Origin of the sequence: Pseudoalteromonas sp. NZS71 (assembly GCF_015864715.1) — a bacterium.
GTDB classification, from domain to species: Bacteria; Pseudomonadota; Gammaproteobacteria; order Enterobacterales; family Alteromonadaceae; genus Pseudoalteromonas; species Pseudoalteromonas arctica.
Genome location: NZ_JADYWS010000007.1, coordinates 1 through 57,671, shown reverse-complemented (window position 1 = coordinate 57,671; position 57,671 = coordinate 1). Strand labels below are relative to the sequence as shown.

Genomic DNA, 57,671 nt, shown 5'->3' with positions numbered 1-57,671 from the left:
CTGACGGTCCAGTATCAGATGATAAAGAACGCAACATGCAAATCGCTAAGCGTATCGGTTACCCGGTAATCATCAAAGCTGCTGGTGGCGGTGGTGGTCGTGGTATGCGTGTTGTTCGCAGCGAATCTGAACTTATTGATTCAATTGCATTAACACAGCAAGAAGCTAAGCAATTCTTTGGTAATAGCATGGTTTACATGGAAAAATTCCTTGAAAACCCACGCCACATCGAAGTTCAAGTATTAGCAGACGGCCAAGGTAATGCAGTACATTTAGGTGAACGTGATTGTTCTATGCAACGTCGTCACCAAAAAGTAGTTGAAGAAGCTCCAGCACCAGGAATTACTGCTGAAACGCGTAAATTCATTGGCGAGCGCTGTACACGTGCATGTATCGAAATTGGATACCGCGGTGCAGGTACGTTTGAGTTTTTATACGAAAACGGCGAGTTTTACTTCATCGAAATGAATACACGTATTCAGGTTGAACACCCTGTAACTGAAATGGTTACTGGTATCGATTTAGTGAAAGAGCAGTTAAAAATTGCAGCGGGTCAACCGTTATCATTCACTCAAGACGACGTTGTTATTCGTGGTCATGCTATTGAGTGTCGTATTAATGCTGAAGATCCTGAAACGTTTATCCCGTCACCGGGTAAAATTACACGTTTCCATCCAGCAGGTGGTTTAGGTATTCGTTGGGACAGCCATATTTACGCTGACTACACGGTTCCACCACATTACGATTCAATGATTGGTAAGTTAATTACTTACGGTGAAAACCGTGATGTAGCTATTGCTCGCGCACGCAATGCACTTAACGAGCTAGTAATTGACGGAATTAAAACTAATACTCCTTTGCATAAGAGAATTCTTGCAGATGAAAACTTCCAAAATGGTGGTACTAACATCCACTACCTTGAGAAGAAATTAGGATTGTAATTCTAGCCTGTAAAAGGCGTTTTATCTCAGTTAATAACCAGAGTTATTAATCTGATTTAAATAATTAAAAATCCGATATCAGGAGACTGATATCGGATTTTTTAATGTCTGTAATTTATACCAATTCGTTTAATTAAATGATCAAGTATTATTGCGGATTGGTATAAAGCCTTATAGGCAATAAAAAAGTCCATAAAATATACTGCAAAGAGTAAATTCGATGGACTCAATATTTATACAATATGTTGAACTAACATTAAACTAATTTAGATTCAATTAACTGTAGTGCTTCTTCTAAAATTGTTTCTACTGCTTTTTTAGCGCGTTCAGGATCGCGTGACTTTATGGTTTCTAAAATATCAGCGTGCTTAGCAACGTCTGCGCCCGGTACACCTTTAATGTGGTTTGTATAACGAATACTTACTCTAAGGGCAGTACTAATAAACTCAGTTAACTGCACAAAAAAGCGATTGTTACTGGCAACTAATATGCTGGTATGAAAAGCAATATCAGCTTCGAGTGGGTCGTCCAAGCCTTCGTCTGCTTCAGCCATACGGGCTAAGGCGTTATCAATTTCAGCGAGTTGTTCAGCAGTTGCATTTAGTGCAGCAAGAGCGGCTGCTTGTGGTTCAAGGGCAACGCGTACTTGAGTAAATTCTTTTAATAATGAAAGTGATGGCTTGCTGCTTAAAATCCAACGTAGTACGTCTGTGTCAAACATGTTCCAGCTGCTTTCAGGTAATACACGAATACCTTGCTTAGGACGAGAAGAAATTAATCCTTTAGCAGAGAGCATTTTTACCGCTTCGCGGGTAGCGCTGCGACTTACATCATACTTTATACATAAATCGGCTTCAGAAGGGAGGCCTTCGCTTACAGGGTAAACACCACGCACAATAGCAAAACCCAAATCGTGGGTTAATTGTTGTGTTAAATTTTGACGGGGTTGGCTTTTCATTGCGCAGGATTCCGAGTTGATATATTGCTTTATTATATATCATATATCATATTAATGTACTTAAGGATATGATATAAACTTTTAATTAGTTAAATATTTTAGCACAGCAATAACAACTTAGTTTGGCTCTTTATACTGTAAATGTAAGTTTATAAAGAGTTTAAATAAAATTGAAAATGCGCTGTATGGAGAGTTGAATTTGAACACCCTAGCTCAATATCATAGTCTTTCTGGTAAAGTTATTTTTATTACTGGTGGTGCATCAGGCATTGGCAGAGCAATGGTTAAGTCCTTTGTAAACCAAAATGCAAAAGTAGCATTTATAGATATTGATGATAAGGCAGCGCAATCGCTTATTCGTGATTTACCCAATGCAAAACTATGGTATAGGCAAGTTGATGTAACTGACTCTCATGCACTTCAGCAATCACTTGTGGATGCATGCGCCGCTTTTGGTGCCATTAATGTACTAGTCAATAATGTAGCGAACGACCGCCGCCAAGCGAGCGAAGACGTTACAGTGCAAGACTGGGATCAGTGCTTACAAATAAACTTAAACCCTGCATTTTTTGCCTCTCAAGTTGCTATGTCTTTTATGAAAGGCGATGGAGCCGGCAGTATCATTAATTTTAGCTCTATTAACGCGATTATGGGCCAGCCACAAATGGCAGGCTATGTAACCGCAAAAGCAGGGCTAATTGGTATGACTAAGGCATTGGCTCGCGATTACGGCGAGTTTGGTATTCGCGTTAACGCTATTTTGCCAGGGTGGGTGGCTACCGACCGTCAACTAGCAAGCTGGTTTACCGAAGAAGAGCAAGTTAAGTGGATGGAAGCCATGGCACTTAAAAAATTAGTAACTCCTGAAGATGTTGCTAATTTGGCACTCTTTTTAGCCGCCGATGAAAGCAGTATGATCACCGGGCAAAGTATTAAAATTGACGGTGGGAGGCTTTAAAGCTTGGCTAATTCATCTCTTTTTATTGCTGTTGACTGGGGCACGAGCCATTTACGTGCTTATTTGTGCGAAGTACAAGCGCAATCAACACTTAAATTATTAGCACAACGTGATGGCCCTGGCGTTGTTAAGGCGAATCAAAATTTTGAGCAAACCCTAATCGACACGATTTCGGTGTGGAAGCAAGAATATGGCAGTTTACCTATATATATTGCAGGGCAAATTACCTCAAGCATCGGCTGGCACGAAACGCCATATTTAGAATGCCCAATTAATCCCGAAGGGCTACTTAATGCTGCGGTTAGCTTTGATTGCGATGGACATATTATTAAAGCGTTACCTGGCACAAAGTGTACGCTGCAAAACGGCTTGTTTGATGTAATGCGCGGCGAAGAGCTGCAAATTTTAGGGTTTTTAAAGCAAAATCCAGAATATCAACAAGGTAAAATATTATTATGTTTGCCTGGCACACATACCAAATGGGTGCTTATAAATAACGGCGAAATCATTTGCTTTAAAACAGCCATGACCGGCGAGTTATACGATTTGTTATGTCATCAAAGTGTTTTAATTCCTAATGACTGCGCAGAAGGTGAGTTTGATTTTAAAGCATTTGAGCAAGGCTGTGAGCTAACTTTAGGTAGTGATAGCGGTAACTTGGCTCATGGTATTTTTAGTGTGCGTACACGCCAGCTTTCAAAAGAGTTAACGCCAGTACAAGCCAAAGCTTATTTGTCGGGTGTATTAATTGGCAGCGATGTACGAGCAGCTCGCCATGCAAGCGAGTGGCAATTATTGAGTGATACACAAGTAGTGGTGATTGGCACAAAGCAGCTTAATAAGTGTTTTACCACAGCGCTTAAACAAATTGGTGTTAAGTGTGTTGAGTTTGATATTAAAACAGCCACGCTAAGCGGCTTTAATTACTTATTTAATTTAGAGTCAAAAAATAAACCCCTCTATAATAATTAAATTATAAAGGGGTTGCACGGGAATTTTTTAGGACTATAACAGCCAATTACTTTAGCGGTTATTAAGCAATTTTAGCCGCTTTGCTTTGCTCAATATAATCATTAAGCGCAGCAACTTGTGCCTCATTAAAACGTAGTCCTAATTTGCTGCGGCGCCATAAAATATTGTATGCGTTTTCTGCCCACTCTTCATTTAGCAAGTAATCTACTTCTGCTGCAAATAAACCATGGCCAAAATCTTGGCCTAAATCACTCAACCCAGTTGCACTGCCTAATATATTTTTAGCACGAGTACCATAAGTGCGTACAAAGCGTTTAAGTGTTATTTCAGGTAACCATTCATATTTTGCTTTTAGCTCTGATTTAAGTGCTTCTACAGAGCTAAAATCGCCACCAGGGAGCGAACTATGCTTGGTCCATGCTTTGCTCATTTGTGGGTAAAAGTCTTCAAGCTTATTAACCGCAGCTTCGGCAAGTTTGCGATAAGTTGTAATTTTTCCACCAAACACACTCAGTAGAGGTGTTTGTTTAGCATCACTCGAAAGCTCTAATTTATAATCGCGTGTAACGGCTTGCGCATTAACTGATTCGTCATCAAGTAATGGGCGTACACCTGAAAAGGTATGTACTATGTCTTCGCGTTTAATCGGTTGTTTAAAGTAGGTATTAGTAATATCAATTAAGTAATCAATTTCTTCATCACTAATTTTAACGTCTTGTGCTTCACCTTTGTGTTCTACATCGGTTGTGCCAATAAGTGAGAAGTCATCTTCAAACGGAATAACAAACACAATACGCTGATCTTTATTTTGTAAAATATAAGCTTGTTTCTCATCGTGAATGCGAGGCACTACAATGTGGCTACCTTTTACAAGGCGAATATTTTGTGGCGATTTTTCTGTTAGGGCTTCATCAAATAACTTAGCAACCCACGGGCCTGCAGCATTAACGATACCTTTGGCTGAAATGCTGTATTTAGCTTTACTCTTTTGTTGTTCAAGCGTTACCTGCCATTTACCGTGCTCACGTTTAGCATTTACACACTTAGTTTGTGTGGTAATAACGGCGCCTTTTTCCTGCGCCGCAAGGGCGTTTAAAACGACTAAGCGAGAATCGTCAACCCAGCCATCAGAGTATTCAAACCCTTTGGTAATAGAGGGTTCTAAAACGCTATTTTCGCCAAATTTAATGCTTCGAGAACCCGCTAGTGTTTCGCGTTTCGCTAGGTTGTCATACATAAACAAACCAATGCGAATCATCCATGCAGGGCGTAAATGCTTTTGATGCGGCAATCTAAAAGTAAGTGGCCACATAATATGGGGTGCGTTCTTAAGTAGCACTTCTCGCTCTGCTAGGGCTTCTTTTACTAATCTAAATTCGTAATGCTCAAGGTAGCGTAGACCACCGTGGATCAGCTTAGAACTATTTGAAGATGTTGCACAGGCAAGGTCTGATTGTTCGCACAAGAGTACTTTTAATCCTCTGCCTGCTGCATCAGCTGCTATTCCAGTGCCGTTTACACCGCCACCGATGACTAGTAAGTCATATTCGTTATCTGCTAATTCCACCGAGCTAACCTTTTTATTTGTAATATAAATAAGACATAAGCATCATAAAGCTGCTGTTTTCATTTGACAATAGAAAACCCAGTTTTTTATTCGTTAATTTTGACGCCAATCCATTTTCAATTTGGAGCAGTAAAGCATGCCTTTTAAATCTAGCATTTAGCTAAGTTAAAAAAGCAAAGTGGTTAAAGTATTGACCTTAACCATTTAGTATTTACTGCGGGCAATTTTTATTCGTTAAGCATACTTGAGCTACGCAGTGCTGCCATTTTGCGTATAGATCGTTACGCTCGTCGGCACTCATGGTTGGCTCAAAACGACGGTCGCATGTCCACATTTTAGATAACTGCTCAGTTGACTCGTACACACCTGTTTGTAAGCCAGCTAAATATGCTACGCCTAAAGAGGTCGTTTCGGTCACAGTTGGGCGCTCTACTGTTGCACCTAAAATGTTTGATAAGAAGGTCATAACCCAATTATTTTTTACCATACCGCCATCTACACGAAGCACACTTGGGCGAAGACCATCACGCTCCATCGCTTTTTGTAAATCTTTGGTCTGGTAACCAACTGATTGCAGCGCTGCAGCAACTATGGTGCTAATACCCGAATCGCGTGTTAGCCCTAAAATAGCGCCACGTGCATTAGGGTCCCAATAAGGAGCGCCTAACCCCGTAAACGAAGGCACTAAAAATACACCATGATCGAGCGGTACATCTTTAACCATCGACTCACTTTCGCCAGCATGGCTAAGTAGCTTTAAGCCTTCAACAATCCACTGCATAGTTGCGCCAGCCATAAATATACTGCCTTCAATGGCGTAAGTTGGCTTGCCGTTTAATCTATAAGCAACAGTGGTCAATAAGCGGTTTTCTGAGGTCAGTGCTTTTTCGCCAGTGTTAAGCATTAAAAAACAGCCAGTACCATATGTACTTTTAGCCATGCCTTGTTCAAAACATGCGTGGCCAACAAGCGCGGCCTGCTGATCGCCTGCAATACCACAAACACGAATTGGCGCGCCAAAAATGTCAGCACTGGTTGAGCCAAACTCGTCAGCTGAATCCATTACTTCTGGCAGCATAGATTCTGGAATATCGAATAACTCTAGGAGCTCTTGATCCCACTGCTGGGTGTGAATATTAAATAACATGGTGCGTGATGCATTGGTTGCATCGGTGCGGTGCTCTTTGCCGCCTGTTAGCTGCCAAAGTAGGTAAGTGTCAACTGTACCGAAGGCGAGCTCACCTGCAAGGGCTTGTTCGCGTGCGCCTTCAACGTTATCTAAAATCCAACGAATTTTAGTGGCCGAAAAATAAGGGTCGAGCAATAAGCCTGTTTTTTCGCTTATAGTTTGGCAAAGCTCATCAGTTGTTAGGCTTTCGCAATAGTCACTAGTGCGACGGTCTTGCCAAACAATTGCGTTATAAATAGTTTTGCCTGTTTTTTTGTTCCATACTAAAGTGGTTTCGCGCTGGTTGGTGATACCAATGGCAATAATTTCTTCAGGCTTTACATCGTTTTTAGTTAACACTTCGCGACTAGTGCTAAGCACTGTTTGCCAAATATCGTTAGGGTCGTGTTCTACCCAACCATTTTGTGGAAAATGCTGCGAAAATTCTTGTTGTGCTGTACCAAAAACGTCTGCATCTTTTGTAAACAAGATGGCCCGAGAGCTTGTGGTTCCTTGATCAATTGAGAGTATGTATTTGGACATAATTATTAATATTATTTATCTTATATATAGCTAGATTGCCTTTAACTGAGGCTAATGGCAATGATTTTTCTTAAAATTCCTGATTAAAAAGTAAGCGTGTTTTTTTAACAGGTAACTCTTTAATAAAACACGTTTTACTTTGAGGTGATTTTAAGTGCGAACACGGCTATAAAAAAAGATAGCCGTGTTGAGTAAGTTACTTAGCGTGTGGTTTAGCTTGCTGCCAATCCATACCGGTAGAAAAGCGATTATCAAACCCGCGCCACTGTGGTAGTGGTTTACCGTCAACAACAGCTTGGTCGCCGTTTTGTGGTAAATCTAAGTATTCACATTGAGTGGTTATGCCTTTTACATGACAGTCCATCATCGCAAGTACAAAATGCTTGTTGGTTTCGTTAATTGTGCGCATAGACCACGAAGGCTCGTAGTAATGGCCTATATCTAGCTCACTGCTGCTTTGTGCAATAGCAGGGGCTGGGTGTGGTGCAATATTATGGCGTGCATTTTTGTAAGTAAGCATGTACTTATCTTTGCTGCCTGTTTGGTTATAAAGGTTTTTAATACCTTCATAGCCAGAAATGTCATCTAAGTTACCGGCGACATAAAGCGAAGGTACTTTAATATTTCCCATCGCTTTGGCATCAAATATAGCGTGCTGTCCGCCCCATGGTGCAAAGGCCACCATCGCTTTTATACGCGGGTCTACTTTTGGGTTTTGGTATTGCCCACCAGCGCAGCTGTTTAGTAATTGCTGTACTTGTTTAATTTGAGCTGGGTCTTTCATACCTGTAAACATAGCCGTAGTTTGCTCATTAAAAGCGTAACAACCACCTATCGTATTTACAGCGCCATAGCCACCCATTGAGTAACCAATTACGCCTGCGCTTTTGTTATCTACCTGCTTGCTTGCAAAGTTGTTTTGCTCATTAAAGTAATTAATAACAAACTGCTGATCGCGTGAGCGATTTATAAGCGTGCTAAAAAAGCCAGAGAACGGCGCGTTTTTAAAATCAACATCAGCATTGGTTGAGTCAGTATGATCAATCGCTACCACAATGTAACCGTGCGACGCTAAGTGCTCGCCAAGGTAGTACATAATTGTACGGTAACCGGTATAACCGTGCGAAAGCACTATCACAGGGTAGTGCTCTTTATTATTAATGGCGACATCACGCATTGCATCGGCTTGCAGAGTAAACTCTTTACCTGAGCGAGTTTCATCTGTGTAGCTGGTAAGTGGCGCTTTTGCTGTATTTACAGCCGGATACCACACTTCTACTTTTAAAGGACGATCTTTTTGGCCTTGTGTAGCAGGGTCAAATTGCGCAGGGTTAACTAAATCAAATGTTTGCACACCTACTTTGTAGCTACCTTTAGCTGCAAGCTCTGGGAGTACTTCGCTAGTGATTGGCGGATATAGCTGTTCTGGTTTATTAGATTCAGCAACAGCTACACTGGCAGATAAACTGCACGTAGCAAGTAATATGGCTTTTGAAAGCGCCTTGAGTGTGTGTGTCATTGTGTGTCCTTGTTGTGTATTTTTATTTTTTAATTTGTCAGTTCAGCCGACTCGACGGCATTGCTATATTGCAGCTGCCATTGTGCTCGTAAGGTATCCATTATGTTCATAACCCGTAAGCTAGTACCCAGTGGTAATACACAGCTTTGGGTTTGTTTTTGTAATATACACTGCGTGACATGTGCAATTTCAAACTTAAAGTTTTCATCGTCGCTAAAGTCGTATTCAAAGTACTGAGGGTCTTGGTCGTTTATGTGTAGCTCTAGCGTTTTTGCACCTACAAACTGAGGTATTCGGATATAGCCAAGCTCACCATTAATACATGCTTCTGTTGGGCCATTTTGCTGCAGTGCGCTGGCAAGAGATGCAAATTGCCCGTTACCGTAATCAACTATAGCAGTGCTTCGCTCATCAACGCCGGTTGTGCTTTTATATACAAAGGATTTGATGTGTTCAGGGGCTTTATTAAATACCACATCAGCAATCGAAATAGGGTAAATACCTAAATCGAGCAGGGCGCCACCCGCTGTTACAGGGTTCATTAATCGGTGAGTGTCGGCAAAGCTGCCAGGTAAACTAAAGTTGGCATTAACACTGTGCACATTACCAATAACACCTTCACTTAGGAGTTGTTGTAATTTTACTATGGCTGGTAAAAACCGCATCCAAACGCCTTCCATTAAAAAGCAGTTTTGTTGCTTGGCAAGCTCAGTGAGGTTTTGCAATTGCTTAGCATTAACGGTAATCGGTTTTTCGCTTAGCACGTGCTTATTGTGTGTTAAGCATTGGGCGATAGTTTTAAAGTGTTGATCGTGCGTATTGGCAATATAAATAGCGTCTATATTTGGGCACTGCATAAGAGCTTGATAGCTCTCGTAGCCTTGAATATTGTACGGTGTGGCAAATTCTTTAGCGCGCTGCATACTCGTTGAAGCCGCGCCAATAAGCTGTGCATCACTACAATGCGCAATGCTTTTAGCAAAGGTGTGAGCTATATTGCCACACCCAATAATTCCCCAATTAACCTTTGCCATGCTTATTCCTTAAGTTTATTTAAAAAGACGTAATTTGTAATCCTGAGCCCGCTGAACATACGTAAATATCAGCATTTAGGCTAAAACGCTCAAAGTAATGCTTTTCTACCGCAGCTTTAATTAGTGGTACTTCCGCATCGCGACACAAACATACAATAGCACCACCAAAGCCGCCACCCGTCATACGTACTGCGCCGCGATCGCCCATCGCTTCTTTACAAATTTCTACTAGGCCATCGGTTGCTGGTACGGTTACTTCAAAGTCGTGTTTGAGAGATTGATGCGATGCAGCCATTAATTCGCGAAGTGCATCCATATCGTTATTCTGTAGTGCAGTTGTTGCTGCAATTACACGGTCGTTTTCGCTAATTACGTGGTGTGCACGTTTATATTCGTTTTCGCTTAATGTCGCTTTTACTGCTTGCAGGGCAGTCATGGTTGCTTGGCGAAGTGTTTCTACACCCATTTTTACAGCTGCTTGTTCGCAGTCAATACGGCGCTGGTTGTATTCGCTATCAACCAACTTACGCGGGTAGTTAGAGTTAACAATAACAATATTTAAATCATCAGGAACTTTAACTGATTTAGTTGCTAGGTTTTCACAGTCGATTAATAGTGCATGCCCATTTTCGCCTTTAGCTGAAATAAGCTGATCCATAATGCCGCATTGGCAATGCATAAAGTCATTTTCGGCTTCTTGGCCAAATAGCGCAATTTGCTCTGGCGGTAAACCAAGCTGTGCAATATGGTTAAACATACCGCCAACTGCAACTTCTAGTGCGGCCGATGACGACAAGCCACTACCTTGCGGTAAGTTACTGTCAATTAGTAGGTCGGCGCCACGTAGTTTGTAGCCCGCTCTTTTAAGAACATAAGTAACAGCACGAATGTAGTTACCCCATTGCGATTGGCCTTCAGTAATTTCTTCATCAACGCTAAAGCTGTCTTGCTCGCCTGGATAATTTAAAGAATGCACAGTGATAATATTGTCGTCGCGCTCTTTAAACATTACTTGGGTACGAAACTCTAACGAACACGGTAAAACAAAACCGTCGTTGTAGTCGGTAAATTCGCCAATAAGGTTTACACGGCCCGGTGCTGCAGCAATACCTTGAGCAGGCGCGCCATACAGTGACAAAAATTGTTGTTGGAATTCGTTAAGCTTCATCTGTGTGTCCTGCTGTATCTTTATAGTGTGTGGTACTGGCTGCTTTTAAAATAGAAGCAGCGGTTTCTGCGCTTAAGTCGCGTTGGCTTTCGCCTAGCATTTCGTAGCCTACCATGTGTTTTTTAACAGTAGCAGAGCGAAGTAGCGGCGGATAAAAATGAGCATGTAAGCGCCAATGTTGCTCATCAGAGCCTCTGTTAGCCGGTGCATTGTGCCACCCCATTGAGTATGGGAAGCTGCAATTAAATACGTTGTCGTACTTAGTGGTTAATACTTTAAGTGCCTGAGCCAAAGAGTCGGTTTGCACATCGTTTAGCTGGCTAAAGTTTTGAATATTATCTTTAGTTACTAGCATTGTTTCAAACGGCCATGCTGCCCAAAATGGCACCACAACAAGCCAATGTTCGTTTTCAAATACAACACGTGTTTGATCTGCTTGCTCTTTTTGCGCGTAATCGGCAAGCATAGCTGTACCATGCTTTTTATAATAGGCAAGCTGCTGGGTATCTTCGGCTTCTATTTCGGTTGATAAATGCGAGTGAGCCCATACTTGGCCGTGAGGATGAGGTTGCGAGCAACCCATGATCTCGCCTTTATTTTCAAAAACTTGTACACATTCGTACTGCTGTGCAAGCTCTGTGTAATTTTGTTTCCAGGTTTTTACTACTTCGTGCAATGCGTTTTGGCTAAGCTCTGGTAGTGTTTTATTGTGCTCTGGAGAAAAACAAATTACGCGGCATTCGCCACTGGCTTCGTCGGCAATAAATAAATCGCTGTCTGACTCTAAGGCTTGTAATTGCTCGCTGGCATTAGGTGTTAATGCGCCAAAGTCATTTCTAAATACGTGTGTGTATTTGTAATCTGGATTGCTGTCGCCATTTGCACGGGTATTACTTGGGCAAAGTGGGCAGCTGTCATCGTGTTTTGGTAGTACGTTTTCGTTAACGGCTTCTGTTGCGCCTAACCATGGGCGGTTATTACGATGTGGTGACACTAATACCCAACGACCCGTTAGCGGATTTTTACGTCTGTGAGTACTTTCTAATAAAGCCATGTTAACTCTCCAACCCACTTGGGTAATTAGTTTGCCAGCGCCATGTGTCGTTTGTCATGTCGCTAAGTGTTAGTTCTGCGTGCCAGTTAAGTGTGTTTTGCGCTTTTGTGGCATCGGCGTAGTTACAGGCAATATCACCTGCTCGGCGCGGCGCAATCTTATACGGAATATCTTTATTGGCTGATGCGCTAAATGCGTTGATCATATCAAGCACAGAATAACCTTGCCCTGTGCCTAAGTTGTAAGCATGAAAGGCGGTATCTGTTTTATGCTGCATAAATGCCGCAACATGACCTTTAGCTAAATCTAAAACATGAATATAGTCGCGCACGCCTGTGCCATCTTCGGTGTCGTAGTCGTCACCAAAAATATTGACCACGTCACGTTTACCTACTGCAGTTTGAGCAATAAAAGGCATTAAGTTATTAGGAATACCATTAGGGCTTTCACCTAATAAACCACTTGGGTGTGCACCTACTGGGTTAAAGTAACGAAGCGCAATACCCATAAATTGACTGTTGGCATTACATACGTCTTGCATGGCTTGTTCAACCATGACTTTAGTCCAACCATAAGGATTAGTTGCGCGTATAGGATGCTTTTCGTCAATAGGGAGGTAGTCTGGCTCACCGTATACTGTAGCCGATGAGCTAAATATAATATGGTTAACGCCTGCCTCTTGCATGTTTTGTAGCATGCTTAATGTGCCCGACACATTATTTTGATAATAACGCAGTGGTTGCTCAGTTGATTCGCCAACGGCTTTTAAAGCCGCAAAGTGAAAAACAGCTTCGGCTTTAGTATGTTTTAGGGCGAGTTTAAATTGTTGCTCGTCTTGAATGTCACCCAATATAAACTCAAACCGAGTGCCAGTAATCTTTTCGAGTTGGTCAAGTACCCGCGAACTAGCATTAGACAAGTTATCATAAATAACAGGTGTAATACCTGCTTCATGCAATGCAATACATGTGTGGCTACCTATGTAACCCATGCCGCCAGTGACTAAAACTTTCATGTTTATTCTCGAAAAGTGTATTTATATGATAAATACTACTATTAAGGTGGTTTAAAAACAATAGTTATGATTGTTGGATAATTCAAATAAAAGCATAAAAAACATTCAGATTAAACACTCGCCTGCCTCTAAATAGCATGCTTTTATTTTAACTAACAAAGGCTTAGCTTTATCAATTGATTAGATAAACTGTTTCGATTATTGACCTAATTTCAGCGGTAGGGGGGCTGCTAATATAGCGAGAACAAAGTTAGGAGAGAGCAACATAAATAAAACAGTTTTACTTACCGGTGCTACCGATAGCACTTGCTAGAAACGCAAAGATGTTATTAACCCAAGTACTGTATTTATGAAATCTGTGGGTGGCTTTGTAAAGTTTTAGAAAAAATCCTTATGGTTGATCTAAAGAGCTCACTTGTCAGTGAGCTCTTTTTTTAGCTGGATTACTGCTCTTGCTGCAAGCGCTCGTATAGCCAATCTTTTAATTCTGTACGTTCATGTTTTAGCTGATGCATTTGCTCATCGCTTATGGGCGCATCTTTGAGCTCTAACACTCTAATTTCTTTATCTAGCTTGTCGTACTTATCTGCTTTTTTTGCAAATTCAGTATCGCTTTCATTTAACTCGGCAATTGTCCTTAAGTACTCTGGAAAGTCATTAGTTAATGAGTGGTCTTCGCCTAACATATTCGCTCCTTAATAGGATATAAATGAGCTCACAAGTAAGTGAGTTGTATAAGTGAATTACTGCCTTTCATATAATACACTGGGGCTTACATAGATATAATTCAACCATTGAGCCGCTAATTTGATGTAGAGCAAACAATCTGTTTATTTTGCTCAGTAAGGCATTTCACCAAAGTATTTAACAGAGCGATCAATAAACGCACGTACTTTAGGGGTCAATAATTTATTGTTGGGGTATACAGCCTAAATAGGAGTGTTAACTACTCGCGAAAAGCTTATAGCTCGATATTATTGCTCAAGCTGCAAGGTATCTCTGGCTAGAGAAAATAAATTTAAATATCATCATGATTTAATACGTTAATAAATCTCTTAAGCAGAGTTCGGGTTAAGTAAACCAGTACCCACTAGAGACTTTAAAGAGCTTTTAGCAAAAAGAGTTAATTTTTAACGCTTTTTGCTAATTTATGTTGACTAATTAATAGTGGTAGAATGCAGCGCTTAGTACCACTTGTGTGAAGTAAGTGGTCAATAATTTATAAGGTTTGTTGTGTAATGCTGTTAATGATCGATAACTACGATTCGTTTACTTACAACTTAGTGCAATATTTTCAGCGTTTAGATCAAGACGTTTTAGTGAAACGTAATGACGAGCTAAGCATTGCACAAATAAAGCAGTTGAACCCGAAACACATCGTGTTATCGCCGGGGCCATGCACGCCTAACGAAGCGGGTATTTCGTTAAATGTTGTTGAGCAACTAAAAGGGCAATATCCTATTTTAGGGATTTGCTTGGGGCATCAAACTATCGCGCAAGCTTTAGGGGGAAATGTAATACGTGCTAAAAAAGTAATGCACGGTAAAACATCACCCATAGTTCACACTAATAAAGGGGTGTTTAAAGGCTTAGCTAACCCGTTAACAGTATGTCGTTATCATTCTTTAGTGGTTAAAGAGCAAACTCTACCTAAAGAACTTGAAGTAACCGCATGGAGTCAGACTGAGCAAGGCGAGTTTGACGAAATTATGGGGTTACTTCATAAAGAACTAGCAATCGAAGGTGTGCAGTTTCACCCCGAAGCTATTCTAACTGATCAAGGCTTAGAACTGCTTGATAACTTTTTAACTCGCTTCTAATGTTATAATACACAGAGCATTTAATACTTTATTAATGGATGTCATGACTGAACTTGTAGCCCAGCAGCGTACTGCCAAAATACTAAGCCAACGGGCTCATGACTTATTGCTTGGGCACAGCTTTGCGCATCAGCAAATTGGTTTCATCCATACATTAGATATAGATTACGGCGAACCCATGAAGCAACGCACTTTGCTTCAGGTTGAAGTGGCCGCACAGAATAAACGCCAGCAAAGCAGTACTGCACATCATAAGTACCGCGCTCAAGCGAGTGAGCAACTACACAAAACAATTGAAACAGCTATATATAAGCAGCTCGAAGATATAGATGGTGTAATTCACAGTACTATAGGCATTGAAGATGGCATTGCCAATATACTCGATATATTAGCTGTAAAGTCGGCATCAGTAGGGCGCTTAGAACCATTGGTAAATGATATAGGCTGGTTGGGTAGAGAATTAGTAACGCTTGTTAATTTACCTTACTATCGTAATCAGCGTAGTAAAAACACGTCTGTGAAAGTAGATAAACCATCGCTTGCCCTTCGTTATATTGGCCTTGATAACTTACAGCTAGTGATTCCTACATTTGCTGCCCGTCATTGGATGCCACATAGCACCGAACCATTTTCATTATTAAAACGCCGGCTACGCGACAGCGCGATGGCAAACGCGATTGCAGCGCAAAAAATTGCACAAATTAATAATGTGAATGACGTACATGCATTTACCCTTGGAATGCTTTTAGATGTAGGACGAATTGCATTAGTGCGCTTGTACTTAAAAACGTTTGAGAAAGTATGGCAACGCAAAGTGCAGTTAGCCCGAAATGAAAACCAAAAAGATTTACACACCGCATTATTAGAGCTACAGCCCGACCCGCTATTTTTAACCACTCTACTTAGCAATAAGTCGATAGAAGTAAGCGCCAAAGTAATAGACAAAATGGCTTTTAAATATTTACCGTTTAAAGGTGTAATGCAGCAGCTAGTAAATGGGGTAGATAAAGGCGATACATTACTGCCATTAACAGAAGTAATGCTAAAGGCACGGTGCTACTCTCAATATCTTAATTTAAAAGAGCATCAACTTATTGAGCCTGATGAAACTCTAAGCTGGTTTTCGTACTTTAAGTTCACTAAAACGGAACTAAAAACCCTCCAATCGAGTAATTTTACCAATTTAGCTATTCAAATTGACTAAAAATCTGAATTTTTTGTTAATTTTTTTGCGACTAACCATTCATTCTCACTCTATTGTTATATTGCATATTTGCCGATTAAAGCGTGCTTGCCTCTGCGCTCATGCGGTTAGTTGTCTAAAACCAAGTATGAATGGCTATGCAAATAGTTATTCACTATCTATGAAATAATATCTTTAGCCCTTTATTTTCAAGGGATACATGAAAGTTTTTAACGAGACAGATATAAGTAATTCTGAAATAATGTGCGTCTGAAAATTGAACCACAAAGCAATTTTGCGCAATTATCAGGTTACTGATCTTGCCTATAAAGTTGGTTACAAATATTAACCAAACACCTATTTTGATGTTTTGTGTTGCTCACAATTAAGAGGAAATAAAATGACAGTCAATCGCGAATTATTTGATCACGTAATGGTTCCTAACTACGCACCTTCAAGCGTAATTCCTGTTCGAGGCGAAGGTTCTCGCGTATGGGATCAAGAAGGTCGAGAGTTTATCGACTTTGCTGGTGGTATTGCAGTTAACTGTCTTGGCCATTGCCACCCTGCATTAGTAGGCGCATTAAAAGAGCAAGGCGAAAAAATCTGGCATCTATCAAATGTAATGACCAATGAGCCGGCACTTCGCCTAGCTAAAAAAATGGTTGATGCTACATTTGCTGAAAAAGTTTATTTTGCCAACTCAGGCGCAGAAGCAAACGAAGCAGCGCTTAAGTTAGCGCGTCGTTTTGCACTTGATAAGTTTGGCGCAGAAAAATCACAAATCATCGCGTTCAACAAAGGTTTCCACGGTCGTACATTCTTTACCGTAACTGTTGGTGGCCAAGCTGCATATTCAGATGGTTTTGGTCCTAAGCCTGGCGACATTGTACATTGTGATTACAACGACCTAGCTGCTTTTGAAGCGCTTATCAGCGATAAAACATGTGCCGTAATGATGGAACCTCTACAAGGTGAAGGCGGTATTGTTTCACCAACTGACGAGTTTGCTCAAGGCGTTCGCGATTTATGTACTAAACATAGCGCACTGCTTATTTTTGATGAAGTTCAAACAGGTGTTGGCCGTACTGGCGATTTATACGCATACCAAGGCTTAAACATAGTACCTGATATTTTAACTTCAGCTAAAGCACTTGGCGGCGGTTTCCCTATTGGCGCTATGATCACAACAACTGAAATTGCACAGCATCTTAAAGTAGGTACTCATGGTTCTACTTATGGCGGCAACCCGCTTGCGTGTGCTGTTGCAGAAGCTGCATTTGATACAGTAAATACCCCAGAAGTACTTGCTGGCGTAAAAGCTAAAGCAGCATTATTTAATGAACTACTTACTGCGGTTAACGACAAATACAACGTATTTAGCGAAATCCGTGGCCAAGGTTTATTAATTGGTGCAGTAGTGAACGAGCAATATAAAGGTCGTGCAAAAGAGTTTTTAGTGGCAGGGACTGAGCAAGGCCTTATGTCATTAGTTGCTGGTGCAGATGTAATACGTTTCACTCCATCTTTAGTAATTCCTGAAGCGGACATTCGCGAAGGTATGGCACGCTTTGAAAAAGCAGTAGCAAGCGTAGTAAACGCATAAGCGACTTAAGCCAACCAATTAAGGGCAAGCACTGCTTGCCCTGCAATTCCTATTTACCGTTATTTATAAGGGAGCAAGCGGACTCATGATGATCCTTCGCCCAATCCAGCAAAATGATTATTCAGCATTACTGAAAATTGCCCACGAATCAGGGCATGGTTTTACGTCTTTGCCATTAAACGAAGAACTATTGCAAAAAAAGATCGACCATTCAGTAAGCTCTTTTGCTAAACAAACGTCACAACCTGGTGACGAAGGCTACCTGTTTGTTCTTGAAGATAGCGAAACCGGTGACGTTGTAGGAACATCTGCAATTGAAGCTGCGGTAGGGCTTGATGATGCATTTTATCATTATCACTTAAGTAAAGTGATTCACTCTTCGCGCACATTAGACGTATACAAAGCGGTTGATATTCTAACGCTATGTAACGACTACACAGGTGCTACAGAGCTTTGCACATTGTTTTTAAAAGATGGCTATCGTAAAAATTGTAACGGTAAGCTACTTTCAAAAGCGCGCTTTATGTTTATAAAACAGCATCAAGAGCGTTTTGCGCAAACAGTGATTGCAGAAATGCGCGGTGTGTCTGACGAAAACGGCAGTAGCCCTTTTTGGCAGTGGCTTGAAGAGCACTTTTTCTCAATGGATTTTCCAACAGCCGATTACCTAACAGGTATTGGCCAAAAGGTTTTCATTGCTGAACTAATGCCTAAATACCCAATTTACGTAAACTTGCTAAGTAAAGATGCGCAAGCCGTAATAGGTAAAGTACACGACAACACTCGCCCAGCAATCGAGTTATTAAAAAGCGAAGGCTTTACGTTTAATGGCTACGTAGACATTTTTGACGGCGGCCCAACGGTTGAAGCAAAAGTAGATAACATTGCGACTATTCGTAATGCACGTAACTTTAACGTTGAAATTGGCGAAATGACTGGCGACACCATAGTGTTACTAGCTAACGAAAAGCTTAATGACTTTAGAGCAACCGTTGCACCAATGACATTTGACGAGCGCGCAAAAAGCCTTATTTTATCGCAAGAAATAGCAGATGCACTGCATTTGCAAACTGGCGATATTGTTAGTGCAACCACGATTTAATTTAGGAGAAAGTATATGACTCATCCTGCACAATTTATAAATGGTCAATGGTCACAAGGCCAAGGCACAGAATTTAATTCAGTAAACCCTGCAAATAACGACGTTATTTGGCAGGCTTCATCGGCAACTGCGGCGCAAGTAGACACCGCAGTAAATGCAGCGCGCGAAGCGTTTTATGCATGGGCTGATAAAAGCTTTACTGAGCGTTTAGAAATAATTAAAGCATTTGCAGCGCAATTAAAAGAAAACAGCGAAGAGCTCGCTATTACTATTGCACAAGAAACAGGTAAGCCACTGTGGGAAACTCGCACAGAAGCGGGTGCTATGGTTGGTAAAATTGCCATTTCTGAAAAAGCATTTTTAGAGCGCACTGGCGACGTAGAAAACGCAATGCCACTTGGCCGTGCGATGATTCGTCATAAGCCACATGGTGTTGTAGCCGTATTTGGTCCGTATAACTTTCCGGGTCACTTACCTAATGGCCACATTGTGCCAGCGCTTTTAGCAGGTAACACGGTTGTGTTTAAACCGTCTGAACTTACTCCTAAAGTAGCTGAGCTTACGCTTAAACTGTGGGAAAAAGCAGGTTTACCAGCAGGTGTCATTAACCTTGTACAAGGTGAAGTAGAAACGGGTAAAGCCCTTGCTGCTCACAAAGGTATTGATGGCTTGTTCTTTACGGGTTCTTCGCGTACTGGTCATATTTTACATGAACAGTTTGCGGGTCAACCTGGCAAAATTTTAGCGCTAGAAATGGGTGGTAATAACCCACTTATTATTACTGACGTTGAAGACACTAAAGCGGTTGTTCACGATATTATTCAATCAGCGTTTATCTCAAGTGGCCAGCGTTGTACGTGTGCACGTAAACTATTTTTACCAACAGGTAGCAAAGGCGATGTGATACTTGAGCGTTTAATCACAGCAACTAAAGCGATTAAAGTAGGTAATTATGACGATGCAGACCAGCCATTTATGGGCTCTATGATCTCATCAGCTGCAGCTGCGGGTATGGTTAAAGCGCAAAACGAGCTTGTTGAGCTTGGTGGTGAAGTATTAGTAGAACTTGAGCACACAGCTAATACCGGCTTTGTAACACCAGGTATTATTGAGTGTACAAATATTAGTGACTTCCCAGATGAAGAGCATTTTGGACCACTTTTAAAAGTATTCCGCTTTGACGACTTTGACCAAGCCATTGATAAAGCAAACGATACAACCTTTGGTTTATCGGCTGGTTTATTAAGTGACAGTGCAGCAGATTACGACCATTTCTTACGTCGTATTCGTGCAGGTATTGTTAACTGGAACCGCCCAATTACTGGCGCATCAAGCGCAGCACCGTTTGGTGGTATTGGCGCATCGGGCAATCACAGAGCAAGCGCGTATTACGCAGCTGACTACTGTGCATACCCTGTAGCTTCAGTTGAGCTTGAAAAAGTAGCTATGCCAGCAACACTAAGCCCAGGCTTAAAAATAGATTAAGTAGTAATACTACTTAATTATTATAAAAGCAGCTTCGGCTGCTTTTTTTGTATTGCTAACGCGCAAAGCTAGCAATCAACAGCGCTTTCTGCTTAAATCAAAAATAATTAATTATACAAAGGTGGTACAAAAATGGTTTTAGATAGGCAAGGGTACGATGATTTGATCATGTATCTAACTCAAAATTTAGCATTGTTTGAGAAGCCAGGCGAAATAAAACCAGGTGCCCCAACAGTAATGGAATTAATCGAAGACGTTATTGCACAAAATGTGATGCTTATTTGCGAGCAGCACACAAACCTCAACACAGAGCAGCGTAGTCAAATTGTACGTGAAGTTGATGGCATAGTTTACGATTTAGAAGAAGTCCTCAGCAGCATCACCTCACAGCCTGTCACGGTTGAACAGCATGCCTTTATAGATGAATTTGCAGGTTTAGTAAAAAACCTCTTTGATAGCGCTTTAACACAACAATCTTAGCCATTTTATAGCCCTGCGTTGCATTTTCATTTGCAACTACGGCTAACTTGCTTACAATCAAGAAAATATTTTTTTGAGATATAACAATGCAAGCAAATGTAAAATGGGTTGAAGGCGATACGTTTATTGGTCGTTCTAATTCTAACCACAATGTTGTGTTTGATGGCGGCAGCGATAGTGCAGCACCAAGCCCAATGGAAATGGTTTTAATGTCAGTTGGCTGTTGTTCATCAGTTGATGTGGTTAGTATTTTAAAAAAAGCCAAACAAGATTTTTCAGATGTACAAGTACAACTAAGTGCAGAGCGCGCCGAAACAGCCCCACGTGTGTTTACCAAAATCAATTTACACTTTGTTGTTAAAGGCAATAATGTGTCTGAAAAGCACCTTGCACGCGCCGTTTCACTCTCTGCTGAAAAGTATTGCTCAGTTGCATTAATGCTTGATAAAACAGTAGAAATTACGCATAGCCACGAAGTTGTGCAAGATCAAGCAAAATAACGCTTTTTCCACGAGGGAAATTCGTATAAAATCCGCGAACTTTTCATTCTGCAGGTGCAGAACCCACTAATTTATAGGTTGGTTTATTATGAACAAACCCTTCGATAAACTTAAACTTCATGGCTTTAACAATTTAACCAAAAGTTTAAGCTTTAGTATTTATGATATTTGTTACGCAAAGACCGAGCAACAACGTAAAGAATATATTGAATATATCGATGAGCAGTACAGTGCAGATAGACTAACCGACATTTTAGGTGAAGTTGTTGATATTATTGGTGCTAACATTTTAAATGTAGCGCGCCAAGATTATGAACCGCAAGGCGCAAGTGTAACTATTTTGGTTTCAGAAGAACCAGTAGAAGAGCAGCAAAATTATGATGCTGACGAAGCACCAGGCCCATTACCTGATTCAGTTGTTGCGCACCTAGATAAAAGCCACATTTGTGTACACACATACCCAGAAGCTCACCCTGATGATGGTATTTGTACATTCCGTGCTGATATTGAAGTGTCTACTTGTGGCATTATTTCGCCACTTAAAGCGTTAAACTTCTTAATTCATAGCCTTGAATCAGACGTAGTAACAATTGACTACCGCGTTCGTGGTTTTACCCGCGACATAAACGGTGTTAAGCACTACATTGATCATGCTATTAGCTCGATTCAAAACTTCATGACAGAAGATACAAAAGAAGCGTACCAAATGATGGACGTGAACGTGTATCAAGAAAACCTGTTCCATACCAAAATGATGTTAAAAGAAACCGATCTAAACACGTATTTGTTCGGCCTTTCTACGGCAGATTTATCAGAGGGCGAAGAAGATGAAATTCGCTCAAAGCTGACCCGTGAAATGCAAGAAATATTCTATGGCCGTAACCTGCCAGATACAGAATAATAGCAACGAATTAAATTAAAAATGGCGCTCAGTGAGCGCCATTTTTTTATACTTTATTTTACAAGCAATAGCTGTGTTTGTCGGCCATTTAAATACCAGACACCGCTTTTATCAAAAATAGCATCTTCCTCTAGCATTATTCTTATTTCTTTATTCCACTGTTTTATAAACACAGCATTGTTAAGCTCAATTGAGTAAGCCGTATCTAAATGCAGCGGATAGTCACCATCTCCCGGTACACCTTGCTGAGAATCCCACATACCTAATGTAGTGCCAGCAGCATGACCATTATAGCCAAGAGGGTGAGTATAAATAGTGGGTTTTAATCCCTGAACAATAGCGGCTTTTCGTGCTGCAGCTAAAACCTCATTACCGGTTTTACCTACCGCAAATTGATTGGTAAATATGTCTTGTAGTTTATTACCGCTTTTTAGTGCTTCAACTAAGTAACTAGGTGCACTTATTTCGTTTTCTTTGAGCACATACGCATGCTGCTGCGTGTCGGTATTTAAGCGTAAATAAGTAATCCCAAAATCTACATGAAGCAAGTCACCGGCTTGTATAACGTTATCATCGTAGCCATTGGTAAAGCTTTCTTCATGATCGAACGACTTCGCATCGGCGCGCTGAATAGCAATACTTGGGTGAAACCATGTTTGTAGTTTGAGCTCTTTTACGCGCTCTCTAAACCACCATACCAAGTCATCGTTAGTTGTTTCACCAACCGTAATTGTTTTACCCGAAAACCCCTCTGCAATAATATGATGGGCAATAGCGACAATATGTTTATACATTTTAACTTCTTTAGGAATGCGTTGCTCTAACCACGCAACAGCAAGCGGCTCTGCAGAAATTATTTTATTGTGATAAGTGGCGGGCAAGTTAGCCATTAAGGTTTTGTAATCGCCTAGCACAAGGCCATCGGCATGTGCCCAGTCGGTAGAAGTATTAAGCGCAATGTTGCGAGGTTTGTATTGCTCAATAAGTGTATTGAGTGCTTCCCACTGGCTTGGTTGTGTTTGTTTATCCCACCCTTTTTTAAATACGTTACCTATTTTATAAGGCGCAATAGCGTAAGCATCAACACCACCTTGTTTATTAAGTGCAAATAGCAAAATAGTGGTGCGTCTGGCTGAAAGCCATGTTGCAGGCAGCATTGTTTTTAATATTGGATCTTCGTTATATTCACGACTTATAAGTAGCCACATATCAGTGTTGTGCTGCTTCATTAATGAGGGCATTAAGGTATTAACTCTAAGCTCAGTTATTTTATCTATAAACGCAGCGCGCTCTTTCATCGATAAAATAGTGGGAGCGTCATCGGCTTTAACAAAGAGGCTTAAAACAAGCGTAGTTAGCAAGCTTACGTAAAGTAGGAGTTGTTTAGTAAAGTGCATAATTGTTTTATTTTTAGGCTAGTTAATTTATAACATGCCTGAAGAGCGACTATAAAAAAACAATTTGAGATAAACAGCACACAAAAAAGCCCGGCTAAAAAGTAGCCGGGCTTTTGTATAAACAGTTTTATTACTTAAGCATGCTGTATAAAAGTGCAAATACAGCAAGCGAGCCAACCGCTAATATAAATAGCGTGCTAAAGCGATTTCGGTATTTATTAAGTGCAGGTACTTTATAAACTGCAATCATTGGCATAATGAATAAAATCATCGCAATGATAGGGCCCGATAACTGATCCATCATGTCTAAAATACTTGGGTTTTTAACAGCACAAAACCAAATAGCTAAAAACATGATTAACACACCAATTTTATCGGTAACGCCAGCGCTTAAGCCTGTTTGTTTAGTTACTAAACCTGTAAAGCTTTCGCGTGCACCTAAAAAATGACCCAAAAACGACGATGTAATAGCAATAAAGGCAACAAGTGGCCCAAGTGTGGCAATAAACGAGTTATCAGTAATATTAGCAAGGTAGGATAAAACCGATACGTTAGCCGCTTTAGCTGCTGCCATTTGCTCGCCTGTAAGCGACAGCACGCAAGAGAACACAAATAACAGTACGAAAGTAATAAGTAGCAAGCTAGTGCGCTTTAAAATCGCCTCAGACTTACGTGTAGCTTGTTCGCCGTAATGACCGCGTTGCACATTTACAAAGCTTGAGATAGCCGCTGCGTGGCTAAACGAAAACACAATAATAGGAATCGATAACCACAACGTTTTACTAAAGCTGCCTATTTCAGGCACCGTCATATCTGGCATCTGCCAGCTAGGGATTAAATAAAGTGATAAAAAGAACAATATGCCCACAAGCGGATACACTAAAATAGCAAAGGCACGTAGCATTAAGCGCTCGCCGCCCATCATTAAGCTAATCATGCCTGCAACTAATACGCCCGAAAGTAGCACGCGAGAAGGTGATTCCATCCCCATTTGATTAACCATAAAACTATCAACGGTATTGGTTAAACCTACACCGTAAATAAGCAAAATTGGGAATATAGATAAAAAGTACAACAAGGAAATTAACCGCCCCGCAGTCACACCAAAATGCTCTTCAACTACGTCGGTAAAATCGGCATCTTTATTTTTTGATGAAAGTACAAAGCGCGCTAATCCACGGTGCGCAAAAAAGGTCATTGGGAACGCTAAACACGCCATAATAATTAACGGCCAAAAACCGCCAATACCAATGTTAATAGGTAAAAATAAAATACCCGCACCAACGGCGGTACCAAATAAACTTAATGTCCACTGCGTATCGTGCAGGTTCCATTTAGTTTTTGTATTTGAATTTTTGCTTGAATTTGTGTGTGTGTTTGGTGATGCATTTGAAAGCGTTGCATCTTGAGATGTTGTCATGTGTGTGTGCTCATCCATTATTTAAATAATAACTGTGCCGAAGGGTATAGTTTTTAGAGACATTTTTCATGTTTTGAAGAGATTTTTAGACTAATTAATTAGACTCAATTGGAGGGTAAGTGTCATGAATACGAAACAGTGGTGTAAAAGTGAGCAAAAGCCTTAAATGGCAAGCCACATTATAGAGTTACTGTACGGGGTAGGTTGGTTAGTTGGAGCGAAACCCAACACGCTATAGCGTCATGCTAGCAGGAAAGCCGAGGAAGGCGGTTTTCATAACGTAAAAATAGGGGAAGATCATTTTTATTGGTTTTCATTTAAAAATCAAAATCTGCTCCCAAAAGCTGCTAAGTAGAAGCCATTAATCTCAACTTCATAAGAGATTTTTATTAAACTCCGTTATACTTCCTACAATTGAATATGCCAAACGAAGTAAATAGGCCACTAACTGCAATGAGCAAAGATATTCTCTTCCATACTACTTTTGCGCACGAAACCAGTAAAACATGGGTTGTATTTGTCCATGGAGCAGGTGGTAGTTCGGCAATTTGGTTTCGTCAGCTTAAAGCCTATAAAAAAGAATATAATGTGTTGTTGCTAGATCTTCGTGGTCACGGTAAATCGAATAACTTAGTACAAAACTTTGTTGATAATAATTATTCATTTAATAATGTCTCTAAAGACATTATCGATGTGTTAGATCATAACAATATTACCAGCGCACACTTTGTTGGCATTTCATTGGGCACAATTATAATTCGAAATATTGCTGAAATTGCGCCGCAATATGTTTCTAGCATGGTGCTAGGTGGAGCGGTTACTCGTTTTAATACTCGCAGTAATACATTGGTTTATTTAGGTAATACTTTTAAACACTTCCTGCCTTATATGTGGCTGTATCGCTTATTTGCTTTTATTATGATGCCGAAAAAGCGTCATAAAGAATCTCGACTTTTGTTTGTTCGTGAAGCAAAACGCTTGTGCCAAAAAGAGTTTATAAAATGGTTTAAATTAGCCATGGACGTAAATCCTTTAATGCAATATTTCAAAGAAAAAGACATTGATATACCCATTCTTTACATTATGGGTAAGGAAGATCATATGTTCCTTGGCCCTGTTAAAGAAATGGTAAAGCGCCATAAAAATAGCGTACTGCAAACTATTCACCATTGCGGCCATGTCTGTAATGTGGAACGCCCTGACTTATTCAATCAGCACTCGCTTGCTTTTATCGCCCAGCAAAATCGTTAAGGGTTGTCGCTTTTAAAAAGCTTTCAATTAATGGCAAGTACTTAGTAAATTGGATTAGGTCATTCTTTTTGGCTTTCGCCCTAAACTAAAAGCAAGACCTGATCCTAAAGGAGTTATTCTGAGTGGGGTACGTAGTAATCGAGAAGGTAATAAAAACGCATAGCTTGCTTGCACATCCCTATTGATAAGCAATGTTTACATTAGAGCTTTCTGATGTGAATATAAGATTAGTTTTTTTGAGTTGACCTTTCAATGCTGGAATCGGAGAAGAATACATAAATGGAATTTAAATCACATAAAATAATTATTGATCCAAACGACCCTTTTGAGAATGACAAGCTTGGACGAAAACCTCATGTCGAAAACTTTACTACACTCCTCAAAAACATTAGCTCACCGATTGTTTTATCCGTGAATGCTCCTTGGGGGCAAGGTAAAACTACATTTTTGGAGATGTTAAAAGCTAACCTACAAATAAATGATTGTTCGGCAATTTACTTTAGTGCCTGGGAAACTGATTTCGTTAATGATCCACTGCAAGCATTTCTGGGCGAGGTTAATAAAAAAATAGAGTCTCTTGTTGAGGGAGATAAAGAGAAAAGTAAAGCATGGGTTAATGCAAAGAGTGCAGGTGCACAAATTTTAAAAAAAGGTTTACCCGTGTTAGTAAAGCTTGCTACTGCTGGAATAATTGACGCTGAAAAAATAATTGAAGCTGAAGCAGCCAAATTCACGGAGGGATTATCTAAAGATTTTTTGGATGATTATACAAAGAGTAAAGAGGCTATTACTTCTTTTAAAGAGAATGTATCAAAAGCTTTAAAAAATGAAGATGGAGCTACAAGCCAATTATTTATTATTATTGATGAATTGGATCGGTGCAGACCTACTTATGCAATTGAGTTACTAGAGAGAATAAAACATCTTTTAGATATTGAAGGTCTTGTATTTGTAATTGCAATGGACAAACTTCAACTGTCTCATAGCGTTAAAGGGGTCTATGGTGCAGGGTTTGAAGCAATGGGTTATCTTAGGCGGTTTATTGATATTGAGTATATTTTGCCTGAGAGTGATTTAGACGCATTTATTGAACAGCTTTATAAAATATTTGAGTTTGATATTTTCTTTCAAAAAAGAACTCAATACCAATCATTTAGATACGAAAAAGATCACTTAAAGAATACCTTTAAATTATTGGCGAAAGCTAAAAAACTGTCTTTAAGGGAAGTAGAACAGTTATTTGCGAAAGTAAATTTAGTAGTTAAATCTACAGCGGAAGATGTATATCTTTACCCTGACTTGTTAGCATTCTTGATTGTTGCTAAAGAGTACTATTACGAAAGTTATAGTGGGTATATTAATGGAGGAGATACACCAGAAAAGCTGATTAAAGTTCTTCATAAAATAACCCCTAATTTGAAATCAATAGATTCTAGAGCGTGCGCAGTAATTGAAAGCTCTTTAATTGGAGCAAAAAATGATAGATACCACGGTAATATTGGAGAAGCGCTAAAGTACCATGAAGATATAAGTTCTGATGAAAGTGCTAGTACAGAAGAACAGAGCTATTCATATGATGTAGTACAATTAACAAAAAGTTTTGACGGGTTTCGAAATTCGATTGATCTAGAGAGTTTAAAGCAGAGGATAGAAATGCTAGAAAGCTTCAAATTCAATAGTTAATATAAAGTCCTATTGTAGCAAAAGCTATCACTTGTCTTGCTGACAACCGATAGCTAACCACTCAAAACTGCGCTTACTCTTCTATCGCACTTACAATAAAATACGGATTTAAGTATTCATCTTTGGTGTTATAAATAAGCGGGCTGCCATCAAGCTTAGTGACTTTAGCACCGGCTATTTCGGCGATTGCATGGCCTGCACCTGTATCCCATTCGCAAGTTGGACCTAAGCGCGGGTAAATATCGGCGCTGCCCTCAGCGACTAAACACAGCTTTAGTGAGCTGCCTTTAGACACCATTTCAACCTCATCAAAGCGTTTCACAAACTCGGCTAAATCGGGTGATGGGTGCGAGCGGCTACCTACAACACGAATTAACCCTTTGTTAGGTTTAGTTGTTACTTTAAGCTCAATTCGCTCATCGCCTTTATCTTTAAATGCGCCAATAGCTTCGGCGGCTAAGTACGATACGCCAAGGGCAGGTGCATCTACTACGGCTAAAATAGGAGTGCCGTTTTTAATTAGGGCGATGTTTACGGTAAATTCACCGTTCTTTTTAATAAATTCTTTAGTGCCGTCGATTGGGTCAACTAACCAGTAGCTTTTCCACGTTTGGCGTACATCCCAGCTTATGTCGGCATTTTCTTCACTGAGTATTGGAATGTCGGGTGTGAGCTGTTGAAGCCCTGCCACAATCAGTTTATGAGCTGCTAAATCGGCGTCGGTTACGGGGCTTTCATCGGCTTTGTACTCAACGTTAAAGTCCTTTTCGTAAATTCCCATTATCGCTTGGCCTGCTTTGCGGGCAAGGATGAGGGTTTCTTCTAGCAGTTCGGTTTGATTCATGGGGTTAACCTATATTATGTGCTTTTGTTTTAGATACGTTATCAGTTGTGTAACCGATTGGTCTAGGGTGTTTTTACTTGTATCTAAAATTATTTCTGGATTGTTTGGCACTTCGTAGCTTGAATCGATACCAGTGAAGTGTTTTATCTCTCCAGCGCGGGCTTTTTTGTATAAGCCTTTTGGATCGCGGCTTTCGCATACATCCAGTGGGGTATCGATAAATACTTCAATAAATTCGCCGTCGTCTACTAAGTTACGCACCATGTCGCGTTCTGCTCTAAAAGGCGATATAAACGCAGTAAGTACTAACAAGCCAGCATCGGTCATTAATTTAGCGGTTTCGCCTACGCGGCGTATGTTTTCAATGCGGTCTTCGTCGCTAAAGCCTAGGTCTTTACATAAACCGTGGCGTACGTTGTCGCCATCGAGCAGGTAAGTGTGCGTACCTTGCTGATTAAGCGCCGCTTCTAGTGCGTTTGCTACGGTGCTTTTGCCAGAGCCTGAAAAGCCGGTAAACCATAAAATAGCGGGCTTATGTTTTTTTTGCTCACTACGCTGTGCTTTTGTAGTTGCGTAGTTATGCCAAACTATATTTTCATCCATAGTGAGAGTCTCTTATGCTGTGAGCGCAGGTATTAAAACGGAAATACCAGCGGGATCAAGGTTAATACCGTGATTGAATAAATAATAGAAAGGGGTAAGCCCATCACTATGTAATCTTTTAAGCGATAGTTACCCGCGCTATAAACCATTAGGTTAGTTTGATACCCAAATGGCGATATAAAGCTGGCTGATGCGCCAAAGGCAACCGCCATAATAAATGGTAGCGGGTCTACATTAAAACCAACCGCGAGCGAGTAAGCAACAGGGAACGACAAGGCAGCTGCTGCGTTATTAGTAATAAGCTCGGTAAATAATACGGTCATTAAAAATATGGCAATAAATGCGCCGTAAGGACCAAAGTCGCCAAGTACCATAAACATGGCGTCGGATATTTGCCCGGCAAGTCCGGTGCCTATCATTAACTTGGCAAGGCCAATGGCGCTGCCTACTACCACTAATAACTCGATAGGAAAACGGCGTTTTACTTCGTTAAGTTTTATGGTGCCACTGAGCATTAAGCCAATCAGTAATACTAATAAGCCTTTAACCAGCGGCACTATGCCAATAATGCTTAAACCCAGTACTGCGGCAAAGCACAGTAGCACAATGTTTGATTGTTTAGGTGCAAGGTGGGCTTGTAAGTCAAACCCTGAAATATACACAAATTCGCGCTTTAAATTAGGCAAGGTGTAAAAGTTTTTGCCTGGGGCAAGTATAAGCGAGTCGCCAGCTTGTAATTGCACTTGCCCAAGGCCGCCTTGTAAGCGGTCGTGACCACGGCGAATGGCAATAACGGCTGCATGAAACTGTTCTCTAAAGCGGGCTTCTTTTACGGTTTTGCCAATAAATTTCGAAGACTGACTTACTACTACTTCTACTAAGTGTTCTATGTCTTTTTGATGATTCTCGTGTACTACTTTTAGGCCGTCGAAACGGGTAAGTAATGGCACCGATTTTATGTCACCTACAAACAGTAGCACGTCATCTTTTTGAATAATTTGCTGCGGGGTGACTGCGCAAATGCGGCTGCCATCGCGAATAATTTCAGCGAGGAATAAGTCTTTTAAATCACGCAGGCCGTTTTCTTCAACGGTTTGGCCTATTAACTTTGAGTTTGCTTGTACTTTACCTTCTAGGTAAAAAGGCACGACTTCTTGGTCGCTTTTACCGTTGTCGGGTAAGTATTTAAGCATCACTAAAATGGTAATTAGGCCTACGCTTAGCGCGCCTAAACCCACTAAGGTAAAGTCAAAAAAGCCCAGCGGTTCCATGCCCGCATCGACTGCAAAGCCATTGACGATTAAGTTGGTTGATGTACCAATAAGCGTAATGGTGCCGCCCAAAATAGCAGTGTACGACAGCGGTAATAATAGCTTTGAAGGGGAGTGATTAGGGTTGTCTTTTATCGCGGTAATAAGCGATGCAACAACGGCGGTATTGTTAGTAAACGACGATAAAAAGGCGGTTGATAACCCCAATTTCGTTACCGATTTTACTAAACTACCTTTAGATAGCGATTGCGCTAACTTTTGAATTAGGGTGGTTTTTTCTATTGCGGTCGACACTAACACCAATAGTACTAAGGTGATTAGCGACGGGTTAGCATAATTAATTAACATGCTTTCAAGATCGATTAGCCCTGCTAAGTAGCTGGTGCCAATGGCGCTTACAAATAACCATGCTGGATTAATACGGGTGCCAAAAAGGCACCCGACTAAGGTAAGCATAATGCCTGTTAAAACGAGCTGTTCTACCATGCTTTTAAATTCCTAACAGGCTAAAGTTAACTTATAACTTAGAAATATCACGCGCTTGCCAATGCGGAAAGTGCTTGCGTACTAAGCTGTTAAATTCAACTTCAAATTCGCTAAAGTTACTTTGCTGTGCTTGGCTTTGCAGTACTTGTTCAATCATGCCCGCAGCAACCGTTAAGTTTGATAAGCGATCGATTAGGATAAACGAGCCTGTTTCATGATTGCTGTGGTACTCGTCTGCCAAAATAGTTTCGGTTAGTTCAAGCGTTACAATCGCAATTTCGTTTAACTGTAGTGAATCGGCAGTGCCGTGTTCAAGCGTGTTTACATCAATCGTGTAATCAATTTTTGTAACAATAGCTGAGGTGTTTTTACTGCCTAGCTTTAGGTTATAGCTTTTACCTAACACTAATGGCGACTCATGCATCCACACAATTTTAGCTTGCAGCTGGTTAGTAACAACAGCCGTTGAATTTGCAGGTACTATTACGTCGCCTCGGCTAATATCAATTTCGTTATTTAGGGTAACGGTAATTGCTTGGCCTGCTTCTGCGCTGTCTAGGTTGCCATCAAAGGTAACAATTTCTTTAATGCTTGATGTTTTACCCGACGGTAATACTTTTATTGCATCGCCTACGTGTATCTTGCCCGACGTAAGTGTGCCTTGAAAACCACGGAAGTTTAAATTAGGACGCACTACATATTGCACCGGTAGGCGCGCTTCAAAGCCTGTATCTGTTTCGGCTGCTGGCGAATCTTCTAGTAATTCAAGTAGCGGCTTGTCGGTGTAATACGGTGTATGAGCAGAGCGAGTTACTACGTTGTCGCCTTTAAGCGCCGACATAGGCACAAACTTAATGTTTGATACGTTAAGTTGCTCAGCAAATTTAAGGTAATCGGCCTTAATTTTTTCATACACGGTTTCGTCAAAATCAACGATATCCATTTTATTAACGGCAACAACAAACTGCTTAATGCCCAGCGAGTCACAAATAAAGCTATGGCGCTTAGTTTGTACTTGTACGCCGTAACGCGCATCAACCAAAATAATGGCGACATCACTTGTTGATGCACCCGTTACCATGTTGCGTGTGTATTGCTCGTGACCAGGTGTGTCGGCAATAATAAATTTACGCTTAGCCGTTGAAAAGTAACGGTACGCTACGTCAATGGTAATGCCTTGCTCGCGCTCAGCTTGTAGGCCATCAACTAATAATGCAAGGTCAAGATCTTCACCTGCATTACCTACTTTTTCGTTATCTTTATGAAGGGCTGCTAGCTGATCTTCATAAATTTGGTGGCTGTCGTGCAGTAGGCGGCCAATCAATGTTGATTTACCGTCATCTACGCTGCCACACGTAAGCATACGCAATAAGCTTTTATCTTGTTGGCGTGCTAGGTAGGCGTCTATGCCTATTTCTTTTACTTCGTTAAATGTATCGTTATTTTGGCTAGACATTAAAAATACCCCTCACGTTTTTTCTTCTCCATTGAGCCTGCTGAATCATGGTCAATAACACGACCTTCACGTTCAGATGACGTAGATAGCAGCATTTCTTCAATAATTTCGGTTAAAGTACTTGCTGTTGACTCAACTGCACCGGTAAGTGGGTAGCAGCCTAATGTACGAAAACGTACAGATTTCATTTGCGGTACTTCACCCTCGTTAAGTGGCATACGCTCATCGTCAACCATAATTAGGGTGCCATCGCGATCAACAACAGGGCGCTCTTTTGCTAGGTAAAGCGGCACCATGTCGATGTCTTCTTGGTAAATGTATTGCCAAATATCAAGCTCAGTCCAGTTAGATAACGGGAAAACACGAATGCTTTCGCCCGGATTAACTTGGCTGTTATAAGTGTTCCAAAGCTCAGGACGTTGGTTTTTAGGGTCCCAACGGTGGTGTTTGTCGCGGAACGAGTAAACACGCTCTTTTGCGCGTGACTTTTCTTCGTCGCGGCGTGCGCCACCAAATGCAGCATCAAAACCATATTTGTTAAGTGCTTGCTTTAAGCCTTGGGTTTTCATTATGTCGGTATGTTTACCCGAGCCATGCGTAAACGGGCCTACACCCATTTCAATGCCTTCTGGATTTTTGTGTACCAGTAGGTCAAAACCGTATTCTTTAGCTATACGGTCGCGAAACTCAATCATTTCACGAAACTTCCAATTGGTGTCTACGTGCAATAACGGAAACGGAATTTTTGCAGGGTAAAATGCTTTACGCGCTAAGTGCAAAAGTACCGACGAATCTTTACCAATAGAGTAAAGCATTACTGGGTTCTCAAACTCAGCGGCGACTTCGCGCATGATTTTGATACTTTCAGCTTCAAGTTGCTGAAGGTGAGTTAAAGCCATTGTTAGTCGTCCTACTAAAATGATTAAAAAGTTACAAATTTAAAATTCGATTATGTATTTGATACATCTGTTAGCGGCTGTGCAAAGCTGCTTGTTTGTTCGTTTTTCCCAAACCACGCTAGTTGCGAGTGCAGGGCGGCTACTTCACCAATAATGAGTAGCGCAGGCGATATAATGCTGTTGCGTTCAATTAAGTCGGCAAGTTCGCCTAGTTGGCCTGTTACTACACGCTGATTTTTGCGTGTACCGTTTTCGATAATGGCAACAGGTGTGTCGGCTTTGCGGCCATGCTTTAAAAGCTCGCTTTGTATGTGCGGCGATTTAATTACGCCCATGTAAATAGCAAGCGTTTGATTTGCTTTTGCCAGCGATTGCCAATCAAGTTCTTGGCCGTCTTTTTTACAGTGGCCAGTTACAAATTGAATGGCCTGTGCATGGTCTCGATGCGTAAGCGGAATACCCGCATACGCACTACAACCTGCAGCGGCTGTAATACCTGGTACAATTTGATAATTTACGTTGTTAGCAGCCAGTACTTGTACTTCTTCGCCACCACGACCATAAATAAACGGGTCACCACCTTTAATGCGGCACACTTTTTTGCCTTGTTTAGCAAGGTCGACCAACATTTGGTTGGTGTCGTCTTGAACAACACTATGATCGCCCAAACGTTTGCCTACACAAATAAGGTCAGCATCGCGGCGCACTAATTCCATAATTTCGTCAGACACTAAAAAGTCGTATACAACCACATCGGCTTGTTGCATAAGTTGTAGTGCTTTAAGTGTTAAAAGCTCTGGATCGCCAGGGCCTGCACCTACTACATATACTTCGCCTTCAGGTTCTGCTTTAGCATCTAGCATTTGCTCTAGTTGCTGCTGCGCGGCTTGGGTATCACCGGTTTGTACTTTACTCACGACAGATGAGTCGAACACGCCTTCCCAAAATTGGCGGCGGTCAGAAAAGTGTTTAAAGCGTTTTTTTACTTTGTCTCTAAAGCCACCGACAAGTGTTGCAAGAGGGCCAATATGATGCGGAATAAGGGTTTCGAGCTTTTCGCGTAAGCGACGTGCAAGTACCGGCGCTGTGCCTGCACTTGATATAGCAATCGTAATTGGGTCGCGGTCAACAATGGATGGGAATATAAACGTACATTTAGGTTGGTCATCAACCACGTTTACAAATACATTGCGGGCATTGGCAAGTTCAAATACGTTGTTGTTTACTTCATCGCGGTCGGTTGCTGCAATAACAAGCATTTTGCCATCGAGATGCGATTCATCAAAATAAGCATCAATAAGCGTTACTTCATTATTATGTGCATGTTCTTTTAGTTCGTCGCAAAACCAAGGTGCTACTAAAGTAACGCTCGCTCTCGCTTTTAAAAACGCGCGACATTTGCGTAATGCGACCTCTCCACCGCCAACAACCAATACTGGTTTGTTGTCGAGTTTGGTAAAGATAGGTAAATACTGCACGTTAATAAGACCCCTAAACAAATTCAAATATAAGAAAACGCTTTATTCTGATAAGCAGAATATAGCGGCTATCAATAAGTAAAAAATAATTAAAACCAAGTTGATATAGCCAAAAGTTATAATAGGTAGGCTTTTTAGGCCTAAGAGCTAGTTAACAAGGGATTGCGCCGAGTTACAAGTAAAATAACCAGCTTATAGTGTTTGGTTATGAGCTATAGCGAGTTTGGTTTAATTTGTTAATATGGAAGCATATTCTATTTTGTACTTATACCAATTGCATTAAATTAGTGATTTATTATAGCGACGAGAAAATAGCTCAATAACAAGGCTAAAATTATGATACATAGTTGTTCTATATAAATAATTTTTAACGTAGTTAGTGAGTTATTTAATACGCTAAAATGATTATGTTTTTAATAAAATTGGTATTACATAAGCAACGGAGCTCTAATGACACAACACCAAAAAGATGCCGCATTAGCAGTCGCACTGATGGATTTAACAAGCTTAAACACCAGCGATACCACCAAAAGCATTCAAGCACTTGTTGATAGCATAAATCCTACCTTAGGTACGCCTGCCGCTGTATGTGTTTATAGCGACTTTGTTGATGATGCAAAAATAGCACTCGCAGCGCGTGAGCTTAACCACGTAAAAGTTGCAACGGTCACTAACTTTCCAACGGGTGATGCGCCACTGAGTGATGTAATTAACGAAACACTTATTGCAATAGAGCGCGGCGCTGACGAAATTGATTTGGTTATTCCTTATAAAAAGTTAATTGCGGGCGATGTTCAAACAGTACTTAGTTATGTAAGCGAAAGTAAAAAAGCATGTGGGTCGCGCGCCCAACTAAAAGTAATAATAGAAAGCGGTGAGCTAAAAACCGAAGCGCTAATAACGCAGGCTACTCAATTGGCAATTGAAGGTGGTGCCGATTTTGCAAAAACCAGTACGGGTAAAGTGGCCATTAATGCAACCCTTGAATCAACAAGAATTATGCTAACAGCCATTAAAAACTCGGATAAACGTGTGGGCTTTAAAGCTGCCGGCGGTGTTAAAACTGTTGCCGATGCCAGTGATTATTTAGCGCTAGCACGCGCAATAATGGGGGATGATTATTTACAAGCAAATACATTTAGGTTTGGTGCTTCAAGTTTGCTGAATGATGTTTACAAGGTGTTGAATGAAACGCAGCAGTGATGAGGAAAAACGTCAGTTAGAGCATGATGCTGCTAAATTGTTTTTACGTTGCTATGAGCAGCAGTTGGGTGTTCATATGCGCAACATTTGGCATAATGAGCCTAATAAACCTGACGTTAGTTGTTATCAAGAGAGTGAACAGCTTGATATAGAAATTGCTCATTTATATGCCAGCGAAACAGAAGCGATGGCTGTTTTAGGACGATCGTTGTCAATGCAAATGCAACGAGATTTGGCAGATATGGCACAAAAGCCAAGTGAACACAGATTGCGGGCTGCATTAGAGCGGTTGCTGAAACAAAAAGCGAAAAAACGTTATTATTCAGAGCGTACTTGGCTTGTTATTCGTAACGCCAGTACTATTTGGCACAAAGCTGACTTTGAAGCTGTGATCAATGACCTTAACTTTCCAAGAACCTATCAATTTGAGCAAATTTGGTTAGTGTGTGATTTTTATCGTGGTGAGTTATTACGTATAGATTGAAAAACGGCTCTAAGTAACAGCCGTTTTTCATTTTAAACTTAAAGCTAATATTTATTAATTAAACTTGAACATGTTGCCTATACTTTCGAGGCTTGATTTGTTCGTTTTAGCAATACAACCACTATCATCAAGTGACTTTTTAGTTGTTTCATCAGCTAAACCCGTTACCTTTAGTTTTTTGTCTTGCTGGTACTCACGAAGTGCGATAACTGTTTTACGATCGTACTCAACATCCTGTGTTTCAAATTCTTCGTAATCAGGCTGGTTTCTTAGGTAACCCAAACATACCAAGCTTAGGCGCGACATTGCTAAATCCATCTTTTCATAATGTGGCATTCTATGAGTGGGTACATCAACTGTTACAGCGCTCTTGCTGGCTGTTTTTGCTTGTACAGCTGCCGGTGGCGGCGCAGTGTAACCCGATGCTAAAGTGTTATTACTGTTATAGCGATAGTAAGTATCTGGAATTTTAGTTTCTAAAAACTCAACCGCTTTAATAATAACTTCACGAAGGGCTTTTTCTTTAGGGGTATCAGACCATCCACTAATATTACCGCCAACAAGTGCGCCACCAAAGTTGGTTGCGGCTCCAGTAAAGTCAAAATCTTTACTGCCACCTTCAACACTTGTTGCAGCTAAAATGCGTGATGTGCGTGTATCTATTAGACGAAGATCAATCGCCATATGAGAGCCTGAGAAACCAGCGGATACAGAGCTAAATACATCACCCATAAAGCCGCCACTGCCAACACTTGCACCAGAGCTATCGTCATCAAATTCAGTTACCGCTGCAATAACGACTATTTCAGCGCCTTCAATCTCACCATAAGCGGCACCCGATGATGCACTAACGCGACCTGAGGCTGCTAGGTCTTGTTCTGATAAAACAGCATCAAGCGCTTGGCGCTCTAAAACAATAAAGCGATTTGTTGATACGAGTGCCGTAGTTAATTGATCAGCCATACCGTCGCCTATTTCTTTACGCCACCATTTTGAGTTGTTTGATTTGTCGGTAAAGCGTGCAACAGCAATACGAGCTTTGGGCCCATTGTATTGTTCTTGGGCGACAGTGTTTATGTCTGGTGAATTTTGACCTGACGTAACATTTGTGGAGGTGCTTTGACAAGCGCTCAGAGTGGTAGTTAATAGTGCCGTTAATAATAGTTTTTGTGGTGCTTTTAACATATGACTGTCCTTAATTAATATGCTTAAAGGAAATGCAGTGCATTACCTTTAATATTTAAATTCATGTTAATTTAGTTAAATCAGTAGGTTAATAATAGTACTGGTGCGAAATGTTTAGTCACACAGGCGAAATTTATCAGGATTGTTCGCGAAACTGTTTTGGGGACATATTATATTTTGCTTTAAAGCACCGGGCAAAGTAGCTTTGTGAATTAAAGCCAACTTGCTGTGCTACTAGGCCAATTGCAAGCTCACTATTTTTTAAAAGCTCTTGTGCAAATTCTAAACGAATATTTCGAATGTAATCGCTTGGTGTTAGGTTGTACAAGGCTTTCATTTTTAATTGTAAAGCGCGAGGGCTAAGGTAGAGCGCTGCTGCAAATTCTTCTACGCTAAATGCTTCGTCTTGGTAATGCTCTTTTACTGTCGTTTTTACACGCTCGGTAAATACATAATCTTTACTTTGCGCCATTTGTGGGTCGAGCTGGGTTGTTTGTGATAAAGCAGGTAGTTGTTGTTTTAAATGTTGATTAAGTACTTCTCTAATCGTTAATAACCCTTGAACACGGCTGAGTAACAGCTGCGGCTCAAAAGGTTTACTCAAATAGTCATCAGCAAGTAAGTCTAGGCCCTTTAATTTACTGTGCGTATCTGCCTTTGCTGAAAGTAATAACACCGGAATATGGCTAATAGCCGTGTCGGTGCGCAGTGCTTTAATAAACTGATAGCCATCCATAACGGGCATCATTACATCACTTATTACCAAGTCAGGCATTTCGTTTTTACATAAAGCTAAACCTAGCTCTCCGTTAGCTGCACTTATACACGTGAAGCTACTAATAAATAGTGACGTTATTAAATCACGCATTTCATCGTTGTCTTCAATAATAAGAATCTTATTACTTTTTACTGCACATAGATTATTGTTTTTAGACACAGCAAGAGCAGTGAGGTTAGAGGTTTCGTCTGTTTGAGTTGTTGGGAGTGAAACAGTAAAACAACTTCCTTTGTTTAATTCACTTTTAAGTTCAATAGTTCCTCCATATTGCTCAACTAGCTGCTTCACCAGCGCTAAGCCAATACCGCTACCACTTTGATTACTCGTATCTATACGTGTGAATCGTTGAAAAACGGTCTCAAGGTGCTCTTTATCTATACCAACACCAGTATCTGAGACTGTGATGATTAATTTTTGTTTTTGAGTTAATAGCTGAAGTAATACTTTGCCAGTGTTTGGAGTGTATTTTTGTGCGTTACTCAATAAGTTACTGATAATAGAAATTGTATGATTTAGCTCTAATTTAATGGGAATAGTTTTTTGTGTTAAATCTTCAAACTCGAACGTAATATTTTTTTGTTTAAATAAAGGGGTGAAATCTTCAATTAATTGTTTAACTACCGGCTTTATAGCATAGGGTGTGACGTGTTTCACTGCTGTGCTTGGGCGCTGACTGAGCTGTAAAAGTTGGTTTATTTGATCCAATAGCTTATAGCTATTACGTTGAATCATCGCTAGTTTTTGTTGGGTGTCTGAATCCTTATGGCTTTTTTGTAAACTCTCAAGTGGCGCTAATATTAAGCTCAATGGTGTTTTAAGTTCATGGCTAACATTATCTAATAGTTGGGTTTTTAAGTTGCTAAGTTCTTTCTCTTTTAAGTTTGCTTGCTCTGCAACGTTAGCTCTATACCTTGCTGTTATAATTAACCACATTATAAATAATACGATCATGATGTAAGTGACATAGGCAACATTGTTCTTCCACCAAGGTGGAGTAACTTTAAGCGCAACCATTGTTTTATCATCACTCCATTGACCGTATTGATCTTTAACTTTTACAATAAAGTGATAGCTTCCAGCGGGAAGTTGAGAATAACTAACTTGCCTCTGGTTTTTGTTTGCGTATAAAAACTGCTTATCTAACCCAGCTAACTTGTAAGCATATTGGTATTGATAAGGGGGCTCTGCACTGTTTAAAGCAGAAAATTTAAAGCCGATAACACCATCTTCTTCTTTAAAAAAGAGTCTGTCTGTATAGCTTATAAGCTTAGCCGTTTGGGTCTTGTTTTTTATATATTGCTGCGTCGCGACTGACTGGTTATAAATAAGTAAGTCTGTAATAACGGGCTCTGGGGGTTGAGTTGCTAGGGTTAGTTTTAACGGATCAAATTGATTAAAACCGTTAATACCACCAAAAAATAGCTCGCCGTCATCTGCTTGAAAAGCGGCACCTAAAATAAAAGAATGATGCTGTATACCGTTTGCGGGTAAAAAATGCTGCATTTGTTGGGTTTGAGGAGCGTAACGGGTTAGGCCTTGGTTGCTGCTTAGCCACAAGTAACCGCTGCTATCTTGTTTAATTGCAAAAATATTATCGTTAAGTAAGCCATCAAACTCTGTAATGTTTATTACTTTGTTTGTTTGGATATTTAATTTATTGAGCCCGCCAAAAGTACCTACCCATAAAGTGTTTTTATCTTGTAAATGCAAGGATGTAACCATGTCATGCGTTAAACTATTAGGCTTTTTAAGATCGCTTTGGTAATGAGTGAATGTTTCATCATGTAAAGAAAGTTTATTTAACCCTGCGCGGGTTCCTGCCCATATAGCATTGTTGTCGCTGTCATAAGTAATACTAAAAACAGTATTATTTGAGATACTATTTTTATCTGCGGTGTATTTAAAATTTGTAACCTGTAAAGTATCGGGATTAAATCGCGTTAAGCCTTCGTTACTGCCCAGCCATAAATTACCACTTAGATCACCTTCGATTGCATAAATACGGTTACTACTGAGTTGATGGCTTTGCACAGTAAAAGCCGAAAAGTTATCATTAATTGGGTTGTAAAGCAGTAAACCACCTCCGTATGTGCCTATCCATACGCGTTTATTGGCATCTTCATAAAGACTAAATATATTGTTATTAGTTAAGCCTACATCTTGATTTTTATCTGTTTTATAGCGTTTAAATCCTGTGTCAGTTTGTTTGTTAAGTCCGTCGCGCGTACCCACCCAAAGTAAGTTGTTACTGTCTTTGAGTATTGCTCTTACAAAGTCATTCGAGATAGAAGCTGGGTTATTGCTTTGATGTTTTTGATGACCAAACTGAGTCTGCCTTTTATCATAGCGATGTAATCCATAGCCGTCTGTACCAATCCAAATAATGCCTTGAGGGTCTTGGTAAAGTGATAATAGGTGATCGTTAGCTAAGCCATGTTTTAAATCTGGAGAGTGAGTAAGTTGATGAAACTCGCTACTTAATAAATTATCTGTAGCTTGGTAATAAAGACCATGACCATAAGTGCTTACCCATAATTTTTTTTCATCATCAAAAAGTATATCTGTGACCCAAACATTTTTGAGTTGCTCAAAGTTATAAAATGCGAGTGTGTTTGAGTCAAAAACACTTAGACCAGTCTTGCCTCCTATAATAAATTTGCCGTTTGTTGCTTTTTTTAATTGCCAGAGCTGTTCAGGGCTATTAGATATATGTTCGAACCGATGTGTTTGTGTATCGAACTTAATCAGCCCGATACTACTTGCTAACCAAAGGTTTTTTTGATCATCAAAAAGCACATCCTTAAAAACAACATTTAAGTGATTCGTGCCCTGATAAGAAAATAATTCGGTAGTACCTGTGTATGTATCTAAACGAGTAAGTTGCCCTTTATCGTGACCAATCCAAATGATTTGTGGCGAATTAGAAGAAATTGATGAAATACGTTCGTTTGTAATAGGAGGGGTTGAGTACTGGTTAAAAACACTAAAACTTCCTGTTTCAGTATTTAATAAGTTAAGTCCATTACTTGTTGTAGCAAACCAAATGTGGCCGTTTCCTAAATTCAGGCAGTCCGTAATCCAATTTCCCGAAATACTAGGTTGTGAAGGATTGAATTTATAGTGCTTAAATTCATACCCATCAAATCGGTTTAAGCCACCTTGGGTAGCAAACCAATGAAACCCTTTTTCATCAGTGGTACTGCAGGTAATTGAATTTTGTGATAAACCTTGTTCATTTGTATATGTATCTAAGTACAATGGCAGGGCATAAGAACTAATATGAAATAATAATAAAAAGCTAATAATTTTATATCTTATGATTGTTTTTATTGCTTTCACAGACTTCCCATCTAATTGTGAGTCCCTATAATTTGGACAATCATAAACTGCTTTTTAATCAATGTTAAGATTGATTTTTTAATGCAATGCCGAGATTTTCCAATGTGGGTATCTTTTAGGCTTGTGTTAATGGACTGCGTAAGTATAATAGGCATCCACTTTGCAGGGGCGTAGTTCCAATTGGTAGAACAGCGGTCTCCAAAACCGATGGTTGGGAGTTCGAATCTCTCCGCCCCTGCCAGTTTTACTTGTGGTTTGAGTAGTCTGAGATTAAAAACCGGTTTAAATTAAGTCTGTTTTTAAGTTTAGATTTTAATGGATTAACCTTACCGTAGTGTAGGGTTGTTGTGTCTGTAGTTAAGGTAATAATATTATGAGCACGAATGTAGAAACACCATCAAGTGCGATGGAGTCAGTAAAGTGGTTAGTAGCAATCGCGCTACTTGCAGGCGCAGTTGTTGGTAATCACATGTATGCAGATCAATCTGTACTACTACGTGCTATCGGCGTTGTTGTTGCAATAGCGGCCGGATTAGCAATTGCCTCGCAAACATTTAAGGGACGTAACTTTCTTGCTTTCGCTAAAGAAGCTCGAATTGAAGTACGCAAAGTTATTTGGCCAACGCGCCAAGAAACTACCCACACGACATTAATTGTAATGGTTGCAACAGTGATTATGGCACTTATCCTTTGGGGATTAGATGGCATTTTATTCCGCGCTGTAGGCTTTTTAACTGGATTGGAGATCTGATCCCATGTCGGATGAGAACGAGAACAAAGAAATTAAGTTACGTTGGTATGTAGTACAAGCCTTTTCTGGTTACGAAAAGCGTGTAGCTCAAACGTTAACTGAACACATTAAAATCGAAGGTCTTGAATCGAGCTTTGGTGAGATACTAGTACCAACTGAAGAAGTTGTTGAGATGCGCGCTGGCCAAAAGCGTAAATCTGAGCGTAAATTCTTTCCAGGTTATGTATTAGTACAAATGGATATGAATGACGCAAGCTGGCACTTAGTGAACAGCACTGAACGTGTAATGGGCTTTATTGGTGGAACGTCTGATCGTCCTGCTCCAATAACTCCTAAAGAAGCAGAACGCATTCTTAATCGTCTTCAAGAAAATGCTGAAGCACCTAAACCTGCTACATTATTTGAACCAGGTGAAGTTGTTCGCGTTACAGACGGACCATTTGCAGATTTCAGTGGTGTAGTTGAAGAAGTTGACTACGAAAAGAGCCGCGTAAAAGTATCTGTACTTATTTTTGGTCGTTCTACGCCAGTTGAGCTTGAATTCGGTCAAGTTGAGCAAGATAAGTAATTGATTAAAAAAGCTTCGCTAATTTTTATTTAAATTTTGGCATGAAGCTTGAAAAAGGCCGCTGATTAACTTATAATCAGCGGCCTTTTTGTATTAAGGTAAAATTTATTTTTACTGTGCAAAAAGTACGAAACCAATTTTTAAACTGGGAAGCCGTTAGAGTACGCGTCCTCGCGCGCACAAGGCTGAGACCCACCAAATGAGGTATTTATAATGGCTAAAAAAGTTGAAGCTCTAATCAAGCTACAAGTTGCCGCTGGTATGGCTAATCCTAGTCCTCCAGTAGGTCCTGCACTAGGTCAACACGGTGTAAACATCATGGAATTCTGTAAAGCGTTTAACGCGCGTACAGAGTCTATCGAAAAAGGCGCTCCAGTTCCTGTAGTGATCTCTGTTTACGGTGACCGTTCATTTACGTTCGACATGAAAACGCCACCTGCTGCTTACTTACTTAAGAAAGCTGCTGGTATCAAGTCAGGCTCAGGCCGTCCTAACACTGATAAAGTAGGCACAGTAACTCGTGCTCAACTTGAAGAAATTGTTGAGACAAAACGAACTGACCTTACAGCTGCCGATATGGACGCAGCGGTTCGCACTATCGCAGGTTCTGCGCGTGCGATGGGCTTGAACGTAGAGGACTAAGAAATGGCTAAATTAACTAAACGTATGCGTACTATCCGCGAAAAAGTGGAAGTAACAAAAGATTACGAAATCAATGAAGCAGTTGCTCTTTTAAAAGAGTTAGCGACAGCTAAATTCGTAGAAAGTGTTGACGTTGCCGTTAACCTTGGTATCGATGCTCGTAAATCTGATCAAAACGTTCGTGGTGCTACTGTACTACCTAACGGTACTGGTCGTGACGTTCGTGTTGCTGTATTCACACAAGGCGCTAATGCAGAAGCTGCAAAAGAAGCCGGTGCTGAATTAGTAGGCATGGAAGATCTTGCTGAACTAGTTAAAAAAGGCGAGATGAACTTTGACGTTGTTGTTGCATCACCAGACGCTATGCGTGTTGTTGGTCAACTAGGTCAAATCTTAGGCCCACGTGGTCTAATGCCAAACCCTAAAACTGGTACTGTAACGCCTAACGTTGCAGAAGCAGTTAAAAATGCTAAAGCAGGTCAAGTACGTTACCGTAATGACAAAAATGGCATCATCCATACTACTATTGGTAAGGTTGATTTCACTGCAGAGCAATTACAACAAAACCTTGAGTCTCTAATTGTTGCGCTTAAGAAGGCTAAACCTTCTCAAGCTAAAGGTGTTTACTTGAAGAAAGTAACTATCTCTACAACAATGGGCGCAGGCGTTTCTGTTGACCAAAACACTTTAAGCACAACTGTAGCTTAATCAGTGTTTACATGGCGTGAAATTTGTACTATAATTTCGCGCCATTTTGTTGATTAATTTATTAATTGGCAAAGTAAAGAATTCGGGTTGAAGTCCATAATTTCGTTAAGCCTTCGGGGTTAACGATAAATTGGGCTTCCGTCCAAGACCGTAGGTGGCTTCGGCCTTAATATTCACCTACGTAGACGGTGTAGACCCCAGATAGATTTTTCCTAATCCTTCTGGCTCTCGCCGTAAAAAGCATCTCTACCTTGTTTGGTAGGGAAGAGTAGAACAGGGGAATCCGATAATCGGTATCCCCATTAAACCAGGAGTAACACCCATGGCTTTAAATCTTCAAGGCAAAAAAGCAATAGTTGCTGAAGTCAACGAAGCAGCCAATGGTGCTCTATCTGCAGTTGTTGCAGATTCTCGTGGTGTAACAGTTGGCGCAATCACTGCCCTTCGTAAAGAAGCTCGTGCAAATGGTGTTTGGATGAAAGTTGTCCGTAACACTTTAGCAAAACGTGCTCTTGAAGGAACAGATTTTGAGTGTCTTTCTGATTCATTTGTTGGTCCAAGCTTAATCGCTTTCTCATCAGAGCACCCAGGTGCTGCTGCGCGTATCTTTTCAGATTTCGCGAAAAAGAATGAGAAATTCGAGCTTAAAACGGCCGCTTTTGAAGGAAATGTTGTTGATGCAGCAATGCTTGCTACATTACCTACATACGACGAAGCTGTTGCACGCTTAATGAGTGCTATGAAAGAAGCGTCTGCTGGCAAATTGTGTAAAACAATTGAAGCAGTACGTGTACAGAAAGAAGAGCAAGCTGCTTAATTTTAAGCTGTTTAATCTCACTTTCGGTGTAAAATTTATTTGGACGTAATGTCCGTTAATTATTAGGAAATTTGTAATGTCTGTATCTAAAGACCAAATCCTTGACGCAATTGCTGAAATGTCAGTAATGGACGTTGTTGCTCTTATCGAAGCAATGGAAGAAAAATTCGGCGTAACTGCTGCAGCTGCAATGGTAGCTGGTCCAGCTGCTGAAGCTGCTGAAGAGAAAACAGAATTTGACGTAATCCTTACTGGCGCTGGCGCTAACAAGGTTTCTGCAATCAAAGCTGTTCGTAGCGCAACTGGCCTTGGCCTTAAAGAAGCGAAAGCTCTTGTTGAAGCTGCTCCTACACCTGTTAAAGAAGGTGTATCTAAAGAAGAAGCTGAAGCACTTGCAAAAGATCTTACTGAAGCTGGTGCTGAAGTTGAGGTTAAGTAATTTAGCTTTTGCTAAGTTCGCTGCCTGAGAAATCAGGCAAGGGCTGGTGATTATTTAATCACCGGCCTTTTTGCGCTATAGAGTGATGCACTCTTTTAGTTCAAATAAAATCTGGTTTTTTCTTTACTTTCAACGCTTTATAGTTTGCTAGTGTTAAAGTGGGATCTAATTAGAACAACAGTTAAATGTTGTAAAATCTTGGCATAGCTGCCAGTTAAGTCTGTTCTTACAAGAACAGGTCGGGTCAAAGATCAGCAAGCTGAGGAACCCCATGGCTTACTCTTATTCTGAAAAGAAACGTATCCGTAAGGATTTTGGTAAACGTCCACAAGTTTTGGATATACCTTTTTTACTGTCTACACAGTTAGAATCGTTTAAAAAATTCTTAGTGCCGGACGCTGATGGCGATCATGGTTTGGAAGCTGCCTTCCGTTCTGTGTTCCCTATTAAAAGCTACTCGGGAAATTCTGAGCTTCAATACGTAAGTTACCGTATTGGTGAGCCAGTTTTCGATGTAAAAGAATGTCAAATTCGCGGTGTGACTTATTCTGCTCCACTTCGCGTGAAACTGCGTCTTGTTGTTATGGACAAAGAAGCACCAGGCACAGTTAAAGACATTAAAGAGCAAGAAGTTTACATGGGCGAAATTCCGCTCATGACAGATACCGGTACTTTTGTAATCAATGGTACAGAGCGTGTTATCGTTTCTCAGCTACACCGTAGCCCTGGTGTATTCTTTGATAACGACCGCGGTAAAACCCATTCATCGGGTAAAGTATTATATAACGCACGCGTTATACCTTACCGTGGTTCATGGTTAGACTTCGAATTTGATGCAAAAGATAACTTATATGTACGTATTGACCGTCGTCGTAAATTACCGGCGTCTATCATCCTACGTGCACTAGAGTATTCTAGCGAACAAATCCTAGATATGTTCTTCGATAACACTACGTTTGAAGTAACGAATGGTAAAGTTCTTATGGAACTTGTACCTTCGCGTTTACGTGGTGAAACTGCCGCTTTTGATATCAAGAGCGAAGACGGTGAAGTATTTGTTGAAAGCGGTCGTCGTGTTACGGCTCGCCACATCAAGAGCATCGAAAAGAAAGGCATTAAGCAATTAGAAGTACCACATGAGTACATCATTGGCCGTATTGTAGCTAAAAACTATGTTGATGAGTCAACTGGTGAAGTTATTGCAAATGCAAATGACGAGCTAACTCTAGAGCTAATGGCTGAATTGGTTAAAGCCGGTTACACTAAAATTGATACGTTATATATCAATGAAGTGGACAGCGGTGCTTACATGTCAAATACATTAAACATTGACTCTGCAAGCAGCCGTTTAGAAGCACTAGTAGAAATTTACCGCATGATGCGCCCAGGCGAGCCACCGACGAAAGACGCGGCTGAAGCCTTATTCCAGAACTTGTTCTTCTCTGAAGAGCGTTATGACTTATCTACTGTAGGTCGTATGAAGTTCAATAGCCGTGTTGGTTACGATACAGACACAGGCCCTGGCACATTAAGCAAAGAAGACATCGTGTCTGTTATGAAAGTATTAATTGCTATTCGTAACGGTCAAGGCGATGTTGATGATATCGATCACTTAGGCAACCGTCGTATACGTAGTGTTGGCGAAATGGCTGAGAACCAATTCCGTGTTGGTTTAGTACGTGTTGAACGTGCTGTACGTGAGCGTTTAAGCTTAGGTGACCTTGACGCGATAATGCCACAAGATCTTATTAACGCTAAGCCTATTTCGGCAGCTGTTAAAGAGTTCTTCGGCTCATCTCAGTTATCACAGTTTATGGACCAAAATAACCCACTATCAGAAGTTACGCATAAACGTCGTATCTCTGCATTAGGTCCGGGCGGTCTAACTCGTGAACGCGCAGGCTTTGAAGTACGTGACGTTCACGTAACTCACTATGGTCGCGTATGTCCAATCGAGACTCCTGAGGGTCCAAATATCGGTCTAATTAACTCGTTGTCTACGTACGCACGTACAAATGACTACGGTTTCTTAGAAACACCTTACCGCAAAGTGGTAGACGGTGTTGTAACTGATGAAGTTGATTATTTATCAGCCATTGAAGAAGGTCAGTTTGTTATCGCACAGGCGAACTCAAACTTAACTGAAACCAATGAGTTTGTTGATGAACTTATCCCATGTCGTCACAAAGGTGAATCTACCTTTATGGGTCGCATGGACCAGCAGTATATGGATGTATCACCACAACAGGTGATCTCTGTAGCGGCAGCACTTATCCCGTTCCTAGAACACGATGATGCTAACCGTGCATTGATGGGTTCAAACATGCAACGTCAAGCAGTACCAACATTGAAAGCGGATAAGCCGTTAGTAGGTACTGGTATTGAGTTAACACTAGCGAAAGATTCTGGTGTAACTATCGTTGCTAAACGTGGTGGTGAAGTAATGTATGCTGACGCAAGTCGCATCGTTGTAAATGTACATGAAGAAGAACGCATTCCTGGTGAAGCGGGCATCGACATCTACAACTTAACCAAATACACACGTTCAAACCAAAATACATGTATTAACCAAAAACCAACTTGTATGGTTGGCGAACCGGTTACTCGTGGTGACGTGTTAGCAGATGGTCCTTCGACTGACTTAGGTGACTTAGCCCTTGGTCAAAACCTTCGCGTGGCATTCATGCCATGGAACGGTTATAACTTCGAAGATTCAATCTTGTTATCAGAGCGCGTAGTTGAAGAAGATCGTCTAACGACTATCCATATTCAAGAACTACAGTGTGTTGCCCGTGATACTAAATTAGGTCCAGAAGAGATCACTGCAGATATCCCGAATGTGGGTGAGTCTGCGCTAGGCAAGCTTGATGAATCAGGCGTTGTATATATTGGTGCTGAAGTTAAAGGCGGCGATATCCTAGTAGGTAAAGTGACTCCTAAAGGCGAGACACAGCTTACACCTGAAGAGAAGCTACTGCGTGCTATCTTCGGCGAAAAAGCGTCTGACGTTAAAGACAGCTCTTTACGTGTACCAAATTCTGTAACTGGTACTGTAATTGACGTGCAAGTTTTCACCCGTGATGGTGTTGAAAAAGATAAACGCGCGTTAGAAGTTGAAGACATGCAGCTTCGCGAAGCGAAGAAAGACTTCAACGAAGAGTTCCGTATTTTAGAAGCAGGCGTTTTAGACCGTGCACGTAAGCTACTTATAGCTGCTGGTTTTGATGAAGATAAACTTGCATCTCTAAATGCTGAAAAAGTGCTTACGCAAAGCCTTGCTGAAGAAGACAAGCAAGCTGAGCTTGAGCAGCTTGCTGCACAGTACGATGAACTTAAAGCTGAATACGATAAGAAGTTTGAAAACAAACGTCGTAAAATTACCCAAGGTGATGACTTAGCACCAGGCGTACTTAAGATTGTTAAAGTATACCTAGCTGTTAAACGTCGTATCCAACCGGGTGATAAAATGGCGGGTCGTCATGGTAACAAAGGTGTTATCTCGACTATCGTACCAGTAGAAGATATGCCTTACGATGACAAAGGTCGTACGGTAGATATCGTATTGAATCCACTAGGTGTACCATCACGTATGAACATCGGTCAGATCCTTGAAACACATATGGGTCTTGCTGCACGTGGTATCGGTGAACGTATTGAAGAGATGATGAAAGAGCAACGTGAGCTTCATGAGCTACGTGACTTCATCAAGCAAGCATACGAAATTGGCGAATCTCGCCAAGTTGTAGATATTGCTAGCTTCACTGATGACGAAATTCGTCGTCTAGCTGAAAACTTAAAAGGTGGTTTACCAATAGCTACTCCTGCATTTGATGGCGCGAAAGAAAGCGAAATCAAAGACATGCTTGAGCTTGCGGGCTATCCTCGTAGTGGTCAGGTTACACTTTATGATGGCCGTACTGGCGATCAGTTTGAACGTCAAGTAACTGTTGGTTACATGTACATGCTTAAACTTAACCACTTGGTTGACGATAAGATGCACGCACGTTCTACTGGTTCTTACAGCCTTGTTACTCAGCAGCCGCTGGGTGGTAAAGCACAGTTCGGTGGCCAGCGTTTTGGTGAGATGGAAGTATGGGCACTTGAAGCTTATGGTGCTGCTTACACTCTACAAGAAATGCTAACAGTGAAATCGGATGACGTGAACGGTCGTACTAAGATGTATAAAAACATCGTTGATGGTAACCATAAAATGGAACCAGGTATGCCAGAATCGTTCAACGTATTGTTGAAAGAAATCCGCTCACTGGGTATCAACATCGAGTTGGAAGAAAATTAAGCCAATTAGATGCTGCAGTTAACGCTGCAGCATCTGTTACGGCTGAATAGAATGTAGGGACGAGATTATCCGTCCTCAAGATTAACTCCGACAGGAGAGCTAAGGTGAAAGACTTACTTAAGTTTCTGAAGCAACAAAATAAGACCGAAGAATTCGATGCAATTCGCATTGGTCTTGCTTCACCAGACATGGTTCGTTCATGGTCATACGGTGAAGTAAAGAAACCTGAGACTATTAACTACCGTACTTTCAAGCCTGAGCGCGATGGCTTATTCTGTGCCCGTATTTTCGGCCCAGTGAAAGATTATGAGTGTTTATGTGGTAAATATAAACGCCTTAAACACCGTGGTGTGATCTGTGAAAAGTGTGGCGTTGAAGTAACACTCACTAAAGTGCGACGCGATCGTATGGGTCATATCGACCTTGCGAGCCCAGTTGCACATATATGGTTTTTAAAATCATTACCGTCACGTATTGGCTTAATGCTAGATATGACGCTTCGTGATATTGAACGTGTTCTTTACTTCGAATCATTCGTAGTAACTGAACCTGGTATGACAACGCTTGAGCGTGGTCAGTTATTAGGTGAAGAAGAATACTTAGATTCACTAGAAGAGCACGGTGATGAGTTTGAAGCTAAGATGGGTGCTGAAGCAGTTTTAGACTTGCTTCGTGAACTTGATCTTGCTCAATTAATTGCTGAGATGCGTGAAGAGTTACCAACAATTAACTCTGAAACTAAGCGTAAAAAAATCACTAAACGTCTTAAGTTAATGGAATCGTTCCACCAATCAGGTAATAACCCTGAGTGGATGATCATGACAGTACTTCCAGTATTGCCACCTGATCTACGCCCATTAGTACCATTAGACGGTGGTCGTTTTGCGACATCTGATCTAAATGACCTTTACCGTCGTGTTATTAACCGTAATAACCGTCTTAAGCGTCTACTAGATTTAGCAGCACCAGACATTATTGTACGTAACGAAAAACGTATGTTACAAGAAGCGGTAGATGCGCTACTTGATAACGGTCGTCGTGGTCGTGCAATTACAGGTTCTAACAAACGTCCTCTTAAATCTCTTGCTGATATGATCAAGGGTAAGCAAGGTCGTTTCCGTCAGAACTTACTTGGTAAGCGTGTGGATTATTCAGGCCGTTCTGTAATCACAGTTGGTCCTACACTTAAGCTTCACCAATGTGGTCTTCCTAAGAAGATGGCACTAGAGCTATTCAAACCATTCATCTATGGCAAATTAGAACGTCGCGGCATGGCTACGACAATCAAAGCTGCTAAGAAGATGGTTGAACGTGAAGTTCCGGAAGTATGGGATGTACTTGACGAAGTAATTCGTGAACATCCAGTATTACTTAACCGTGCACCAACACTTCACCGTTTGGGTATCCAAGCGTTTGAGCCTGTGCTTATCGAAGGTAAAGCGATTCATTTGCATCCATTAGTATGTGCGGCTTATAACGCCGATTTCGATGGTGACCAAATGGCGGTACACGTACCGTTAACAATCGAAGCGCAGCTTGAAGCTCGTGCATTGATGATGTCAACAAACAACATTCTATCTCCTGCGAATGGTGAGCCAATCATCGTTCCTTCACAGGATGTTGTATTGGGTCTTTATTACATGACTCGTGACCGCATTAACGCTAAAGGCGAAGGCGCGATATTTAAAGATCCAAAAGAAGCAGAAAAAGCATACCGCAGTGGCAATGCAGACCTTCACGCAATTGTGAAAGTACGTATTAGCCAATCAGTTAAAAACGAAGACGGCGTAGTAGAAGATACTATTACTGTTATCGATACAACTGTTGGTCGTGCGATTCTGTCTCTAATTTTACCTAAAGGCATGCCGTTTGCGTCAATCAACCAGCCGCTAGGTAAAAAGCAGATTTCTGGCTTATTGAATGAGTGTTACCGTCGTCTAGGTCTTAAAGATACAGTTATCTTTGCTGACCAAGTTATGTACACCGGTTTCCATTATGCAATGAAGTCAGGTGTTTCTATCGGTATTGATGACTTAGTTATCCCACCGGTTAAAGCACAGATAATTGAATCAGCTGAAGCTGAAGTTACTGAAATCAACCAACAATTCCAATCAGGTCTTGTAACGGCTGGTGAAAAGTACAACAAAGTTATCGATATCTGGTCACGTGTAAACGAAAACTTATCACGTGAGATGATGTCTAACTTGTCGAAAGACACAGTTATTAATGCACAAGGTGAAGAAGTAGAGCAACCGTCATTTAACTCAGTGTTTATGATGGCCGACTCAGGTGCTCGTGGTAGTGCTGCACAGATTCGTCAGTTGGCGGGTATGCGTGGTCTAATGGCACGTCCAGATGGTTCAATCATCGAGACTCCAATCACAGCTAACTTCCGTGAAGGTCTAAACGTACTTCAGTACTTCATCTCAACGCATGGTGCGCGTAAAGGTCTTGCCGATACAGCACTTAAAACAGCAAACTCGGGTTACCTAACGCGTCGTCTAGTAGACGTTGCACAAGATTTGGTAATCAATGAAGATGACTGTGGCACAGAAGATGGCTTAACAATGAAACCGCTTATTGAAGGTGGTGATGTTGTAGAAGCACTTCGTGAACGTGTTCTAGGTCGTGTTGTTGCTGAAGATATTGTGATTCCAGGTACTAATACAGTGCTTGTTGAACGTAATATCATGCTAGACGAAAAACTGTGTGATCTTTTAGAAGAGCATTCAGTAGATGAAGTTCGTGTACGTTCTGTTATCACTTGTGATAATGACTTTGGTGTTTGTGCTAACTGTTATGGTCGTGACCTAGCACGTGGTCATATCATCAACGCTGGTGAATCAGTGGGTGTTATCGCGGCACAGTCAATTGGTGAGCCGGGTACACAGTTAACAATGCGTACTTTCCACATCGGTGGTGCGGCATCTAGAGCATCTGCAGAAAATAATGTACAAGTTAAAACTAACGGTACATTAAAACTTCATAACTCTAAGTACGTATTAAACACAGACGGTAAGATTGTTATTACCTCTCGTTCTACGGAAATTACTATCATTGATAGTCATGGTCGTGAGAAAGAGCGTTATAAAGTACCTTACGGTGCGGTATTAACAGTGCAAGACAATGCTGAAGTTCTAGGTAACGATATCGTTGCTACTTGGGACCCGCATAGTCACCCAATCGTTCTTGAGCATAAATCAAAAGTATCGTTCAGCGATATCGATGATTCAAATACTGAAGCACAGACTGATGAGCTAACTGGTTTAACCCGTGTAGTTGTAAAAGATCTTGCTAAAGTAAATACGAAAGAACCAAAGCTTATCATCGAAAGTGAAGAGCGCGGTCTGCAAGAAACACGTCTTCCTTCATTCACGACGATTGAAGTTATTGACGGCGTTACAGCAAACCCAGGTGACGTGTTAGCACGTATTCCGCAAGAAGGTTCGAAAACTCGTGATATCACGGGTGGTCTACCACGCGTAGCCGACTTATTTGAAGCTCGTAAGCCAAAAGAACCAGCTATATTAGCTGAAGTAACTGGTACAATTAGCTTCGGTAAAGAGACTAAAGGTAAGAAGCGTTTAGTTATTACTCCAGCTGAAGGTGATCATTACGAAGAGATGATTCCTAAATGGCGTCAACTTAACGTGTTTGAAGGTGAGCAAGTGTCTAAAGGTGAAGTTATCGCCGATGGTCCTGAATCACCGCATGACATCTTACGCCTACGTGGTGTGACTCATGTTGCTAACTATATCGTTAACGAAGTGCAAGAGGTTTACCGTTTGCAAGGCGTTAAGATCAATGACAAGCACATTGAAACAATTATCCGTCAAATGTTACGTAAATGTACCATTATGCACGGCGGTGATACTGACTTCTTAGCCGGTGAACAAATCGAAGTGGCGCGCGTTAATATCGCAAACCGTGACCTTGAAAAACAAGGTAAGATACCAGCTAAGTTTGAAATCCAGTTAATGGGTATCACAAAAGCATCACTAGCAACAGAATCTTTCATCTCTGCAGCGTCTTTCCAAGAGACAACACGTGTTCTTACAGATGCGGCAGTGAATGGTAAGAGCGATGAGCTTCGCGGTCTTAAAGAAAACGTAATTGTGGGTCGTTTGATCCCAGCCGGTACCGGTTTTGCGTATCATCAAGAACGTATGGCTCGCCGTAAACAAAGCAAAGTAGTAGTAGAAGAGCAAACAGTAAGTGCAGAAGAGGCAACTCAAGCACTTACAGACGCTTTAAATGCTGATTTGTCTGGAAATCAATAAACTGTTCTTAATCAATAGATTAAGTGATCGCAAGTCAGTTATATGCTGTCTTGCGGTTAGTTTAGGTTGACAGGTTAAACTTTGCTCATTAAAATTCCGCCACCCATTTACTTGTGTGCTTAATGCAGGCTCGTAAATAAAGGGCGGATTTTTTATTTTTTTCAGTAGTAATTTTAATTTCAGGAGCTATTTAAATGGCAACTATTAACCAGCTAGTGCGTAAGCCACGCCGTAGCAAGGTTACGAAAAGTAACTCAGCTGCACTAAAAGCGTGTCCGCAAAAGCGCGGTGTATGTACTCGCGTATATACAACTACACCTAAGAAACCAAACTCGGCGTTACGTAAAGTAGCACGTGTACGTTTAACTAACGGTTTCGAAGTAACTTCATACATTGGCGGTGAAGGTCATAACCTTCAAGAGCATAGTGTAATCCTAATCCGTGGTGGTCGTGTTAAAGATTTACCAGGTGTGCGTTTTCACACTGTTCGTGGTGCACTTGACTGTGCAGGCGTTAGCGATCGTCGTCAAGCTCGTTCTAAATACGGTGCAAAACGCCCTAAAGGCTAATTGTTTTCCGTTAGTAAGGCCAAGCACTAAATATTTATAATTATTGTTTTGGGTGATTGACTCGAAAGAGCAAACCTGAATAAACCGGAGATACAAAATGCCTAGAAGACGCGTAATCGGTCAACGTAAAATTCTTCCAGATCCTAAGTTCGGATCGGAACTTCTTGCTAAATTCGTTAACATCGTGATGTTAGACGGCAAGAAATCTACTGCTGAAAAAATTGTTTATGGTGCGCTAGACGTGGCTGCTGAGAAATCAGGCAAGTCGCACCTAGAAATCTTTGAAACTGCACTTGATAACATCCGCCCACAGGTAGAAGTTAAATCTCGCCGTGTTGGTGGTTCAACTTATCAAGTACCAGTTGAAGTACGTCCAGTTCGTCGTAACGCATTAGGTATGCGTTGGTTAGTAGACGCTGCACGTAAGCGTGGCGAAAAATCTATGGGCTTACGTTTAGCTCAAGAAATCGTTGACGCTTCTGATAATAAAGGCACTGCGGTTAAGAAACGTGAAGACGTTCACCGTATGGCTGAAGCGAATAAAGCATTCGCTCATTACCGTTGGTAATCTGTCTTTAACCTTTAAGAGGATCATATGGCACGTACAACTCCACTTGAGCGCTATCGTAATATAGGTATTGTCGCTCACGTAGATGCAGGCAAAACCACCACAACAGAACGTGTTCTGTTCTACACGGGTCTTTCTCATAAGATCGGTGAAGTACATGATGGCGCTGCAACTATGGATTGGATGGAGCAGGAACAAGAGCGTGGTATCACAATCACTTCTGCTGCAACAACGTGTTTTTGGAAAGGGATGGACGCTCAATTTGACGCCCATCGTATCAATATTATTGATACTCCAGGACACGTAGATTTCACTATCGAAGTAGAGCGTTCTTTACGCGTATTAGATGGTGCGGTAGTTGTTCTTTGTGCTTCATCTGGTGTACAGCCGCAAACTGAGACAGTTTGGCGTCAAGCGAACAAATACGAAGTTCCGAGAATGATCTTCGTAAATAAAATGGATCGCACGGGCGCTGACTTCTTAGCTGTGGTTAGCCAGGTGAAATCTCGTCTTGGAGCAACGCCTGTTCCAATTCAGTTGCCTGTAGGCGCTGAGGACGACTTTAAAGGTGTTATTGACCTTATAAAAATGAAAGTGATTAACTGGAACGAAGCGGACCAGGGTATGACTTTCTCTTATGAGGCAATACCGGCAGAACTTCTGGAATTAGCTGAAGAATGGCGCTCTCACTTAGTTGAAAGCGCTGCTGAAGCAACAGAAGAACTAATGGATAAATACTTAGAAGGTGAAGAGTTAAGTGAAGCAGAAATTAAAAATGCTTTACGCCAACGAACATTAGCTAATGAGATTGTTCCAGTTACTTGTGGTAGCGCATTTAAAAACAAAGGTGTTCAAGCTGTGCTTGATTGCGTTGTTGAATATATGCCTTCACCAGAGCAAGTGAAACAAATCCAAGGTATCCTAGAAAATGGTACTGAGGAAGAACGTCCAGCTAATGATAAAGCGCCGTTTGCTGCACTCGCTTTTAAGATTGCAACAGACCCGTTTGTTGGAACCTTGACCTTTTTCCGTGTTTACTCTGGTACTGTTAAACAGGGTGACACGGTATATAATCCAGTAAAAAGTAAGCGTGAGCGACTTGGCCGTATCGTACAGATGCATTCAAACTCTCGTGAAGAGATCAAAGAAGTTTTCGCAGGCGACATCGCGGCAGCTATTGGTCTTAAAGACGTAACAACAGGTGAAACACTGTGTGATCCGAATTCTATTATTACGCTTGAGCGTATGGAATTCCCTGAACCAGTAATCTCTATTGCGGTTGAGCCCCGCACTATAGCTGACCAAGATAAGATGGGTATCGCGCTGGGTAAACTAGCTGCTGAAGACCCTTCTTTTCGAGTACAAACTGACGAAGAATCAGGCCAGGTTATAATCTCTGGCATGGGTGAACTTCACCTAGATATCATCGTCGACCGTATGAAACGTGAATTCAGTGTTGAATGTAACGTTGGTAAGCCGCAGGTCTCATACCGAGAAGCTATTCGTTCAACTGTTAAGGTTGAAGGGAAGTTTATACGTCAGTCAGGTGGTCGTGGTCAATATGGTCACGTTTGGATTAAACTTGAACCGATGGATATTACGGATGATGAGTCACCAATTTACGAGTTCGTTAACGAAACCGTAGGTGGTTCTGTTCCTAAAGAGTTCGTCCCTGCGGTAGACAAAGGTATCCAAGAGCAAATGTCTCAAGGTGTACTGGCAGGCTACCCATTACTTGGCGTTAAAGCGACTTTATATGATGGTTCATTCCATGACGTAGATTCGAATGAAATGGCATTTAAAATAGCAGGTTCACTGGCAATGAGAGATGGGGCGCTTAAAGCTAACCCTGTACTACTAGAGCCAGTAATGAAGGTTGAAGTACTCACTCCTGATTCAAATATGGGTGATGTAGTTGGCGACTTAAACCGTCGCCGCGGCATAATCGAAGGCATGGAAGATGCATTAGGTGGACTTAAGCAAATTAATGCGCAGGTTCCTCTTTCTGAAATGTTTGGTTATGCGACTGCTTTACGATCTGCAACACAGGGCCGTGCCTCATACTCTATGGAGTTTGTGAAGTACGCTGAAGCCTCTAAAAACGTTGCAGATACAATAATTTCAGCTCGCGCTGTTATATAATTTTAGCTTGTCTGGCTCAATAGTGAGTCAGGCTTTAATTTCTTTATTAGGAATTTTTTAAGATGGCAAAAGAAAAGTTTGAACGCGTAAAACCGCACGTAAACGTTGGTACAATCGGCCACGTTGACCACGGTAAAAC

Annotated in this window: 45 protein-coding genes, 1 tRNA gene and 2 pseudogenes (1 of these 48 running past the window's edge); 28 read left to right on the top strand and 20 right to left on the bottom strand. The window is 41.0% G+C overall.

What is annotated here, in order from left to right:
* Positions 1–941: the 3' portion of an acetyl-CoA carboxylase biotin carboxylase subunit gene (gene accC / locus I6E85_RS06245; RefSeq protein WP_007580045.1), read on the top strand. Its footprint begins 400 nt before the window's first position; the window shows 941 of its 1,341 coding nt (coding positions 401–1,341); the start codon falls outside the window, past its left edge; the stop codon is at positions 939–941.
* Positions 942–1,197: 256 nt separating this feature from the next.
* Here accC and I6E85_RS06240 read toward each other — a convergent pair whose 3' ends face one another.
* Complete coding sequence (locus I6E85_RS06240) at positions 1,198–1,899, bottom strand: FadR/GntR family transcriptional regulator (protein ID WP_007580047.1); 702 nt, start codon at positions 1,897–1,899, stop codon at positions 1,198–1,200.
* Between the two features lie 199 nt (positions 1,900–2,098).
* On the opposite strand from I6E85_RS06240, the gene I6E85_RS06235 reads away from it, so the two are divergent.
* Entirely contained in the window at positions 2,099–2,857 is a 759-nt protein-coding gene (locus I6E85_RS06235; protein WP_002958845.1) for an SDR family NAD(P)-dependent oxidoreductase, read from the top strand.
* A 3-nt stretch (positions 2,858–2,860) separates the two neighbouring features.
* On the top strand, positions 2,861–3,829 hold the full coding sequence (locus tag I6E85_RS06230; RefSeq protein WP_024589568.1) for a 2-dehydro-3-deoxygalactonokinase: 969 nt from the start codon (positions 2,861–2,863) through the stop codon (positions 3,827–3,829).
* A gap of 61 nt (positions 3,830–3,890) precedes the next feature.
* On the opposite strand, the gene glpD is transcribed toward I6E85_RS06230, so the two are convergent.
* The 9 genes and pseudogenes from glpD to I6E85_RS20945 form a co-directional block, all read right to left on the bottom strand.
* Positions 3,891–5,396: a glycerol-3-phosphate dehydrogenase gene (gene glpD, locus I6E85_RS06225; RefSeq protein WP_101164419.1), complete on the bottom strand. Its 1,506-nt coding sequence runs from the start codon at positions 5,394–5,396 to the stop codon at positions 3,891–3,893.
* A 211-nt stretch (positions 5,397–5,607) separates the two neighbouring features.
* Entirely contained in the window at positions 5,608–7,107 is a 1,500-nt protein-coding gene (gene glpK / locus I6E85_RS06220; RefSeq protein WP_197193183.1) for a glycerol kinase GlpK, read from the bottom strand.
* Positions 7,108–7,303: 196 nt separating this feature from the next.
* Entirely contained in the window at positions 7,304–8,626 is a 1,323-nt protein-coding gene (locus I6E85_RS06215) for a dienelactone hydrolase family protein (RefSeq protein ID WP_197236722.1), read from the bottom strand.
* A gap of 29 nt (positions 8,627–8,655) precedes the next feature.
* Entirely contained in the window at positions 8,656–9,660 is a 1,005-nt protein-coding gene (locus I6E85_RS06210; RefSeq protein WP_197236721.1) for a Gfo/Idh/MocA family protein, read from the bottom strand.
* 19 nt (positions 9,661–9,679) lie between these two features.
* On the bottom strand, positions 9,680–10,828 hold the full coding sequence (gene galK, locus I6E85_RS06205; RefSeq protein ID WP_197236720.1) for a galactokinase: 1,149 nt from the start codon (positions 10,826–10,828) through the stop codon (positions 9,680–9,682).
* On the bottom strand, positions 10,818–11,882 hold the full coding sequence (locus I6E85_RS06200) for a UDP-glucose--hexose-1-phosphate uridylyltransferase (RefSeq protein ID WP_101164423.1): 1,065 nt from the start codon (positions 11,880–11,882) through the stop codon (positions 10,818–10,820). The genes galK and I6E85_RS06200 overlap by 11 nt, the downstream gene beginning before the upstream one ends.
* Position 11,883: 1 nt before the next feature.
* Positions 11,884–12,897 (bottom strand): UDP-glucose 4-epimerase GalE, encoded by a 1,014-nt coding sequence (galE, locus tag I6E85_RS06195; RefSeq protein ID WP_024589574.1) that lies wholly within the window; start codon positions 12,895–12,897, stop codon positions 11,884–11,886.
* Positions 12,898–13,340: 443 nt separating this feature from the next.
* Positions 13,341–13,583, bottom strand: coding sequence for a YdcH family protein (locus I6E85_RS06190; RefSeq protein ID WP_024600067.1), 243 nt, complete (start codon positions 13,581–13,583; stop codon positions 13,341–13,343).
* Between the two features lie 153 nt (positions 13,584–13,736).
* Positions 13,737–13,832 (bottom strand): annotated as a pseudogene (locus I6E85_RS20945) (LysR family transcriptional regulator); the annotation flags it as partial.
* A 303-nt stretch (positions 13,833–14,135) separates the two neighbouring features.
* Here I6E85_RS20945 and I6E85_RS06185 point away from each other — a divergent pair.
* From I6E85_RS06185 to speD, 8 genes are all read left to right on the top strand, one after another.
* Entirely contained in the window at positions 14,136–14,717 is a 582-nt protein-coding gene (locus I6E85_RS06185; protein ID WP_024609237.1) for an aminodeoxychorismate/anthranilate synthase component II, read from the top strand.
* A gap of 43 nt (positions 14,718–14,760) precedes the next feature.
* Positions 14,761–15,921 (top strand): HDOD domain-containing protein, encoded by a 1,161-nt coding sequence (locus tag I6E85_RS06180; protein ID WP_024609238.1) that lies wholly within the window; start codon positions 14,761–14,763, stop codon positions 15,919–15,921.
* Positions 15,922–16,300: 379 nt separating this feature from the next.
* Positions 16,301–17,506, top strand: coding sequence for an aspartate aminotransferase family protein (locus tag I6E85_RS06175; RefSeq protein ID WP_024609239.1), 1,206 nt, complete (start codon positions 16,301–16,303; stop codon positions 17,504–17,506).
* Between the two features lie 85 nt (positions 17,507–17,591).
* The gene (gene astA, locus I6E85_RS06170) at positions 17,592–18,608 is read left to right on the top strand and encodes an arginine N-succinyltransferase (RefSeq protein ID WP_197236719.1); all 1,017 of its coding nucleotides are present in this window, start codon (positions 17,592–17,594) and stop codon (positions 18,606–18,608) included.
* A 15-nt stretch (positions 18,609–18,623) separates the two neighbouring features.
* Positions 18,624–20,093, top strand: coding sequence for a succinylglutamate-semialdehyde dehydrogenase (gene astD / locus I6E85_RS06165; RefSeq protein WP_007580085.1), 1,470 nt, complete (start codon positions 18,624–18,626; stop codon positions 20,091–20,093).
* A gap of 132 nt (positions 20,094–20,225) precedes the next feature.
* Entirely contained in the window at positions 20,226–20,573 is a 348-nt protein-coding gene (locus I6E85_RS06160) for a DUF3802 family protein (RefSeq protein WP_007580087.1), read from the top strand.
* A gap of 86 nt (positions 20,574–20,659) precedes the next feature.
* A complete protein-coding gene (locus I6E85_RS06155) occupies positions 20,660–21,073 on the top strand; it encodes an OsmC family protein (protein WP_002958863.1) in 414 nt (137 codons plus the stop codon).
* An 88-nt stretch (positions 21,074–21,161) separates the two neighbouring features.
* On the top strand, positions 21,162–21,974 hold the full coding sequence (speD, locus tag I6E85_RS06150; protein ID WP_007376266.1) for an adenosylmethionine decarboxylase: 813 nt from the start codon (positions 21,162–21,164) through the stop codon (positions 21,972–21,974).
* A 53-nt stretch (positions 21,975–22,027) separates the two neighbouring features.
* Here the strand turns inward: speD and I6E85_RS06145 are convergent, their stop codons facing one another.
* Both I6E85_RS06145 and I6E85_RS06140 read right to left on the bottom strand, forming a co-directional pair.
* Entirely contained in the window at positions 22,028–23,371 is a 1,344-nt protein-coding gene (locus I6E85_RS06145) for a M24 family metallopeptidase (protein WP_197236718.1), read from the bottom strand.
* Between the two features lie 130 nt (positions 23,372–23,501).
* Positions 23,502–24,791, bottom strand: coding sequence for an aromatic amino acid transport family protein (locus I6E85_RS06140; RefSeq protein ID WP_197236717.1), 1,290 nt, complete (start codon positions 24,789–24,791; stop codon positions 23,502–23,504).
* Positions 24,792–25,244: 453 nt separating this feature from the next.
* Between I6E85_RS06140 and I6E85_RS06135 the strand changes: the two genes are divergently transcribed.
* Together I6E85_RS06135 and I6E85_RS06130 are read left to right on the top strand one after the other, a co-directional pair.
* Positions 25,245–26,042 (top strand): alpha/beta fold hydrolase, encoded by a 798-nt coding sequence (locus I6E85_RS06135; protein ID WP_024589582.1) that lies wholly within the window; start codon positions 25,245–25,247, stop codon positions 26,040–26,042.
* A 279-nt stretch (positions 26,043–26,321) separates the two neighbouring features.
* The gene (locus I6E85_RS06130; protein ID WP_197236716.1) at positions 26,322–27,725 is read left to right on the top strand and encodes a P-loop NTPase fold protein; all 1,404 of its coding nucleotides are present in this window, start codon (positions 26,322–26,324) and stop codon (positions 27,723–27,725) included.
* A 73-nt stretch (positions 27,726–27,798) separates the two neighbouring features.
* Here I6E85_RS06130 and cysQ read toward each other — a convergent pair whose 3' ends face one another.
* From cysQ to cysG, 6 genes are read right to left on the bottom strand one after another with little or no spacing between them, the layout of a single operon-like run.
* Positions 27,799–28,569: a 3'(2'),5'-bisphosphate nucleotidase CysQ gene (gene cysQ, locus I6E85_RS06125; protein ID WP_007378438.1), complete on the bottom strand. Its 771-nt coding sequence runs from the start codon at positions 28,567–28,569 to the stop codon at positions 27,799–27,801.
* 9 nt (positions 28,570–28,578) lie between these two features.
* The gene (gene cysC / locus I6E85_RS06120) at positions 28,579–29,172 is read right to left on the bottom strand and encodes an adenylyl-sulfate kinase (RefSeq protein ID WP_149605738.1); all 594 of its coding nucleotides are present in this window, start codon (positions 29,170–29,172) and stop codon (positions 28,579–28,581) included.
* A 32-nt stretch (positions 29,173–29,204) separates the two neighbouring features.
* Positions 29,205–30,929 (bottom strand): SLC13 family permease, encoded by a 1,725-nt coding sequence (locus tag I6E85_RS06115; protein ID WP_165740257.1) that lies wholly within the window; start codon positions 30,927–30,929, stop codon positions 29,205–29,207.
* 31 nt (positions 30,930–30,960) lie between these two features.
* The gene (cysN, locus tag I6E85_RS06110; protein WP_197236715.1) at positions 30,961–32,385 is read right to left on the bottom strand and encodes a sulfate adenylyltransferase subunit CysN; all 1,425 of its coding nucleotides are present in this window, start codon (positions 32,383–32,385) and stop codon (positions 30,961–30,963) included.
* Positions 32,385–33,284 carry a sulfate adenylyltransferase subunit CysD gene (cysD, locus tag I6E85_RS06105; RefSeq protein ID WP_197236714.1) on the bottom strand — a complete coding sequence of 300 codons (900 nt, stop codon included), beginning with the start codon at positions 33,282–33,284 and terminating at the stop codon, positions 32,385–32,387. The genes cysN and cysD overlap by 1 nt, the downstream gene beginning before the upstream one ends.
* Before the next feature lie 50 nt (positions 33,285–33,334).
* Entirely contained in the window at positions 33,335–34,762 is a 1,428-nt protein-coding gene (cysG, locus tag I6E85_RS06100) for a siroheme synthase CysG (RefSeq protein ID WP_024600081.1), read from the bottom strand.
* Positions 34,763–35,212: 450 nt separating this feature from the next.
* Here cysG and deoC point away from each other — a divergent pair, with 450 nt between their 5' ends.
* Both deoC and I6E85_RS06090 read left to right on the top strand, forming a co-directional pair.
* Positions 35,213–35,965: a deoxyribose-phosphate aldolase gene (deoC, locus tag I6E85_RS06095; RefSeq protein ID WP_197236713.1), complete on the top strand. Its 753-nt coding sequence runs from the start codon at positions 35,213–35,215 to the stop codon at positions 35,963–35,965.
* On the top strand, positions 35,949–36,449 hold the full coding sequence (locus tag I6E85_RS06090; protein WP_101216814.1) for a hypothetical protein: 501 nt from the start codon (positions 35,949–35,951) through the stop codon (positions 36,447–36,449). The genes deoC and I6E85_RS06090 overlap by 17 nt, the downstream gene beginning before the upstream one ends.
* Before the next feature lie 54 nt (positions 36,450–36,503).
* On the opposite strand, the gene I6E85_RS06085 is transcribed toward I6E85_RS06090, so the two are convergent.
* On the bottom strand, positions 36,504–37,634 hold the full coding sequence (locus tag I6E85_RS06085) for a CsgG/HfaB family protein (RefSeq protein WP_165722179.1): 1,131 nt from the start codon (positions 37,632–37,634) through the stop codon (positions 36,504–36,506).
* Positions 37,635–37,770: 136 nt separating this feature from the next.
* Entirely contained in the window at positions 37,771–41,751 is a 3,981-nt protein-coding gene (locus tag I6E85_RS06080; protein WP_197236712.1) for a hybrid sensor histidine kinase/response regulator transcription factor, read from the bottom strand.
* Between the two features lie 164 nt (positions 41,752–41,915).
* Between I6E85_RS06080 and I6E85_RS06075 the strand changes: the two genes are divergently transcribed.
* From I6E85_RS06075 to I6E85_RS06015, 13 genes and pseudogenes are all read left to right on the top strand, one after another.
* Positions 41,916–41,992: transfer RNA gene (locus I6E85_RS06075), tRNA-Trp, on the top strand.
* Positions 41,993–42,124: 132 nt separating this feature from the next.
* Entirely contained in the window at positions 42,125–42,502 is a 378-nt protein-coding gene (gene secE, locus I6E85_RS06070) for a preprotein translocase subunit SecE (protein ID WP_002958877.1), read from the top strand.
* A gap of 4 nt (positions 42,503–42,506) precedes the next feature.
* Positions 42,507–43,070 carry a transcription termination/antitermination protein NusG gene (nusG, locus tag I6E85_RS06065; RefSeq protein WP_007580122.1) on the top strand — a complete coding sequence of 188 codons (564 nt, stop codon included), beginning with the start codon at positions 42,507–42,509 and terminating at the stop codon, positions 43,068–43,070.
* Between the two features lie 213 nt (positions 43,071–43,283).
* A complete protein-coding gene (rplK, locus tag I6E85_RS06060; RefSeq protein ID WP_002958879.1) occupies positions 43,284–43,712 on the top strand; it encodes a 50S ribosomal protein L11 in 429 nt (142 codons plus the stop codon).
* A gap of 3 nt (positions 43,713–43,715) precedes the next feature.
* Positions 43,716–44,420 (top strand): 50S ribosomal protein L1, encoded by a 705-nt coding sequence (gene rplA / locus I6E85_RS06055; protein ID WP_007580124.1) that lies wholly within the window; start codon positions 43,716–43,718, stop codon positions 44,418–44,420.
* A gap of 322 nt (positions 44,421–44,742) precedes the next feature.
* Entirely contained in the window at positions 44,743–45,237 is a 495-nt protein-coding gene (rplJ, locus tag I6E85_RS06050) for a 50S ribosomal protein L10 (RefSeq protein ID WP_002958881.1), read from the top strand.
* A gap of 76 nt (positions 45,238–45,313) precedes the next feature.
* Positions 45,314–45,676, top strand: coding sequence for a 50S ribosomal protein L7/L12 (rplL, locus tag I6E85_RS06045; RefSeq protein ID WP_002958882.1), 363 nt, complete (start codon positions 45,314–45,316; stop codon positions 45,674–45,676).
* A gap of 271 nt (positions 45,677–45,947) precedes the next feature.
* The gene (rpoB, locus tag I6E85_RS06040) at positions 45,948–49,973 is read left to right on the top strand and encodes a DNA-directed RNA polymerase subunit beta (RefSeq protein WP_007580127.1); all 4,026 of its coding nucleotides are present in this window, start codon (positions 45,948–45,950) and stop codon (positions 49,971–49,973) included.
* Positions 49,974–50,077: 104 nt separating this feature from the next.
* A complete protein-coding gene (rpoC, locus tag I6E85_RS06035; protein ID WP_007580130.1) occupies positions 50,078–54,253 on the top strand; it encodes a DNA-directed RNA polymerase subunit beta' in 4,176 nt (1,391 codons plus the stop codon).
* Positions 54,254–54,447: 194 nt separating this feature from the next.
* Complete coding sequence (rpsL, locus tag I6E85_RS06030; RefSeq protein ID WP_002958885.1) at positions 54,448–54,822, top strand: 30S ribosomal protein S12; 375 nt, start codon at positions 54,448–54,450, stop codon at positions 54,820–54,822.
* Positions 54,823–54,919: 97 nt separating this feature from the next.
* Positions 54,920–55,390: a 30S ribosomal protein S7 gene (gene rpsG, locus I6E85_RS06025; RefSeq protein ID WP_010555004.1), complete on the top strand. Its 471-nt coding sequence runs from the start codon at positions 54,920–54,922 to the stop codon at positions 55,388–55,390.
* A 27-nt stretch (positions 55,391–55,417) separates the two neighbouring features.
* Positions 55,418–57,532, top strand: coding sequence for an elongation factor G (gene fusA / locus I6E85_RS06020; RefSeq protein ID WP_007580132.1), 2,115 nt, complete (start codon positions 55,418–55,420; stop codon positions 57,530–57,532).
* Positions 57,533–57,594: 62 nt separating this feature from the next.
* Positions 57,595–57,671 (top strand): annotated as a pseudogene (locus tag I6E85_RS06015) (elongation factor Tu); the annotation flags it as partial.

What these genes read in the sequence shown, in the direction of transcription:
- cysQ (WP_007378438.1), bottom strand. Translation starts at nt 28,569, where the DNA reads ATGAATCAAACCGAACTGCTAGAAGAAACCCTCATCCTTGCCCGCAAA.
- rpsL (WP_002958885.1), top strand. Translation starts at nt 54,448, where the DNA reads ATGGCAACTATTAACCAGCTAGTGCGTAAGCCACGCCGTAGCAAGGTT.
- rplL (WP_002958882.1), top strand. Translation starts at nt 45,314, where the DNA reads ATGTCTGTATCTAAAGACCAAATCCTTGACGCAATTGCTGAAATGTCA.
- galE (WP_024589574.1), bottom strand. Translation starts at nt 12,897, where the DNA reads ATGAAAGTTTTAGTCACTGGCGGCATGGGTTACATAGGTAGCCACACA.
- secE (WP_002958877.1), top strand. Translation starts at nt 42,125, where the DNA reads ATGAGCACGAATGTAGAAACACCATCAAGTGCGATGGAGTCAGTAAAG.
- fusA (WP_007580132.1), top strand. Translation starts at nt 55,418, where the DNA reads ATGGCACGTACAACTCCACTTGAGCGCTATCGTAATATAGGTATTGTC.
- I6E85_RS06180 (WP_024609238.1), top strand. Translation starts at nt 14,761, where the DNA reads ATGACTGAACTTGTAGCCCAGCAGCGTACTGCCAAAATACTAAGCCAA.
- I6E85_RS06135 (WP_024589582.1), top strand. Translation starts at nt 25,245, where the DNA reads ATGAGCAAAGATATTCTCTTCCATACTACTTTTGCGCACGAAACCAGT.
- rpsG (WP_010555004.1), top strand. Translation starts at nt 54,920, where the DNA reads ATGCCTAGAAGACGCGTAATCGGTCAACGTAAAATTCTTCCAGATCCT.
- I6E85_RS06155 (WP_002958863.1), top strand. Translation starts at nt 20,660, where the DNA reads ATGCAAGCAAATGTAAAATGGGTTGAAGGCGATACGTTTATTGGTCGT.
- rplJ (WP_002958881.1), top strand. Translation starts at nt 44,743, where the DNA reads ATGGCTTTAAATCTTCAAGGCAAAAAAGCAATAGTTGCTGAAGTCAAC.
- cysN (WP_197236715.1), bottom strand. Translation starts at nt 32,385, where the DNA reads ATGTCTAGCCAAAATAACGATACATTTAACGAAGTAAAAGAAATAGGC.
- speD (WP_007376266.1), top strand. Translation starts at nt 21,162, where the DNA reads ATGAACAAACCCTTCGATAAACTTAAACTTCATGGCTTTAACAATTTA.
- I6E85_RS06190 (WP_024600067.1), bottom strand. Translation starts at nt 13,583, where the DNA reads ATGTTAGGCGAAGACCACTCATTAACTAATGACTTTCCAGAGTACTTA.
- nusG (WP_007580122.1), top strand. Translation starts at nt 42,507, where the DNA reads ATGTCGGATGAGAACGAGAACAAAGAAATTAAGTTACGTTGGTATGTA.
- rpoB (WP_007580127.1), top strand. Translation starts at nt 45,948, where the DNA reads ATGGCTTACTCTTATTCTGAAAAGAAACGTATCCGTAAGGATTTTGGT.
- cysD (WP_197236714.1), bottom strand. Translation starts at nt 33,284, where the DNA reads ATGGCTTTAACTCACCTTCAGCAACTTGAAGCTGAAAGTATCAAAATC.
- I6E85_RS06090 (WP_101216814.1), top strand. Translation starts at nt 35,949, where the DNA reads ATGAAACGCAGCAGTGATGAGGAAAAACGTCAGTTAGAGCATGATGCT.
- rplA (WP_007580124.1), top strand. Translation starts at nt 43,716, where the DNA reads ATGGCTAAATTAACTAAACGTATGCGTACTATCCGCGAAAAAGTGGAA.
- I6E85_RS06175 (WP_024609239.1), top strand. Translation starts at nt 16,301, where the DNA reads ATGACAGTCAATCGCGAATTATTTGATCACGTAATGGTTCCTAACTAC.
- astD (WP_007580085.1), top strand. Translation starts at nt 18,624, where the DNA reads ATGACTCATCCTGCACAATTTATAAATGGTCAATGGTCACAAGGCCAA.
- I6E85_RS06160 (WP_007580087.1), top strand. Translation starts at nt 20,226, where the DNA reads ATGGTTTTAGATAGGCAAGGGTACGATGATTTGATCATGTATCTAACT.
- I6E85_RS06115 (WP_165740257.1), bottom strand. Translation starts at nt 30,929, where the DNA reads ATGGTAGAACAGCTCGTTTTAACAGGCATTATGCTTACCTTAGTCGGG.
- I6E85_RS06215 (WP_197236722.1), bottom strand. Translation starts at nt 8,626, where the DNA reads ATGACACACACACTCAAGGCGCTTTCAAAAGCCATATTACTTGCTACG.
- galK (WP_197236720.1), bottom strand. Translation starts at nt 10,828, where the DNA reads ATGAAGCTTAACGAATTCCAACAACAATTTTTGTCACTGTATGGCGCG.
- I6E85_RS06145 (WP_197236718.1), bottom strand. Translation starts at nt 23,371, where the DNA reads ATGCACTTTACTAAACAACTCCTACTTTACGTAAGCTTGCTAACTACG.
- astA (WP_197236719.1), top strand. Translation starts at nt 17,592, where the DNA reads ATGATGATCCTTCGCCCAATCCAGCAAAATGATTATTCAGCATTACTG.
- I6E85_RS06085 (WP_165722179.1), bottom strand. Translation starts at nt 37,634, where the DNA reads ATGTTAAAAGCACCACAAAAACTATTATTAACGGCACTATTAACTACC.
- I6E85_RS06130 (WP_197236716.1), top strand. Translation starts at nt 26,322, where the DNA reads ATGGAATTTAAATCACATAAAATAATTATTGATCCAAACGACCCTTTT.
- I6E85_RS06185 (WP_024609237.1), top strand. Translation starts at nt 14,136, where the DNA reads ATGCTGTTAATGATCGATAACTACGATTCGTTTACTTACAACTTAGTG.
- I6E85_RS06200 (WP_101164423.1), bottom strand. Translation starts at nt 11,882, where the DNA reads ATGGCTTTATTAGAAAGTACTCACAGACGTAAAAATCCGCTAACGGGT.
- I6E85_RS06240 (WP_007580047.1), bottom strand. Translation starts at nt 1,899, where the DNA reads ATGAAAAGCCAACCCCGTCAAAATTTAACACAACAATTAACCCACGAT.
- cysC (WP_149605738.1), bottom strand. Translation starts at nt 29,172, where the DNA reads ATGGATGAAAATATAGTTTGGCATAACTACGCAACTACAAAAGCACAG.
- rplK (WP_002958879.1), top strand. Translation starts at nt 43,284, where the DNA reads ATGGCTAAAAAAGTTGAAGCTCTAATCAAGCTACAAGTTGCCGCTGGT.
- glpK (WP_197193183.1), bottom strand. Translation starts at nt 7,107, where the DNA reads ATGTCCAAATACATACTCTCAATTGATCAAGGAACCACAAGCTCTCGG.
- I6E85_RS06140 (WP_197236717.1), bottom strand. Translation starts at nt 24,791, where the DNA reads ATGACAACATCTCAAGATGCAACGCTTTCAAATGCATCACCAAACACA.
- I6E85_RS06210 (WP_197236721.1), bottom strand. Translation starts at nt 9,660, where the DNA reads ATGGCAAAGGTTAATTGGGGAATTATTGGGTGTGGCAATATAGCTCAC.
- deoC (WP_197236713.1), top strand. Translation starts at nt 35,213, where the DNA reads ATGACACAACACCAAAAAGATGCCGCATTAGCAGTCGCACTGATGGAT.